General features: G+C 53.4%; 50 protein-coding genes, 1 pseudogene and 1 riboswitch (2 of these 52 running past the window's edge). Of the genes and pseudogenes, 25 read left to right on the top strand and 26 right to left on the bottom strand.

What is annotated here, in order from left to right; translation table 11 throughout:
* From citF to caiF, 7 genes are all read left to right on the top strand, one after another.
* A protein-coding gene (citF, locus tag J1G48_RS18715; RefSeq protein ID WP_000665573.1) for a citrate lyase subunit alpha crosses the window boundary here: on the top strand, positions 1-433 show its end. The gene continues 1,088 nt to the left of window position 1, outside the view; 433 of the gene's 1,521 nt are visible here — the last part of the coding sequence; its start codon lies off the left edge, out of view; the stop codon is at positions 431-433.
* Positions 433-984 carry a citrate lyase holo-[acyl-carrier protein] synthase gene (citX, locus tag J1G48_RS18710; RefSeq protein ID WP_000679050.1) on the top strand — a complete coding sequence of 184 codons (552 nt, stop codon included), beginning with the start codon at positions 433-435 and terminating at the stop codon, positions 982-984. The genes citF and citX overlap by 1 nt, the downstream gene beginning before the upstream one ends.
* Complete coding sequence (gene citG / locus J1G48_RS18705) at positions 962-1,870, top strand: triphosphoribosyl-dephospho-CoA synthase CitG (RefSeq protein ID WP_001103238.1); 909 nt, start codon at positions 962-964, stop codon at positions 1,868-1,870. Before citX ends, citG begins: the two co-directional genes overlap by 23 nt.
* Before the next feature lie 179 nt (positions 1,871-2,049).
* Positions 2,050-2,871 (top strand): 4-hydroxy-tetrahydrodipicolinate reductase, encoded by an 822-nt coding sequence (gene dapB, locus J1G48_RS18700; RefSeq protein WP_000544036.1) that lies wholly within the window; start codon positions 2,050-2,052, stop codon positions 2,869-2,871.
* An 861-nt stretch (positions 2,872-3,732) separates the two neighbouring features.
* Positions 3,733-4,881, top strand: coding sequence for a glutamine-hydrolyzing carbamoyl-phosphate synthase small subunit (gene carA, locus J1G48_RS18690; RefSeq protein WP_000597280.1), 1,149 nt, complete (start codon positions 3,733-3,735; stop codon positions 4,879-4,881).
* An 18-nt stretch (positions 4,882-4,899) separates the two neighbouring features.
* Positions 4,900-8,127 carry a carbamoyl-phosphate synthase large subunit gene (gene carB / locus J1G48_RS18685; protein ID WP_001126310.1) on the top strand — a complete coding sequence of 1,076 codons (3,228 nt, stop codon included), beginning with the start codon at positions 4,900-4,902 and terminating at the stop codon, positions 8,125-8,127.
* 273 nt (positions 8,128-8,400) lie between these two features.
* A complete protein-coding gene (caiF, locus tag J1G48_RS18680; protein ID WP_000333324.1) occupies positions 8,401-8,796 on the top strand; it encodes a carnitine metabolism transcriptional regulator CaiF in 396 nt (131 codons plus the stop codon).
* 77 nt (positions 8,797-8,873) lie between these two features.
* Here caiF and caiE read toward each other — a convergent pair whose 3' ends face one another.
* The 6 genes from caiE to caiT all read right to left on the bottom strand — a co-directional run bounded on the left by caiE (position 8,874) and on the right by caiT (position 16,058).
* On the bottom strand, positions 8,874-9,470 hold the full coding sequence (caiE, locus tag J1G48_RS18675; RefSeq protein WP_000122863.1) for a carnitine operon protein CaiE: 597 nt from the start codon (positions 9,468-9,470) through the stop codon (positions 8,874-8,876).
* Positions 9,471-9,579: 109 nt separating this feature from the next.
* Entirely contained in the window at positions 9,580-10,365 is a 786-nt protein-coding gene (gene caiD, locus J1G48_RS18670) for a crotonobetainyl-CoA hydratase (RefSeq protein ID WP_000004387.1), read from the bottom strand.
* Between the two features lie 53 nt (positions 10,366-10,418).
* Positions 10,419-11,972 carry a crotonobetaine/carnitine-CoA ligase gene (gene caiC / locus J1G48_RS18665; RefSeq protein WP_000355818.1) on the bottom strand — a complete coding sequence of 518 codons (1,554 nt, stop codon included), beginning with the start codon at positions 11,970-11,972 and terminating at the stop codon, positions 10,419-10,421.
* A 62-nt stretch (positions 11,973-12,034) separates the two neighbouring features.
* Positions 12,035-13,252, bottom strand: a complete 1,218-nt coding sequence (gene caiB, locus J1G48_RS18660; protein WP_001016213.1) for an L-carnitine CoA-transferase — start codon at positions 13,250-13,252, stop codon at positions 12,035-12,037.
* A gap of 111 nt (positions 13,253-13,363) precedes the next feature.
* Entirely contained in the window at positions 13,364-14,506 is a 1,143-nt protein-coding gene (caiA, locus tag J1G48_RS18655; RefSeq protein WP_000347134.1) for a crotonobetainyl-CoA dehydrogenase, read from the bottom strand.
* A gap of 34 nt (positions 14,507-14,540) precedes the next feature.
* On the bottom strand, positions 14,541-16,058 hold the full coding sequence (caiT, locus tag J1G48_RS18650) for an L-carnitine/gamma-butyrobetaine antiporter (protein WP_000787073.1): 1,518 nt from the start codon (positions 16,056-16,058) through the stop codon (positions 14,541-14,543).
* Positions 16,059-16,538: 480 nt separating this feature from the next.
* Between caiT and J1G48_RS18645 the strand changes: the two genes are divergently transcribed.
* From J1G48_RS18645 to J1G48_RS18615, 8 genes and pseudogenes are all read left to right on the top strand, one after another.
* Positions 16,539-17,309: an electron transfer flavoprotein FixA gene (locus J1G48_RS18645; protein ID WP_000692192.1), complete on the top strand. Its 771-nt coding sequence runs from the start codon at positions 16,539-16,541 to the stop codon at positions 17,307-17,309.
* 15 nt (positions 17,310-17,324) lie between these two features.
* Positions 17,325-18,266 carry an electron transfer flavoprotein subunit alpha/FixB family protein gene (locus J1G48_RS18640; protein WP_001032200.1) on the top strand — a complete coding sequence of 314 codons (942 nt, stop codon included), beginning with the start codon at positions 17,325-17,327 and terminating at the stop codon, positions 18,264-18,266.
* A 49-nt stretch (positions 18,267-18,315) separates the two neighbouring features.
* The gene (locus J1G48_RS18635) at positions 18,316-19,602 is read left to right on the top strand and encodes an FAD-dependent oxidoreductase (RefSeq protein ID WP_001287768.1); all 1,287 of its coding nucleotides are present in this window, start codon (positions 18,316-18,318) and stop codon (positions 19,600-19,602) included.
* Positions 19,599-19,886 (top strand): ferredoxin-like protein FixX, encoded by a 288-nt coding sequence (gene fixX, locus J1G48_RS18630; protein WP_000203736.1) that lies wholly within the window; start codon positions 19,599-19,601, stop codon positions 19,884-19,886. Before J1G48_RS18635 ends, fixX begins: the two co-directional genes overlap by 4 nt.
* 146 nt (positions 19,887-20,032) lie before the next feature.
* On the top strand, positions 20,033-21,373 hold the full coding sequence (locus J1G48_RS18625) for an MFS transporter (protein WP_001674927.1): 1,341 nt from the start codon (positions 20,033-20,035) through the stop codon (positions 21,371-21,373).
* A gap of 88 nt (positions 21,374-21,461) precedes the next feature.
* On the top strand, positions 21,462-21,692 hold the full coding sequence (locus J1G48_RS18620; RefSeq protein ID WP_001172089.1) for a YgdI/YgdR family lipoprotein: 231 nt from the start codon (positions 21,462-21,464) through the stop codon (positions 21,690-21,692).
* Positions 21,693-21,718: 26 nt separating this feature from the next.
* Positions 21,719-21,834 (top strand): annotated as a pseudogene (locus J1G48_RS23600) (hypothetical protein); the annotation flags it as partial.
* A gap of 149 nt (positions 21,835-21,983) precedes the next feature.
* A complete protein-coding gene (locus tag J1G48_RS18615) occupies positions 21,984-22,400 on the top strand; it encodes a hypothetical protein (RefSeq protein WP_161600087.1) in 417 nt (138 codons plus the stop codon).
* 223 nt (positions 22,401-22,623) lie between these two features.
* Here the strand turns inward: J1G48_RS18615 and srfN are convergent, their stop codons facing one another.
* Positions 22,624-22,914: a DUF1471 family virulence protein SrfN gene (gene srfN / locus J1G48_RS18610; RefSeq protein ID WP_000745961.1), complete on the bottom strand. Its 291-nt coding sequence runs from the start codon at positions 22,912-22,914 to the stop codon at positions 22,624-22,626.
* A gap of 897 nt (positions 22,915-23,811) precedes the next feature.
* On the opposite strand from srfN, the gene J1G48_RS18605 reads away from it, so the two are divergent.
* The 4 genes from J1G48_RS18605 to folA all read left to right on the top strand — a co-directional run bounded on the left by J1G48_RS18605 (position 23,812) and on the right by folA (position 29,171).
* Positions 23,812-25,701 (top strand): sulfatase-like hydrolase/transferase, encoded by a 1,890-nt coding sequence (locus tag J1G48_RS18605; protein WP_000066320.1) that lies wholly within the window; start codon positions 23,812-23,814, stop codon positions 25,699-25,701.
* Positions 25,702-26,107: 406 nt separating this feature from the next.
* The gene (kefF, locus tag J1G48_RS18600; protein WP_000600698.1) at positions 26,108-26,638 is read left to right on the top strand and encodes a glutathione-regulated potassium-efflux system oxidoreductase KefF; all 531 of its coding nucleotides are present in this window, start codon (positions 26,108-26,110) and stop codon (positions 26,636-26,638) included.
* Positions 26,631-28,493 (top strand): glutathione-regulated potassium-efflux system protein KefC, encoded by a 1,863-nt coding sequence (gene kefC / locus J1G48_RS18595; protein WP_000377163.1) that lies wholly within the window; start codon positions 26,631-26,633, stop codon positions 28,491-28,493. The genes kefF and kefC overlap by 8 nt, the downstream gene beginning before the upstream one ends.
* Before the next feature lie 198 nt (positions 28,494-28,691).
* Positions 28,692-29,171 carry a type 3 dihydrofolate reductase gene (folA, locus tag J1G48_RS18590; RefSeq protein WP_000624379.1) on the top strand — a complete coding sequence of 160 codons (480 nt, stop codon included), beginning with the start codon at positions 28,692-28,694 and terminating at the stop codon, positions 29,169-29,171.
* Positions 29,172-29,276: 105 nt separating this feature from the next.
* Here the strand turns inward: folA and apaH are convergent, their stop codons facing one another.
* Genes apaH through lptD form a run of 6 tightly spaced genes read right to left on the bottom strand, consistent with a single transcriptional unit; the run spans position 29,277 to position 36,023 of the window.
* Positions 29,277-30,125: a bis(5'-nucleosyl)-tetraphosphatase (symmetrical) ApaH gene (gene apaH / locus J1G48_RS18585; RefSeq protein WP_000257211.1), complete on the bottom strand. Its 849-nt coding sequence runs from the start codon at positions 30,123-30,125 to the stop codon at positions 29,277-29,279.
* A 10-nt stretch (positions 30,126-30,135) separates the two neighbouring features.
* Positions 30,136-30,513 carry a Co2+/Mg2+ efflux protein ApaG gene (gene apaG, locus J1G48_RS18580; protein ID WP_000610894.1) on the bottom strand — a complete coding sequence of 126 codons (378 nt, stop codon included), beginning with the start codon at positions 30,511-30,513 and terminating at the stop codon, positions 30,136-30,138.
* A 2-nt stretch (positions 30,514-30,515) separates the two neighbouring features.
* Entirely contained in the window at positions 30,516-31,337 is an 822-nt protein-coding gene (gene rsmA / locus J1G48_RS18575) for a 16S rRNA (adenine(1518)-N(6)/adenine(1519)-N(6))-dimethyltransferase RsmA (protein WP_001065397.1), read from the bottom strand.
* Positions 31,334-32,323, bottom strand: coding sequence for a 4-hydroxythreonine-4-phosphate dehydrogenase PdxA (gene pdxA, locus J1G48_RS18570; protein WP_000093001.1), 990 nt, complete (start codon positions 32,321-32,323; stop codon positions 31,334-31,336). Before pdxA ends, rsmA begins: the two co-directional genes overlap by 4 nt.
* Positions 32,323-33,609 carry a peptidylprolyl isomerase SurA gene (gene surA, locus J1G48_RS18565; protein WP_000800482.1) on the bottom strand — a complete coding sequence of 429 codons (1,287 nt, stop codon included), beginning with the start codon at positions 33,607-33,609 and terminating at the stop codon, positions 32,323-32,325. The genes pdxA and surA overlap by 1 nt, the downstream gene beginning before the upstream one ends.
* A 53-nt stretch (positions 33,610-33,662) precedes the next feature.
* The gene (gene lptD / locus J1G48_RS18560; protein ID WP_000746116.1) at positions 33,663-36,023 is read right to left on the bottom strand and encodes an LPS assembly protein LptD; all 2,361 of its coding nucleotides are present in this window, start codon (positions 36,021-36,023) and stop codon (positions 33,663-33,665) included.
* 253 nt (positions 36,024-36,276) lie between these two features.
* On the opposite strand from lptD, the gene djlA reads away from it, so the two are divergent.
* On the top strand, positions 36,277-37,089 hold the full coding sequence (gene djlA / locus J1G48_RS18555; protein WP_001200595.1) for a co-chaperone DjlA: 813 nt from the start codon (positions 36,277-36,279) through the stop codon (positions 37,087-37,089).
* Between the two features lie 94 nt (positions 37,090-37,183).
* Here the strand turns inward: djlA and rluA are convergent, their stop codons facing one another.
* From rluA to J1G48_RS18535, 4 genes are all read right to left on the bottom strand, one after another.
* Positions 37,184-37,843, bottom strand: coding sequence for a bifunctional tRNA pseudouridine(32) synthase/23S rRNA pseudouridine(746) synthase RluA (gene rluA, locus J1G48_RS18550; RefSeq protein WP_000525197.1), 660 nt, complete (start codon positions 37,841-37,843; stop codon positions 37,184-37,186).
* An 11-nt stretch (positions 37,844-37,854) separates the two neighbouring features.
* Positions 37,855-40,761, bottom strand: coding sequence for an RNA polymerase-associated protein RapA (rapA, locus tag J1G48_RS18545; protein ID WP_001116966.1), 2,907 nt, complete (start codon positions 40,759-40,761; stop codon positions 37,855-37,857).
* A 173-nt stretch (positions 40,762-40,934) separates the two neighbouring features.
* Positions 40,935-43,286, bottom strand: coding sequence for a DNA polymerase II (gene polB, locus J1G48_RS18540; RefSeq protein WP_000035719.1), 2,352 nt, complete (start codon positions 43,284-43,286; stop codon positions 40,935-40,937).
* A gap of 43 nt (positions 43,287-43,329) precedes the next feature.
* Positions 43,330-43,950: a YdcF family protein gene (locus J1G48_RS18535; RefSeq protein ID WP_000877512.1), complete on the bottom strand. Its 621-nt coding sequence runs from the start codon at positions 43,948-43,950 to the stop codon at positions 43,330-43,332.
* 517 nt (positions 43,951-44,467) lie between these two features.
* Here J1G48_RS18535 and J1G48_RS18525 point away from each other — a divergent pair.
* On the top strand, positions 44,468-44,887 hold the full coding sequence (locus J1G48_RS18525; RefSeq protein WP_001103154.1) for a DUF4751 family protein: 420 nt from the start codon (positions 44,468-44,470) through the stop codon (positions 44,885-44,887).
* 5 nt (positions 44,888-44,892) lie between these two features.
* On the opposite strand, the gene araD is transcribed toward J1G48_RS18525, so the two are convergent.
* The 3 genes from araD to araB all read right to left on the bottom strand — a co-directional run bounded on the left by araD (position 44,893) and on the right by araB (position 48,951).
* Positions 44,893-45,588: an L-ribulose-5-phosphate 4-epimerase gene (gene araD, locus J1G48_RS18520; RefSeq protein WP_000888705.1), complete on the bottom strand. Its 696-nt coding sequence runs from the start codon at positions 45,586-45,588 to the stop codon at positions 44,893-44,895.
* 140 nt (positions 45,589-45,728) lie between these two features.
* Positions 45,729-47,231 (bottom strand): L-arabinose isomerase, encoded by a 1,503-nt coding sequence (gene araA, locus J1G48_RS18515; RefSeq protein ID WP_000151703.1) that lies wholly within the window; start codon positions 47,229-47,231, stop codon positions 45,729-45,731.
* 10 nt (positions 47,232-47,241) lie between these two features.
* Positions 47,242-48,951, bottom strand: coding sequence for a ribulokinase (araB, locus tag J1G48_RS18510; RefSeq protein WP_000951810.1), 1,710 nt, complete (start codon positions 48,949-48,951; stop codon positions 47,242-47,244).
* Between the two features lie 339 nt (positions 48,952-49,290).
* Between araB and araC the strand changes: the two genes are divergently transcribed.
* Positions 49,291-50,136 (top strand): arabinose operon transcriptional regulator AraC, encoded by an 846-nt coding sequence (araC, locus tag J1G48_RS18505; protein ID WP_000852387.1) that lies wholly within the window; start codon positions 49,291-49,293, stop codon positions 50,134-50,136.
* 118 nt (positions 50,137-50,254) lie between these two features.
* Entirely contained in the window at positions 50,255-51,022 is a 768-nt protein-coding gene (locus tag J1G48_RS18500; RefSeq protein ID WP_001148372.1) for a DedA family protein, read from the top strand.
* A 38-nt stretch (positions 51,023-51,060) separates the two neighbouring features.
* Here the strand turns inward: J1G48_RS18500 and thiQ are convergent, their stop codons facing one another.
* The 4 genes from thiQ to sgrR all read right to left on the bottom strand — a co-directional run bounded on the left by thiQ (position 51,061) and on the right by sgrR (position 56,157).
* Positions 51,061-51,768 carry a thiamine ABC transporter ATP-binding protein ThiQ gene (gene thiQ / locus J1G48_RS18495; RefSeq protein ID WP_000915966.1) on the bottom strand — a complete coding sequence of 236 codons (708 nt, stop codon included), beginning with the start codon at positions 51,766-51,768 and terminating at the stop codon, positions 51,061-51,063.
* Positions 51,752-53,362: a thiamine/thiamine pyrophosphate ABC transporter permease ThiP gene (thiP, locus tag J1G48_RS18490; RefSeq protein WP_000235640.1), complete on the bottom strand. Its 1,611-nt coding sequence runs from the start codon at positions 53,360-53,362 to the stop codon at positions 51,752-51,754. The genes thiQ and thiP overlap by 17 nt, the downstream gene beginning before the upstream one ends.
* Positions 53,338-54,321 carry a thiamine ABC transporter substrate binding subunit gene (gene thiB, locus J1G48_RS18485; protein WP_000915326.1) on the bottom strand — a complete coding sequence of 328 codons (984 nt, stop codon included), beginning with the start codon at positions 54,319-54,321 and terminating at the stop codon, positions 53,338-53,340. Before thiB ends, thiP begins: the two co-directional genes overlap by 25 nt.
* A 31-nt stretch (positions 54,322-54,352) precedes the next feature.
* Positions 54,353-54,452, bottom strand: a riboswitch (TPP riboswitch).
* A 46-nt stretch (positions 54,453-54,498) separates the two neighbouring features.
* The gene (sgrR, locus tag J1G48_RS18480) at positions 54,499-56,157 is read right to left on the bottom strand and encodes an HTH-type transcriptional regulator SgrR (RefSeq protein WP_001139043.1); all 1,659 of its coding nucleotides are present in this window, start codon (positions 56,155-56,157) and stop codon (positions 54,499-54,501) included.
* A 92-nt stretch (positions 56,158-56,249) separates the two neighbouring features.
* On the opposite strand from sgrR, the gene sgrT reads away from it, so the two are divergent.
* Positions 56,250-56,372, top strand: a complete 123-nt coding sequence (gene sgrT, locus J1G48_RS18475; RefSeq protein WP_001248755.1) for a glucose uptake inhibitor SgrT — start codon at positions 56,250-56,252, stop codon at positions 56,370-56,372.
* Between the two features lie 319 nt (positions 56,373-56,691).
* Positions 56,692-56,973: a DUF5339 family protein gene (locus tag J1G48_RS18470; RefSeq protein ID WP_000755258.1), complete on the top strand. Its 282-nt coding sequence runs from the start codon at positions 56,692-56,694 to the stop codon at positions 56,971-56,973.
* A 53-nt stretch (positions 56,974-57,026) separates the two neighbouring features.
* Here J1G48_RS18470 and leuD read toward each other — a convergent pair whose 3' ends face one another.
* Positions 57,027-57,632, bottom strand: coding sequence for a 3-isopropylmalate dehydratase small subunit (gene leuD, locus J1G48_RS18465; RefSeq protein ID WP_000818272.1), 606 nt, complete (start codon positions 57,630-57,632; stop codon positions 57,027-57,029).
* A gap of 10 nt (positions 57,633-57,642) precedes the next feature.
* On the bottom strand, positions 57,643-57,671 hold the 3' portion of the coding sequence (gene leuC, locus J1G48_RS18460) for a 3-isopropylmalate dehydratase large subunit (protein ID WP_001140632.1). 1,372 nt of this gene lie beyond the right edge of the window; the window shows 29 of its 1,401 coding nt (coding positions 1,373-1,401); its start codon lies beyond the right edge, outside the window; its stop codon occupies positions 57,643-57,645.

Below are 57,671 nucleotides of genomic sequence, written 5' to 3'. Positions count from 1 at the left end.
GATGCTGAGCGCGCTGGAAATTGACGTGAATTTCAACGTTAACGTGATGACCGGTTCAAACGGCGTACTGCGTGGCGCATCGGGCGGCCATAGCGATACGGCAGCAGGGGCCGATCTCACCATTATTACCGCACCGCTGGTCCGTGGCCGAATCCCATGTGTGGTGGAAAAAGTGCTGACTACCGTCACGCCTGGGGCAAGTGTTGATGTGCTGGTTACCGACCATGGTATTGCAGTGAACCCTGCGCGTCAGGATCTGCTTGATAACCTGCGTGCTGCGGGCGTGGCGCTGATGACCATCGAACAACTGCAACAGCGCGCTGAGCAACTGACCGGTAAACCGCAGCCGATTGAGTTTACCGATCGGGTGGTGGCTGTGGTGCGTTATCGCGACGGTTCAGTGATTGACGTGATTCGCCAGGTTAAAGGCTGATGAAGGGCACAGACCTGCTGTACCAGGGCCAGGCAGTTACGCTGGAGGAGATGCTACAAGCGCGCGATAAACGTGCCGCCAGGCAGCGTCAGGCGTTGAACTGCTATCGGCTACCGTTGATTTCCCTCACGCTGGTTGCACCGGGCGCCGTTAAAAACTCAGCGGTCTGGCGGCGTGTCGCCGATTACGCAATTGCCGAAATACTGGCGCTTTGCGAACAGAAGGAGTGGGTCAACGTCTGGGAAATGCAGGTAAATGAACGCAGCGGCCCGGAATGGATGGCAGCGGTCTGTGCGCCGGCAATGGCGTTGAAACAGCACATGTCGACACTAGAGATGAGCCATCCGTTAGGGCGGCTTTGGGACATCGACATTATTGATAGCGACGGTAAGTCGCTATCACGCCGTGAACTCGGGCATCCTGCCCGGCCATGTTTGATATGCCAGCAGGATGCTCATCTCTGTGCCCGGGGCAAGCATCACACCCTTGACCTTTTGTTGGATGAAATTGCACGAAGGATTGAATGCTATGAACGTGAGCGTTGTGACTGAACGGCGTACGCCAGCGTACTCATCGCTGGCGGCTGGCGAACTTAATGGGTTGGTTGCAAGAGCGCTGCTGACGGAAGCCAGGCTGACACCAAAACCCGGTCTGGTCGATATTCGTAATTCGGGAGCGCATAGGGATATGGATCTGGCGGCATTTGAACGTAGCACTACCGCCATTGCTCCGTGGATGGAAAAGTTTTTTATCATGGGCAACAACACGGCGGCGCTGGCGGCAGAAAATGTCCTGGTGATGCTGCGTCCGCTGGGGATGGCCTGTGAGAACGATATGCTACAGGCGACCAATGGTGTGAATACCCATCGCGGGGCGATTTTCGCTTTTGGCCTGCTGAGCGCAGCGATTGGCCGACTTCTCGCGCGGGGAGAACCGTTGGAGCAAAATCGTATCTGCGACCAGGTTGCTCGCCTGAGTCGGAATATTGTTGCCCACGAGCTCTCAGCAAAAAAAGCGGGAAAACTGACAAAGAGTGAAACCCATTTCCAGTGCTATGGCCTGTCGGGCGCGCGGGGAGAAGCGGAAAGCGGTTTTCGAACCGTCAGAACGCAGGCTTTGCCGGTGTTTAACCGGGTCGTGCAGGAGCATGACGATACCCATCTTGCCCTACTGCAAACATTGTTGCATCTGATGGCGTGGAATGATGATACCAATCTGGTGTCGCGGGGAGGCCTGGAAGGGCTTTACTACGTGCAGCAGCAGGCACAAAAATTGTTGTGGCAAGGGGGCGTATTGGTTGAGGGGGGCATTGAAGCGATGCAGTCCCTCGATGATGAACTCATCCTGCGTAACTTAAGCCCTGGCGGTAGCGCGGATTTACTGGCAGTGACCTGGTTTTTAAGTCATTTTCCTGCCGGTTCCCTCTATCCTGAGTAAGTTTCTCTTCTTTCATTCTCTCCAGCAATGATTCATCCTGCGGGATGAATCATGTCTTTTACTGATATCGCTCCCTGTTTATCATTAATTTCTAATTATCGGCGATTTTAGATGGCGGCCTCCGGGCGCGCTGGTTACTCTGAAAACGGTTTACGCAATTTTTACAAAAGAGAATAGCTATGCATGAAGCACAAATCCGCGTCGCCATTGCCGGCGCCGGTGGCCGCATGGGACGGCAGTTAATCCAGGCCGCCATGGCGATGGAAGGTGTTCAGCTGGGTGCCGCGCTGGAGCGCGAAGGCTCTTCCTTGCTGGGCAGCGATGCTGGCGAACTGGCAGGGGGGGGAAAGTCCGGCGTGATCGTTCAAAGCAGCCTTGAGGCGGTAAAAGATGATTTTGACGTTTTCATCGATTTTACCCGTCCGGAAGGCACGTTGACGCATCTGGCGTTTTGCCGCCAGCATGGTAAAGGGATGGTGATTGGTACTACCGGCTTTGACGACGCCGGTAAACAAGCCATTCGCGAGGCGTCACAAGAGATTGCGATCGTTTTCGCCGCAAACTTTAGCGTCGGCGTTAACGTCATGCTCAAGCTGCTGGAGAAAGCCGCGAAGGTAATGGGCGACTATAGCGATATTGAAATTATTGAAGCGCACCACCGCCATAAAGTGGATGCACCGTCGGGTACGGCGCTGGCAATGGGCGAGGCAATCGCCGGGGCGCTGGATAAAAATCTGAAGGACTGCGCGGTCTACTCGCGTGAAGGTTATACCGGCGAGCGCGTACCGGGCACGATTGGCTTTGCGACCGTTCGGGCGGGCGACATCGTCGGCGAACATACCGCGATGTTTGCCGATATTGGCGAGCGCGTAGAGATTACGCATAAAGCTTCCAGCCGCATGACGTTTGCAAATGGCGCGTTGCGATCGGCGTTATGGCTAAAAACGAAGAAAAATGGGCTATTTGACATGCGGGATGTGCTGGGGCTGGATGTATTATAGCGACTAAATACCTTCGTGATGTGGTTGTGGTAATCAAGATTAATTGATTACAAAGGGCAATATATTATTGCCCTTTTGTTTTTGCCCCCCGGTTATTCGGTCAGATAAATAACGCCTTTCACCATTCATGTTTCGACAGTTTCTTCTCCCACGACATGTTCTGCCGCAGTGGCTTACCGTATGCAAAAGGCACCTCGACCAGACTGATAAGACTGATATCCATTGGGGGGTTAGTGCTGTTCCACGGGATCGTTTTATCTATTTTGCTTCAATAAGTTAGCTTTTTTATGCTGTAGTGAGGCTGTTTGTGGTCCAATCGTATGCGCCTGTCTTAAAGAAAAAGAAGTTAGATATTAATATCTAAATTGGAGTTATCATTATATTGTCTTAACTTGCTGTTTTTTGTGATTTTATGATACGTTTGATTTGATTTTTTCTTTTTATAACAAGTTGATTTTTAAGTTATTTTTGTTGTTAATTTGCTTAATTTTGAATTATTATTAATTTAATAACATTAATGGCTATTAAATGGATTTTTATCGTTGTTTTTTGTTGTTTTAATGTGAAATTTGACCATTTGGTCCACTTTTTATCATGACAGCCAGTTTTTTGCGAACTCAAGGAAGCGCAAGCGTTTTCTATCGTCACTTAGTTGATCTTTTTGCCTCTTAAACAGAATAACTTACTTATAATGTGCAAAATAACATAAAAAATACCCGCTTTAAGTTGACTTTTATCCGGCTTAACTTCAGAATGCCGCCGTTTGCCAGAAATCCACGGGTAAGCAAATTTGCATTGCTTCATACTGACTGAATGAATTAATATGCAAATAAAGTGAGTGAATATTCTCTGGAGGGTGTTTTGATTAAGTCAGCGCTATTGGTTCTGGAAGACGGAACCCAGTTTCACGGTCGGGCCATAGGGGCAACAGGTTCGGCGGTTGGGGAAGTCGTTTTCAATACTTCAATGACCGGTTATCAAGAAATCCTCACTGATCCTTCCTATTCCCGCCAAATCGTCACTCTTACTTATCCCCATATTGGTAATGTCGGCACCAATGAAGCCGATGAAGAATCTTCTCAGGTTCATGCGCAAGGTTTAGTGATTCGCGATCTGCCGTTGATTGCCAGCAACTTTCGTAACACAGAAGACCTCTCTTCTTACCTCAAACGCCATAACATCGTGGCGATTGCTGATATCGATACCCGCAAGCTGACCCGACTGCTGCGTGAGAAAGGCGCACAGAACGGCTGCATCATTGCAGGCGATAGCCCGGATGCGAAGCTGGCGCTGGAAAAAGCGAAAGCATTTCCTGGACTTAACGGTATGGATCTGGCGAAAGAAGTGACCACGGCGGAAACTTACCGCTGGACGCAGGGTAGCTGGACGCTGAAAGACGGTTTACCGGAAGCGAAATCTGAGGATGACCTGCCGTTCCATGTGGTGGCCTATGATTTCGGCGCGAAGCGCAACATCCTGCGTATGCTGGTGGATCGCGGCTGCCGCCTGACGGTGGTGCCAGCGCAAACCTCTGCTGAAGAGGTGCTGAAAATGAATCCGGACGGCATCTTCCTGTCAAACGGCCCTGGCGACCCGGCTCCGTGCGACTACGCGATTACTGCTATTCAGAAATTCCTCGAAACCGACATTCCGCTATTTGGCATCTGCCTCGGTCATCAGCTACTGGCGCTGGCGAGCGGTGCGAAGACCGTTAAGATGAAGTTCGGCCATCACGGCGGCAACCATCCGGTAAAAGATATGGACAGAAACGTGGTAATGATCACCGCGCAGAACCACGGCTTTGCGGTGGATGAAGACTCGCTGCCCGCCAACCTGCGCGTGACCCACAAGTCGCTGTTCGACGGCACCCTGCAGGGTATTCATCGTACCGACAAACCGGCGTTCAGCTTCCAGGGCCACCCGGAGGCGAGCCCCGGCCCGCACGATGCGGCGCCGCTGTTCGACCACTTTATCGAGCTTATTGAGCAATACCGTCAGTCCGCGAAATAATCAGGAGTAATAAGAGCCATGCCAAAACGTACAGATATAAAAAGTATCCTGATTCTGGGCGCGGGCCCGATTGTTATCGGTCAGGCGTGTGAGTTTGACTACTCCGGCGCTCAGGCGTGTAAAGCCCTGCGCGAAGAAGGCTATCGCGTCATTCTGGTGAACTCCAACCCGGCCACCATCATGACCGACCCGGAAATGGCCGATGCCACCTACATCGAGCCGATTCACTGGGAAGTGGTGCGCAAAATCATTGAAAAAGAGCGTCCGGATGCGGTGCTGCCAACCATGGGCGGCCAGACGGCGCTGAACTGCGCGCTGGAGCTGGAGCGTCAGGGCGTACTTGAAGAGTTCGGCGTCACCATGATTGGCGCCACCGCCGACGCCATTGATAAAGCCGAAGACCGTCGTCGCTTCGATATCGCGATGAAGAAAATTGGTCTCGACACCGCGCGTTCCGGTATCGCGCACACCATGGAAGAAGCGCTGGCGGTTGCCGCTGACGTGGGCTTCCCGTGCATCATCCGTCCGTCCTTTACCATGGGCGGCACCGGCGGCGGTATCGCTTACAACCGTGAAGAGTTCGAAGAAATCTGCGAACGCGGTCTGGACCTCTCGCCAACCAACGAGCTGCTGATTGATGAATCGCTGATCGGCTGGAAAGAGTACGAGATGGAAGTGGTGCGTGATAAAAACGACAACTGCATCATCGTCTGCTCTATCGAAAACTTCGATGCGATGGGCATCCATACCGGCGACTCCATCACCGTGGCCCCGGCACAGACGCTGACCGACAAAGAATACCAAATCATGCGTAACGCCTCGATGGCGGTACTGCGTGAAATCGGCGTCGAAACTGGTGGTTCTAACGTCCAGTTCGCCGTGAACCCGAAAAACGGCCGTCTGATCGTTATCGAAATGAACCCGCGCGTCTCCCGCTCCTCGGCGCTGGCGTCGAAAGCCACCGGTTTCCCGATTGCCAAAGTGGCGGCCAAACTGGCGGTGGGTTATACCCTCGACGAGCTGATGAACGACATCACCGGTGGCCGTACGCCGGCGTCGTTTGAGCCGTCTATTGACTACGTTGTCACCAAAATTCCGCGCTTTAACTTCGAGAAATTCGCCGGTGCCAATGACCGTCTGACCACTCAGATGAAATCGGTCGGGGAAGTGATGGCGATTGGTCGCACGCAGCAGGAATCCCTGCAGAAAGCGCTGCGCGGCCTGGAAGTGGGCGCCACCGGTTTCGACCCGAAAGTGAGCCTCGACGACCCGGAAGCGCTGACCAAAATCCGCCGCGAGCTGAAAGACGCGGGCGCAGATCGTATCTGGTACATCGCCGATGCTTTCCGTGCGGGCTTGTCTGTGGATGGCGTCTTTAACCTGACCAACATTGACCGCTGGTTCTTGGTACAGATTGAAGAACTGGTGCGTCTGGAAGAGAAAGTGGCTGAAGTCGGGATTACTGGCCTCAACGCCGACTTCCTGCGCCAGCTGAAACGCAAAGGCTTTGCCGATGCGCGTCTGGCGAAACTGGCGGGCGTGCGTGAAGCGGAAATCCGCAAACTGCGTGACCAGTATGACCTGCATCCGGTCTACAAGCGTGTGGATACCTGCGCGGCGGAATTCGCCACCGATACCGCCTACATGTACTCCACCTATGAAGACGAGTGCGAAGCGAACCCGTCCGTTGACCGCGATAAAATCATGGTCCTCGGCGGCGGCCCGAACCGTATCGGCCAGGGTATCGAATTTGACTACTGCTGCGTACACGCCTCGCTGGCGCTGCGCGAAGACGGTTACGAGACCATCATGGTCAACTGTAACCCGGAAACCGTCTCCACCGACTACGATACTTCCGACCGTCTGTACTTCGAGCCGGTGACGCTGGAAGACGTGCTGGAAATCGTGCGCATCGAGAAGCCGAAAGGCGTTATCGTGCAGTACGGCGGCCAGACTCCACTGAAGCTGGCGCGCGCGCTGGAAGCGGCAGGCGTGCCGGTTATCGGCACCAGCCCGGACGCCATCGACCGTGCGGAAGACCGTGAACGCTTCCAGCATGCGGTTGACCGTTTGAAGCTGAAGCAACCGGCCAACGCCACCGTCACCGCCATTGAACAAGCGGTTGAGAAGGCGAAAGAAATCGGCTACCCGCTGGTGGTGCGTCCTTCTTACGTGCTGGGCGGCCGGGCGATGGAAATTGTCTACGACGAAGCCGACCTGCGTCGCTACTTCCAGACCGCGGTCAGCGTCTCTAACGATGCGCCGGTACTGCTGGACCGCTTCCTTGATGACGCGGTTGAAGTGGACGTGGACGCTATCTGCGACGGCGAAATGGTGCTGATTGGCGGTATCATGGAGCACATCGAGCAGGCGGGCGTACACTCCGGCGACTCCGCCTGTTCCCTGCCGGCCTACACGCTGAGCCAGGAAATTCAGGACGTGATGCGCCAGCAGGTGCAGAAGCTGGCCTTCGAGTTGCAGGTGCGCGGCCTGATGAACGTGCAGTTTGCGGTGAAAGACAACGAAGTCTATCTGATTGAAGTTAACCCGCGTGCGGCGCGTACCGTACCGTTCGTCTCCAAAGCCACCGGCGTGCCGCTGGCGAAAGTGGCGGCGCGCGTAATGGCCGGCAAATCGCTGACCGAGCAGGGCGTGACCCAAGAAATTATCCCGCCGTACTACTCGGTGAAAGAAGTGGTGCTGCCGTTCAACAAATTCCCGGGCGTTGACCCGCTGTTAGGGCCAGAAATGCGCTCCACCGGGGAAGTGATGGGCGTGGGCCGTACCTTCGCGGAAGCGTTCGCTAAGGCGCAGCTGGGCAGTAACTCCACCATGAAGAAACAGGGCCGTGCGCTGCTCTCCGTTCGCGAAGGCGACAAAGAGCGCGTGGTGGACCTGGCCGCTAAGCTGCTGAAACAGGGCTTCGAGCTGGATGCTACCCACGGTACGGCGATTGTGCTGGGCGAAGCCGGTATCAACCCGCGTCTGGTGAACAAGGTGCACGAAGGTCGTCCGCACATTCAGGACCGCATCAAGAATGGCGAATATACCTATATCATCAACACCACCGCAGGTCGCCGGGCGATTGAAGACTCCAGGGTGATTCGCCGCAGCGCGCTGCAGTACAAAGTGCATTATGACACCACGCTGAACGGCGGTTTTGCCACGACGATGGCGTTGAATGCCGATGCCACCGAGAAGGTAACTTCGGTGCAGGAAATGCACGCGCAGATCAAAAAGTCGTAAACCAAGGGTCCGGCGGATATTGCTCTAACCGGACCTGTAATATAATGTTGAAAGGGTTTCTGTAAAGAAACCCTTTTTTTATCTTGCGTAAGGTCATTCCTGGAGAAGTCCGTTTCCGTAACCACATTTTCAATGTAATAAGCACGATATTGCTCACACTAATCAATATTTAAGTCGCATACTATCTTGCATATCCACAATTTTAATATGGCTTAGTTTTTATTAGTTTGGACAGGCCGTAGCCAGATTTTTAATTTGTGAAATGGTGTGCTTATGTGTGAAAAATATGTTGAAAGACCGCTTTATTTGTTAATTGCTGACTGGATGATGGCAGAGAACCGATGGATCACTGCCAGGGAGATTTCCCGTCAATTTGATATTGAACATTGCAAAGCAATTAATACGCTCTCCTATATTCTGTCAGAAGTGGGGGAAATTGTTTGTGAAGTGAAGATGATCCCTAACCAAATTGCAGGACGAGGCTGCCAGTGCCAGCGTCTGGTGAAAGTCGTGAGTATCGACTCTCAACTCTATCGCCGATTGAATCATAATTTGCAGGAAAGAAAAGTGAGCGTGGCGAAAGCGCCGCGACTGTCTGCCGTTCCCCCCACAGAGCTAAACCGTGAGCAGAAATGGCAGATGATGCTGTCAAAAAGTATGCGTCGCTAATTGTCTGTTTAACCTGATGGCGGGGTAAACGGTAATTGACGCGTAGGCCGGATAAGCGTGAGCGCATCCGGCATCAATTACTGTGCTGATTTTGGCTTCACGTCCGTCGTGCCTTTCAGGCGCGGCCGGTTTTCTTCGACCTGCGTTAACGGCTTCGTTTCAGATAACCCCGTTCGACAACGGATCGCAAGATCCTGATATTCTTTGGTATTGAGGCGTTTCCAGTGCAGCTCCTGGTCCGTAACCTGGCGTAGTACGCGCGCAGGTGACCCCACCAGCAGTTGCCTTGCCTCACCCTGAAATCCGGCTTTGACAAAACTCATGGCGGCGACAATGCTCTCTTCGCCAATCACTGCGCCGTCCATAATGACGCTATTCATGCCGACCAGGGCGTCCCGTCCCACCACGCAGCCATGTAGAATAGCGCCGTGGCCGATATGGCCGTTTTCATGCACGATGGTATCGGTATCGCAGTAGCCATGCATAATGCAGCCATCCTGCAGATTAGAGCCTGCCTCCAGGATCAGGCGACCATAATCCCCACGCAATGACGCGAGTGGGCCAATATAAACACCGGCGCCCACGATGACATCGCCAATCAGCACGGCGCTGGGATGGACAAACGCGTCCGGATGCACCACCGGGATCAGTCCTTCAAAGGCGTAATAGCTCATAGTTGTACCTCGGTTTTTTTGCCGGATGGCGGTGTAAACACCTTATCCGGCCTACGGTTGCGCATGTGCTGTAGGCCGGATAAGCGAAGCGCCATCCGGCATAGTCACATTAACGACCTTTCCACACCGGATCGCGTTTTTCGGCAAATGCCTGCGGTCCTTCGAGCGCATCTTCTGAATGCAGTACCGACGGATAATGCTTCAGCACGCCGCTGCGGATGTAGCGGTAGCCTTCTTCTACCGGCATTTCGCTGGTCGCGCGATAAATCTCTTTCAGCGCCGCGATAGCCAGCGGGGCGCTATTGACCAGTTGTTGCGCCAGTTCGCGCGCGCTATCCATCAGTTCGCTCTGGCTGACAACGCGGTTCACGACTCCCCAACGCAGCGCTTCTTCGGCGCTCATTCGTCTGCCGGTCATTACCATTTCGTTGACGATAGCCGGTGGCAGCAGCTTAGGCAGACGCAATACGCCGCCGCTGTCAGGCACGATGCCTAGCTTTGCTTCCGGCAGCGCGAAGCTGGCGTTTTCGGCGCAGACAATAAAGTCCGCCGCCAGCGCCAGCTCAAAACCGCCGCCAAACGCGTAGCCGTTCACCGCGGCGATAACCGGCTTATCGAGGTCAAATATTTCGGTTAAACCAGCAAAGCCGCCGGAACCAAAATCAGCATCCGGCGCTTCACCTTCCGCTGCCGCTTTTAAGTCCCAGCCAGCAGAAAAGAATTTCTCCCCGCCGCCGGTAATGATTGCTACGCGTAATTCCGGATCGTCACGGAAATTAAGAAAAGCTTCACCCATTGCAAAGCTGGTTTTGGCGTCAATGGCATTCGCTTTAGGTCGGTCGAGGGTAATTTCCAGGATCGGGCCGTTACGGGTCAGATGTAATGACTCACTCATAGTTCATCTCCAGATAAATAGTTTCCCGGCGGGATGGATTCCTGCCGGAAGGTTTATTTCAGATTTTTTTTGATTATTTTTCCTGAACAGTTGCGCGGCAGGTCGGTTCTGATCTCCATAAAAGAGGGAACCTTGAATTTCGCCATATTGTTTTCGCAAAAGCTGAAAAACTCGGCTTCGCTTAATGTTTCACCTTCATTAAGGACGATAAACGCTTTAATGGCCTCATCACGGATCGCGTCTTTAATACCAACCACCACAATGTCCTGAATTTTCGGATGTGCAGAAATAATATTTTCCAGCTCGACGCAGGAGACATTTTCCCCGCCGCGTTTAATCATGTTGCAGCGTCTGTCGACAAAATAGAAATAGCCATCCTCATCCTGGTAACCCGAATCACCGGTATGTAACCAGCCCTCTGGTTCCAGCGCCCTGGCGGTTGCCTCCGGCTGCATGTAATACTCTTTGAAGATAGTCTTGCCGGGGATGCCTTTAATACAGATTTCGCCAATTTCTCCGGCGGGCAGCGGGCGATTTTGATCGTCACGGATTTCGGCTTCATAGCTAAATCCCACGCGGCCAATGGAGGGCCAGCGTCGTTTGTCTCCGGGACGGTCGCCGATAATACCGACGATGGTTTCAGTCATACCGTAGGAGGTCAGCAGCCTGACGCCAAAGCGTTCGGTAAAATCGTCTTTTTCCTGCTCGGATAAATTGAGATAGAACATCACTTCGCGCAGGTGATGCTGCCTGTCCGTTGGTGCGGCGGGCTGGACCATCAGCGTGCGGATCATCATCGGAATGCACTCGGTCACCGTCGCCTGATATTTACGTACCTGATCCCAGAATGCCCGGGCGCTGTACTTTTCCAGGAGCACAAAGGTGCTGCCGGCGGAAAAGGCTGGCATTGCGGCGGTACACTGGCAGTCGATATGAAAAGCGGGCATCACCGTCATGTACACGTCATCATCGCGCAGGGCGATTTGCCAGGCAGAGTAGTAGCCTGCAAAACGCAGGTTATAGTGGGTAATCACCACCCCTTTTGGACGCGAGGTGGTACCGGAGGTAAACAGAATTTCCGCCGTATCGTCAGTGGATAACGCGGGCGTATAGCACAGCGTGGCCGATTGACGTGCTTGCAGTTGGGAAAAGTGGCTCACGCCATCGTCAGCCGGAAGCTGCTCGCCAATCAGACAGATATGATTAAGCGGAGTGCTATTGTCCTGGCGTATTTCACGGTACATAGGATAAAACTGGACGCTGGTAACCAGCAGACTCACCTGGCTGTTTTGCAGGATCCAGGCGCTTTCTTCGCCCAGTAAGCGGGCATTAATCGGTACCATAATAGCGCCGATTTTTGCCAGTCCAAACCAGCAAAAGATGAATTCCGGACAGTTATCCAGATGCAGCGCGACCCTATCACCCTTGCGGATCCCTAAGGAGTAAAAAAGGTTCGCCGTGCGGTTAATCTCTTCATTGAGCGAAGCATAGCTAAACTGCCGAACGATTCCCTCACAGGATTCGAAAATTAACGCCGTTTTATCTCCGTACACCCCGGCCAGGTCGTCCCACATCTGACGTAAGTTTTGTCCGCCAACGATATCCATATTGCTTTATCCACTGAAATCAGGCGTGAGCGCTAACCGGAAAACCGATTAGCGCATCGCGTTTAATCCTCAACTTTGGCCAGGCCTTTGCCGACCAGTTCCTTAATATCTGCTTCGCTATAACCAATGTTTTTCAGAATGGCGGCGGTATCCATGCCGTGTGACGGCATGCCACGCCAGATTTTCCCCGGGTTGTTTTTAAATTTCGGCATGATGTTCGGCCCTTTACAGGTGCGACCGTCCATTGTTTGCCACTGAGTAATCGATTCGCGGGCAACGTACTGCGGGTTACCTTCCAGTTCCGGAATGGTGAGCACCTTCGCACAGGCGATATTCAGCTCAGCAAAGCGCGCCTGAACTTCGGCGATAGTGTGTGTTGCCAGCCAGGCGTCCAGTTTCTCTTCGACGAGCGGGCCGTAAGGGCATTCCACGCGATGGATGAGCTGCGTGCCTTCCGGAACTTCCGGCGTACCAAGAATATGGGCCAGGCCAATATCTTTAAAACACTCGTTGATTTGCGTGATGCCGACCAACTCCATGACGATGTAACCATCGGCGCATTTATACAGGCCGCAACCAGCGTAGTAGGGGTCTTTCCCTTTCGTCATACGTGGACAGATTTCGCCGCCGTTGAAGTAGTCCATCATGAAGTACTGACCCATGCGCAGCATCACTTCGTACATGGCGATATCGATGCTTTCACCTTTACCCGTTTCGCGTACTTTGTGCAGGGCCGCCAGCGCGGCTGTCGTCGCGGTCATCCCGGAGAAGTAATCGGCGGTATACGGGAAGGCTGGCATCGGCTGATCAACGTCGCCGTTTTGGATCAGATAACCACTGAATGCCTGCGCGATGGTGTTATACGCCGGAAGATTGGTGTACTCCTCGGTACCATACTGGCCGAAGCCGGAAAGGTGGGCAATGACCAGTTTCGGGTTATGTTCCCACAGCACTTCATCAGTAATACCACGGCGGGCAAAGGCCGGGCCTTTACTGGCTTCAATGAAAATATCGGTAGTTTCCATCAGTTTCAGAAACGCTTCCCGACCTTCATCTTTGAAAATATTCAGCGACAGGGCGTGCAGGTTGCGGCGTGAGAGCTGCGGGTAGTTAGGCTGTACGCGGATGGTATCGGCCCATGCGACGTTTTCAATCCAGATAACCTCGGCGCCCCATTCGGCGAACATCTGTCCGGCGAATGGACCGGCGATTTCGATTCCTGAAAAAACAACGCGTACCCCAGCAAGCGGGCCAAAGGTTGGCATTGGTAAATGATTCATCATTTTTCTCCTGGCATTTTTTGCGGTATGTAGGCCGGATAAGCACAGCGCCATCCGGCATGATTGCCTGATGGCGACGCCCCGCGTCTTATCAGGCCTACAAGGGATCAATTAGCGGTATTGCTTAAGTACCGCACGACCCAACGTCAGGATCTGCATTTCATCAGAACCACCAGAAACACGGTCAACGCGCAGGTCACGCCAGAAACGCGTGATGCGGTGGTTGCCCGCGATACCAACACCTCCCAGTACCTGCATGGCGGTGTCTACCACTTCAAACGCGGCGTTGGCGCAGAAGTATTTGCACATTGCCGCGTCGCCGGAGGTAATCGTGCCGTTATCCGCTTTCCACGCGGCTTCCAGCAGCATATTTTTCATGGAGTTCAGTTTGATCGCCATATGCGCAAACTTCTCCTGAATCAGCTGGAAACGGCCAATAGCTTCACCAAACTGCACGCGCTGATTCGCGTAACGCGCAGCGTCTTCAAAAGCGCACATTGCGGTACCGTAGTTGGTCAGCGCGACGAGGAAGCGTTCATGGTCAAACTCTTCTTTCACGCGGTTGAAGCCGTTACCTTCCCGACCGAACATGTCTTTCTCGTCCAGTTCAACGTCGTCAAAGGTGATTTCACAGCAGCTATCCATGCGCAGACCGAGTTTCTCCAGTTTGTTGACCTTGATACCCGCTTTGCTCATGTCCACAAACCACTCGGTGTAAACCGGTTTATCCGGCGATGCACCGTCTCTCGCCATGACCACGATGTACGGGGTATAGGCGCTACTGGTGATAAAGCACTTACTGCCATTAAGATAAACCTTACCATTTTTGCGTGTATAAGTGGTTTTCAGACTACCAACATCCGATCCCGCTCCCGGTTCGGTGATAGCAGAGTTCCACATCTGCTTACCGGTGCCCCGGAACGCCATGATTTTATCAATTTGCTCCTGAGTCCCTTCACGCAGGAAAGTGTTAAAACCTCCTGGCAATTGGTACAACACGTAAGTTGGCGCGCCAAGACGTCCCAGCTCCATCCAGACGGCGGCGACGGTAACAAAACCCGCTTCCAGACCGCCGTGTTCTTCCGGGATCAGCAGGCTATCAATACCCATATCCGCCAGCGCTTTTACAAAACGCTCAGGGTAGACGCTGTCACGATCGCACTCGGCAAAATAAGCTTCCCAGTTCTCACTGGCCATCAGTTCGCGAATACCGGCGACAAACAGCTCCTGTTCGTCATTTAAGTTGAAATCCATCTTTCAGCCTCTTGATCAATTGGGTTAATAAGAATTACTTGTCTTTCCAGTGCACCTTGGCGTCTTTAATAAAGGACAGCGTCACCATAATGTTGACGAAGAACAGCGGACATCCTCCGGCGATAATCGCGGTCTGAATCGGCTTCAACCCACCCAGCGCCAGCAGAACGATACCGATGATGCCGACCAGCACTGACCAGCCGATACGCACTAACAGAGGCGGCTCTTCACCATCGCGAACTTCACGACAGGTCGACATCGCCAGGGTGTAAGAGCAGGCGTTAATCAGCGTGACGGTGGCAATAAAGCAGAGGATGAAGAAGCCCCACATGGTGGCGGTGCTGAGCGGCAAGGCGGCCCAGGTTTCGATAATGGCGCGCGCCACGCCGTGTTGCTCAATCAGTTGCGGAATGTTGAGGATGTTTTTATCCATCAGCAGCAGCGTGTTGCTGCCCAGCACTGTCCACAGGATCCAGGTAGACGCGGTCAGACCCATCACCATCCCGAAGCACAGTTCACGTACGGTACGACCACGGGAAATACGGGCCAGGAAGATACTCATCTGGATGGCGTATATAACCCACCACGCCCAGTAGAAAACGGTCCAGCCCTGTGGGAAGCCGCCTTTACCGATGGCGTCGGTATAGAACAGCATCCGTGGCAGATGCATTAACAGCATCCCGACGGAGTCGGTGAAGTAGTTCATGATGAAGCTGGCGCCGCTGACGATAAACACCCAGCCGAGCATCAGGAAGCTCAGGTAGCTACGCACATCGCTGGCGATTCTGACCCCTTTTTGCAGGCCGCAGGCCACGCAAATCGCGTTCAGAATGATCCAGCAGGTAATGATGATGGCATCCAATTGCAGCGTATGCGGAATACCGAACAGCCATTGCATACACTCGGTGACCAGCGGGGTAGCCAGACCGAGGCTGGTGCCCATCGCGAAGATCAGCGCCACCAGGTAGAAGTTATCGACGATGGTACCGAACAACCCTTTCGCATGCTTTTCACCGACGAGCGGTACCAGCGTGGAGCTGGGGCGGATGACATCCATCTTGCGTACAAAGAAGAAGTAGGCGAAGGCCACAGAAAGGAAGCTATAGGTTGCCCACGGCAGCGGCCCCCAGTGGAACAGGCTGTACGCCAGGCCTATCTCTTTCGCGCCCGTGGAATTTGGTTCCAGGCCGAACGGCGGGGTGGAGATATAGTAGTAGATCTCAATAGAGCCCCAGAACAGAACCGCAGCGGATGTACAGGAGGCGAACATCATGAAAATCCAGCTGGCGGTGCTAAACTCCGGTTTTTCGTCACCTAATCTCTTTTTGGCATAGGGGCCAAAAACCAGCCAGAACCAGCCGAAGAGCATGACGACCATATACCATTCAAATGCCCAACCCCAGACGTTGGTGACATAACTGAATACCGCATTAATAACGACGTTAGCGGCATCAAGATCTCTGACTGTTAGCCAGCAAAGTATCCCGACAATTATTAATGGCGGAAAAAAAACCTTCGGTTCAATTCCCGATTTTTTCTTTTCATTTTTCATAAGTGAATTCCAGTGTGAAAACGAAATTTATTTAGCGTGCCAGTCCATGAACGTTTGTTTATTTATTATTAATGATTTGTTGATAAGTTTTTAACCTCTGGGACGCCTCAATGAGTAACTCATGATGGGTATTCACTTCGGGTGATTCTGTTATCTTCGTCACACTTTTTTGCGTTGATTATTTTGTGTCTAAATTTTGATTTTTGCTTTATTTATCAATTGATTGGTTGTGGTTTTTTAACTTTTTTAAGTATCTGGCGTTCAATATTGTTGAGCCAGCAAACAATATTGAAAATTTTCATATTTGGCATATTTCTTTCAATATTGGTGAGGTGCGTAACACTATTGAAAGTTACGAATATCAATGTGTGACATTTTCAATATTGGTGATTAAGGTTTTATTTCCGAATTAAAGAGCGTGATATCTGTATTTAACACCGCCGATATAAATACGTTTCCTTCATGATTTCTGGAGATGCAATGAAGATAATTACTTGCTACAAATGCGTACCTGATGAGCAGGATATTGCGATTAATAATGCTGACGGAACACTCGATTTCAGCAAAGCGGATAGCAAAATCAGCCAATATGATCTGAATGCAATTGAAGCTGCTTGCCAGTTAAAACAGCAGTTGGGAGACGCTCAGGTTGTCGCCATGAGCGTTGGCGGCAAAGCGCTGACCAATGCAAAAGGGCGCAAAGATGTCCTCTCTCGTGGCCCTGATGAACTGATTGTGGTCATTGACGATCAATTTGAGCAGGCGCTGCCGCAACACACCGCTACCGCGCTGGCCGCCGCGGCGCAAAAATCAGGTTTCGATCTACTTATCTGCGGCGACGGTTCTTCCGATCTTTATGCTCAGCAGGTTGGTTTGCTGGTGGGCGAAGCGCTGAACATTCCGGCGATTAACGGCGTGAGTAAAATCCTCTCTCTTACCGACAGCACATTGACAGTAGAACGCGAACTGGAAGATGAAGTTGAAACGCTGAGCATCCCGCTCCCGGCGGTGATCGCGGTTTCCACCGACATTAACACCCCACAAATCCCTTCGATGAAAGCCATTCTTGGCGCGGCGAAAAAACCGGTTCAGGTCTGGTCGCCTGCGGATATCGGGCTGAACAGCGTATCCGCGTATTCCACACAACAGGTTGCCGCACCGAAGCAGCGCAAGCGTCAGCGTGTGGTGATTGAAGGTGACGGTGAAGAACAAATCGCCGCGTTTGTCGAGAATCTGCGCAAAATCATTTAATTATCAGGGGATGTTATGAACAAATTTTCCAGTGTCTGGGTATTCAGCGATACCCCTTCTCGTCTGCCCGAACTGATGAGTGGCGCGCAGGCTGTAGGTGAAAAAGTTAACGCGTTCGTACTGAACGAAGCGGATAGCGCGACAGCATGTCATTTGGGCGCCGATCATGTCTGGCTGCTCAGCGGCAAACCAGAAGACCGCATGATCGAAGACTACGCTGCTGCGATGGCTGAGACTATTCGTCAGCATAGTGAGGGCGGCGCGGTGCTGCTGCCGAATACGCGTCGGGGCAAGCTGTTGGCGGCAAAGCTGGGCTATCGCTTGTCGGCTGCGGTTTCCAACGACGCCAGCGAAGTCTCCCTGCAGGATGGAAAAGCGGCGGTCAAACATATGGTCTACGGCGGTCTGGCGATAGGGGCAGAAACCATCGCTTCGCCGTTTGCCGTGATCACGCTCAGCAGCGGAACGTTTGACGCACAAGACCCGGACACTTCTCGCAGCGGCGAGATGCATACCGTGCAGTGGCAGGCTCCGGCCACTGCCGTGACCCGCACCGCAACCCAGGCGCGTCAGAGCAACAGCGTTGACCTCGACAAAGCGCGTCTGGTGGTCAGCGTGGGACGCGGCATCGGCAGCAAAGAGAATATCTCGCTGGCCGAAGCGCTGTGCCAGACCATCGGCGCCGAGCTGGCCTGTTCCCGCCCGGTAGCGGAAAACGAGAAGTGGATGGAGCACGAGCGCTACGTCGGTATCTCCAACCTGATGCTCAAACCTGAACTGTATCTGGCAGTGGGGATCTCCGGGCAGATCCAACACATGGTCGGCGCCAACGGCGCGCAGACGATTTTCGCCATCAACAAAGATAAAAACGCGCCAATCTTCCAGTATGCGGATTTTGGCATCGTTGGCGATGCGCTGAAGATCCTGCCTGCGCTGACGGCTGCCTTAGCGCGATAAACCATTTCGGGCAGGATGCGAAGGTATCTTGCCGCTGACAGGAGTACGTATGTCCGAAGATATCTTTGATGCCATCATCGTGGGTGCAGGTCTGGCCGGTTCGGTTGCGGCGCTGGTGCTTGCTCGCGAAGGTGCACAGGTGCTGGTTATCGAGCGTGGCAATTCTGCTGGCGCGAAGAATGTCACCGGTGGGCGCTTGTATGCACATAGCCTGGAACGCATCATTCCCGGCTTTGCGGATCAGGCCCCCATTGAACGCATGATCACCCACGAAAAACTCGCCTTTATGACCGACAAAGGGGCGATGACGATGGATTATTGCAACGGCGAGGACGCCGCATCGTCGCAGGTTTCTTATTCCGTTTTGCGCAGTAAATTTGACGCCTGGCTGATGGAGCAGGCCGAAGAGGCGGGGGCGCAACTGATCACCGGTATTCGCGTGGATAACGTTGTTCAGCGTGATGGCAGAGTCGTGGGCGTGGAAGCCGATGGCGATATTCTGGAAGCCAAAGTCGTAATCCTCGCTGACGGGGTGAATTCTCTGCTGGCTGAAAAGCTGGGCATGGCAAAGCGTGTTGAGGCATCGCATGTTGCTGTCGGCGTGAAGGAACTGATCGAATTGCCGAAGTCGGTCATTGAAGATCGTTTCCAGTTACAGGGCAACGAAGGTGCCGCCTGTCTGTTTGCCGGGGCGCCAACCGATGGTCTGATGGGCGGTGGCTTCCTGTATACGAATGAAACAACCCTTTCCCTGGGGCTGGTCTGCGGTCTTCATCATCTGAAAGACGCGAAAAAATCGGTCCCGCAAATGCTGGAAGATTTCAAACAGCATCCGGCAGTTGCGCCGCTGATCGCCGGTGGCAAGCTGGTGGAATATGCCGCGCACGTTGTACCCGAGGCGGGAATGAATATGCAGCCTGAACTGGTGGGCGATGGCGTGCTGATTGCCGGAGACGCTGCCGGCATGTGTATGAACCTCGGCTTTACCATTCGGGGTATGGATCTCGCCATATCCGCAGGCGAAGCGGCGGCGAAGACGGTGCTTTCGGCGATGAAGAGCGACGATTTTAGCAAGCAGTCGCTGGATGAATACCGTCAGCATCTGGACGAAGGTCCGATGCGCGATATGCGTATGTATCAGAAACTGCCAGCTTTTCTTGATAATCCCCGCATGTTTACCGCTTATCCCGAAATGGCGGTCAGTATCGCGCACGACCTGTTCACCGTGGATGGCTCCGCTCCGGTGCCGATGCGTAAAAAAATCCTGCGCCATGCGAAGAAAGTGGGCTTCATCAACCTGATGAAAGATGGCCTGAAAGGAGTGACCGTATTATGACATCTCCCGTTAATGTGGACGTCAAACTGGGCGTCAATAAGTTCAATGTGGATGAAGACAGCCCGCACATCATTCTCAAAACCGATCCTGATAAACAGGCGCTGGAGGTGCTGATTAAGGCCTGCCCGGCGGGACTGTATAAAAAGCAGGACGACGGCAGCGTTCGTTTTGATTACGCCGGGTGCCTGGAGTGCGGAACGTGCCGGATCCTCGGCCTTGATACGGCGCTGGAAAAATGGGAATACCCGCGCGGGACGTTTGGCGTGGAGTTCCGCTACGGCTAATAAGTACGAAGTTGTGCCCCCGTTGGCCGGATAAGATGCGGTAGCGTCGCCATCCGGCAATCATGTGGCGCCAATGCCGGATGGCGGCGGAAACGCCTTATCCGGCCTACAGATGCGCTTTGCCCGTGTTGAAACAGGACATCACCATGCAGCAGCCCAGGAACTTTGATGACCTTAAATTCTCCTCCATTCATCGCAGAATTATGCTGTGGGGAAGCGGCGGCCCGTTCCTTGATGGCTACGTGCTGGTGATCATTGGCGTGGCGCTGGAACAACTGACGCCGCTATTGCACCTTGATGCTGAATGGATTGGCGCGCTCGGCGCGGCTACGCTTGCCGGACTGTTTATCGGCACCTCGTTGTTTGGCTATATTTGCGATAAAGTCGGGCGGCGTAAAATGTTCCTGCTTGATATTATCGCTATCGGCGTTATCTCCGTGGCGACCATGTTTGTTTCCACGCCGCTTGAATTACTGGTGATGCGCGTTTTAATTGGCATTGTTATCGGCGCGGATTACCCTATCGCTACTTCCATGATTACGGAGTTTTCCAACACCCGCCAGCGCGCGTTCTCCATCGGTTTTATCGCCGCGATGTGGTACGTCGGCGCGACCTGCGCCAACCTGGTGGGCTACTGGCTGTATGACATGGAAGGCGGCTGGCGTTGGATGCTTGGCAGCGCCTTTATCCCGTGCTTAATCATTTTGATTGGCCGCTTTGACCTGCCGGAATCGCCACGCTGGCTATTGCGAAAAGGACGGGTAAAAGAGTGCGAACAAATGATGATCAAACTGTTCGGCGAACCGGTCTGCTTTGACGATGAGCCGCCGCAGGAGACCCGCTTCCTGCAGTTGTTTAACCGCCGTCATTTTCCGTTTGTACTGTTCGTTGCGGCTATCTGGACCTGTCAGGTAATCCCGATGTTCGCTATCTATACCTTTGGGCCGCAGATCGTCGGGTTACTCGGCTGGGAGCAGGGGCGCAACGCGGCGCTCGGCAATGTGGTGATTAGCCTCTTTTTTATGCTGGGCTGTATACCGGCGATGTTCTGGCTAAACAGTATTGGCCGTCGCCCTCTGCTTATTGGCAGCTTCGCCATGATGACTATCGCGCTGGCGCTGCTGGGGCTGGTGTCAAATCTGGGCATCATACTGGTCGTGGTGGCGTTTGCGGTATACGCCTTCTTTTCCGGCGGACCGGGCATACTGCAATGGCTTTATCCTAATGAACTCTTCCCGACGGATATTCGCGCTTCGGCCGTGGGGGTTATCATGTCGTTAAGCCGCATCGGAACCATTGTCTCCACCTGGGCATTACCGATTTTTATTACTCGTTACGGTATTAATAACGTCATGCTGATTGGCGCGTTGATTTCGTTAGTCGGGCTTGGCGTATCGGTGATGTTTGCCCCGGAAACTCGCGGCTTGACGCTAACACAGACCGGAAACATGACTTTGCGCGGAACGCCATCGGATAACCCTCATTAAGAGTGTTCTGCATTTCTCCCTGCTTTTCGCCAATAACGCTACAGTTAACAGTCACATGCTAAAACAACTGAAAAGCAGGGAGAACACCATGCAAAAACGTCTTATGACCGCACTGTTTACCGCAGCAACACTATTCACCGTCGCAGGATGCTCTTCTAACCAGGCGGTTGAAACCACGGATGGCAAAACTATTGTCACCGACGGGAAACCCGAGGTCGATAACGATACCGGTATGGTGTCTTACAAAAACGCCGCCACCGGGAAAACCGAACAGATTAACCGCGATCAGCTGAAAAATATGAGCGAGCTGGATAATTAATTAAATTTTTTCTGGTTAGCTGCTCAATAATATTCTCTCTTTATGCGCATCCATTTATTCCCATGCGAATAAACGGATGTCTGAACAGGCAGGGACGCCGGAAAACGTCGAAATACGTTCGCCCGTGTTCCCGCTTTCCCCACCGCGCTGTCCGCTTACATGAGGTTACACTCATCGACATTTCTCTGAACAGCGGCTCAACATTTCCCGGAAAAAAACATATCGCAGGGCATTTATCCTTATGATTAGGTATAAATGATGAGGTATAAGGAACAGGAGTCTGTAATGAAACTGAAACCAATACCTTTTTATTTGCTCGCGCTATTTTCTGCCGCCTCCGGGGCTACGGAGATAAACGCCTGCAAAGACCTGATCGGAACATGGAAAACCACGGCAGATAACCCGCCTTATACCATGACAATATTGCCGCCAGTAGAAAGCTGCGGGGAAAAATGTGTGAAACTGAACGTGCAGTATGAACTTGACGTGACTCACCGCAATGCGCTTTATTGCCATGAAGGACACGAGGGGGTAAAAGGGCAGGGACCCATGGTGATAGCATTTGAAGGGGCGTATGGTGGACACGCTATTGGAACCTATAACCGACAGCTGCAATTACTTTGGGCTGGCGTAATACCGAAAAATAAAAAGGGGAAATGGATAACGAAAATGGAAAATTACTGGTTCAGGCAGGTAAAAGCGCACTAAACATCATCTTAAAACAGCCCGCAAAACCGTCTTATTTACGAAGGGCTTACTGCCTGCGCGCGCCCATTCCAACGGCTTGCCTGCCCCGGATGAACTGTTGATAAAAAAGAGGGCCAGCATCTGTTTCCAGACGGCCCTGAGTGGATTGTGACGTAACATGGCACCTTGCTGGCGCTCTCTTATTATTTCATGCCTGTGCCCTCGTTATGGCGCAATCAGAGCTTTATTTCGTCGCATCGTTATAAACTTCGGCAACGGCTTCAAAATTCGGACCATGCTCACGTGCAGCGATAATATGATAATATTTTCCGCCTTTCGCATCGGCTAATTCTGACAGTTTTTCGCGTAGATCAGAGGGTGAGGAAATCTGCCCGCCACTCTGGGACACATTTATGGTGCCGACCTTAACCAGTTTGAAGTGGCTGATTTCTTGTTTAGAGACCTGCTCTGCCGCAAGTGTGCTGAATGAAGCAACCGTTGCCAGTAATGCGGCGGCAATAATGCGTTTTTTCATAGTTCTGTTCCTGTTGCATTGATGATAAGGTTTGCGCAATATCAGTAATCCGTAACGAAATTATTTATCCCCTTCATACTTCAGGTTGCTTATGGGTTGGCTACGGATTACTCGGCCCACCCATGGGCCTCGCCCTGACGGGCCGTCGCACGCGACGTTCAAATCTGCTCCCGGCAAATTTGTCGCTCACCTCAGTCACATAATTATCTATGCTCCTGGGGACTCACTCCCTTGCCGCCTTTAAGCAACTCGAATTATTTTGGGTAATAACCTCGGTTGATTATCTGAAAATAGCCTTATTTGGTGTGACCGTCTTATATCTTGTTATAGTCACCTCTTTATGTTGTTGTCAATGTAAAATAATGCACTGCCAGCTAAAAAGAAACTTAACCCCCTGTAAATAATAGTTTTTATATTATTTCTTTTAATGGCGTAATTTTTATTGAATCACGCGGCAATACGCTAGTTTTATTCATAAGCAACATAACAGAATTGAGTTATGTTTTAATTTCCCAGAGTGATATTACCGGTTGTATGTCTATGGTTGCGCGGCCTGTTACTGATAGTGTTTCTTTCGGGGCGATTTTATTGTAGCGGCATAGGGTAATCACCGTAGTTGAAGGGAAAAGGCACGAACACAGAGCTATAGAGTATGTTTAATAATGTATTTTTTTATGAAGTAATGTCTGCAGTTGTATCTCTAAAATAAAAACAATGAACTTTTCATCTAAATAATTTTTCAATGAATTATGCTCATTTATTAATATATTTCTAATTTGAAATACAAATCAATTTATAACACATATTCTTACCCGGAAGGCATTGATACATATCCACGCTTCCTCGTACAGTAATAAATGAATATGTGATAAAGTTACTGACTACAGGTATAATAATATGAGTAATAAAAAAAATCTGTCCGCAGAAGAGACGGATCTTACGCGTAGGAAACTGTTAACCAGCGCCGGTATTCTTGCCGCCGGCGGTATGCTATCCGGCGCGGTAAAAGCTGATGAAAAATGTGCCGTCAAGGCGAAACCGGCGTGGGATAAACCGTTTACCGGCGAAATCCCGGAAAAATTGCCAGAAGGATATAATATTCTGTTAGTCGTGACCGACCAGGAGCGTTTTTTTCCTACGTTTCCTTTCCCGGTACCCGGCAGAGAGCGGCTCATGAAAACGGGGGTGACATTCTGTAATCATCAGAATACCAGTAATGTCTGTACGCCTTCCCGCTCCGTATTGTATACCGGCTTACATATGCCCCAGACAAAAATGTTTGATAATCTGGGCTTACCCTGGATGCCTTATGACCTTGACCCCGCTCTTGGAACCACAGGCCATATGATGCGGGAACTGGGATACTATACGGCCTATAAAGGTAAGTGGCATCTTACAGAAAAACTGGAGAAGCCTTTGCCTGACGAAAAAGATGAGGATATTGATGTCGGGGATATTCCTGAACCAGAATTACATAAAATTATGGAAAAATATGGTTTTGCTGACTATCACGGCATCGGCGATATTATAGGCCATAGTAAAGGCGGCTATTTTTATGATTCAACCACCACGTCTCAGACTATAAATTGGTTAAGATGCAAGGGGCAGCCCTTGAATGACCAACACAAGCCCTGGTTCCTGGCCGTTAACCTCGTTAATCCTCATGACGTCATGTTTATTGATACCGATAAAGAGGGAGAAAAGGTACAGTGGCGTGGCGAGTTGGATCAGGATGATAATACCCTGGCGCCCACGCAGCCGCCGGAAAACGAGCTTTATCAGGCAAGCTGGCCGAACTATCCGCTGCCGGCAAACAGGCATCAATCATTCAATGAGCAGGGAAGACCGCCGGCGCATCTTGAATACCAGACGGCGCGCGCTGCGCTGGAAGGGCAGTTTCCTGATGAAGATCGTCGTTGGCGTAAACTGCTTGACTACTATTTCAACTGTATCCGCGATTGTGATACTCACCTTGACCGGATATTAAATGAACTGGATGCCCTCAAGTTAACTGATAAAACGATTGTTGTATTTACTGCCGATCATGGCGAATTAGGCGGAAGCCATCAGATGCACGGTAAAGGCGCTTCCGTTTATAAAGAACAGATCCATGTACCGATGATTATTTCTCACCCGGCGTACCCCGGTAATAAGAAATGTCAGGCGTTGACCTGTCATCTTGATATTGCGCCGACATTAGTTGGGCTGACCGGTTTGCCGGAAGAAAAACAGCACCAGGCGTTAGGCAACCGCAAAGGCGTTAATTTTAGCGGATTGCTAAAAAACCCGGAGAGCGTTGCGGTTAATGCGGTGAGAAATGCCAGCTTATATTGCTATGGCATGATCTTGTATACCGATGCCCATTATCTCCACCGTGTTATCGCGCTACAAAGAGATAAACAAAAAACGGTGGCGCAAATCAAGCAGGAAATATCCCATTTGCATCCTGATTTTAGCCATCGTTCAGGGACGCGGATGATTAACGATGGTCGTTATAAGTTTGCGCGTTATTTCTCGCTAAGGGAGCATAATACGCCGGAAACCTGGGAGGATCTTATTAAGTACAACGATCTTGAACTTTACGATCTTAAAAATGATCCCGATGAGAACCATAACCTTGCTGCTGATAAACAGAAATATCAGGATCTCATTCTTACGATGAATGAAAAACTGAATAAAATTATCAAAGACGAAATTGGCGTGGATGACGGCAGTTTTATGCCGGATGCGGCCCATGAGCCGTGGGATCTTACTATTGAGCAATTTAACCGCATGGCGAAAGATTAAGAGCCTGGCCCATTAGGCTATTTTATTCGTCGGCGATCTGGCATCCAGCGTGTCTGGAGGTTCAGATGCTGTTGGCGCTGCGCTTATTGGGTCTGTATCATCATGTAATGGATTGATATTACAGTCATTACAGGCAAATTTAGCGCAGCGCCGCCCGGTAAGAAGGCCTTAAACCGATTGGTCAGCGATTTAAGGCTACTATCATCACCGACCTTTCCACACCGGATCGCGCTTTTCCGCAAACGCCTGCGGCCCTTCGAGGGCATCTTCGGGGAGCAGGATGGCGTCAACTCCTTGCGGGCGTTAATTCAATTTTTTCTGGTTAGCCGCTCAATAATATTCACTATTAGCCTGGCGAATTTGTCACTACACTTTGTGATAAAAAACAGATCATCACAGGCTAATCATGATCCTCATTATTTATGCGCATCCGTATCCGCATCATTCTCATGCGAATAAGCAGATGCTTGAACAGGCAGGGACGCTGGAAAACGTCGAAATACGTTCGCTTTATCACCTCTATCCCGATTTCAATATTGACGTTGCCGCCGAACAGGAGGCGCTGTCGCGCGCGAGTCTTATCGTCTGGCAGCATCCGATGCAGTGGTATAGCGTCCCTCCTTTACTCAAATTATGGATGGATAAAGTCCTCACCCACGGCTGGGCTTACGGTCATGGCGGTACGGCATTGCACGGTAAACATCTGCTGTGGGCGGTAACGACCGGCGGTGGTGAAAACCATTTTACTATCGGTTCACATCCGGGATTTGACGTCCTTTCTCAGCCGCTACAGGCGACGGCGCTCTATTGCGGCCTCAAATGGCTGCCGCCGTTTTCCATGCACTGCACGTTCATTTGCGATGACGACACCTTACAGGCGCAGGCGCGTCAGTATAAACAGCGTTTACTGGCATGGCAGGAGGTGAATCATGGATAGCCATACTCTACTGCAGGCGCTGATCTATCTTGGTTCGGCGGCGTTGATTGTGCCGATTGCGGTACGTTTGGGCTTAGGATCGGTGCTGGGGTATCTGATTGCGGGTTGCATTATCGGCCCCTGGGGGCTACGGCTGGTAACGGACGCCGAATCTATTCTGCATTTTGCGGAAATCGGCGTCGTGCTGATGTTGTTTGTTATTGGGCTTGAACTGGACCCGCAACGGTTATGGAAGCTGCGCGCCTCGGTATTTGGCGGCGGCGCGTTACAGATGGTGGTCTGCGGCGGACTGATTGGTCTGTTCTGTATGTTTCTTGGCCTGCGTTGGCAGGTGGCGGAACTGATTGGCATGACGCTGGCGCTTTCGTCCACGGCTATCGCCATGCAGGCAATGAATGAGCGTAACCTGACCGTTTCACAAGTAGGGCGTAGCGCATTTGCAGTGCTCTTGTTCCAGGATATCGCGGCGATCCCGCTGGTGGCGATGATTCCGCTGCTGGCCGCCAGCGGCGCATCCACCACGCTTGGCGCGTTTGCGCTATCGGCGTTGAAAGTCGCAGGCGCGTTGGCGCTGGTGGTGTTGCTGGGACGCTACGTTACGCGCCCGGCGCTGCGCTTTGTCGCGCGTTCTGGTTTGCGGGAAGTGTTCAGCGCCGTGGCGCTATTTCTGGTGTTTGGTTTCGGCCTGTTGCTGGAAGAGGTTGGGCTGTCAATGGCGATGGGCGCGTTCCTGGCGGGCGTTCTGCTGGCGAGTTCGGAATATCGTCATGCGCTGGAAAGCGATATTGAACCCTTTAAGGGGCTGCTGCTGGGGCTGTTCTTTATTGGCGTCGGCATGTCGATTGATTTCGGCACGCTGGTGGAGAATCCGCTGCGCATTCTGCTGTTGTTGGCCGGTTTTCTGGCAATCAAAATCGTCATGCTGTGGCTGGTCGCGAGGCCGCTGGGCGTACCGGCAAAACAGCGTCGCTGGTTTGCCGTCTTATTAGGCCAGGGAAGTGAGTTTGCGTTTGTGGTTTTTGGCGCGGCGCAAATGGCGGATGTACTTGAGCCGGAATGGGCAAAAGCGCTGACGCTGGCGGTCGCGCTGTCGATGGCGGCAACGCCGATTTTTCTGGTGCTGCTGACGCGCATGGAGAAGACCGCGACGGGGGAAGCGCGCGAGGCGGATGAAATCGACGAAGAGCAACCGCGGGTTATTGTGGCCGGGTTTGGACGATTTGGGCAGATAGCCGGGCGTTTGCTGCTGTCGAGCGGGGTGAAGATGGTGGTGCTCGATCACGACCCCGATCATATCGAAACGCTGCGTAAATTCGGCATGAAGGTTTTTTATGGCGATGCGACGCGTATGGATTTACTGGAATCTGCCGGAGCGGCGAAGGCGGAGGTATTGATTAACGCCATTGACGATCCGCAAACCAATTTGCAACTGAGTGAACTGGTGAAGTCGCATTTCCCGCATCTGCAGATTATCGCCCGCGCCCGTGATGTCGATCATTACATTCGCCTGCGCCAGGCTGGTGTGGCGATGCCAGAACGTGAAACCTTCGAAGGCGCGCTCAAAAGCGGGCGACAGGCGCTGGAAGCGCTGGGGCTGGGGCGTTATGAAGCCCGCGAGCGCGCGGATCTGTTCCGTCATTTTAATACCCGGATGGTGGAAGAGATGGCGAAAGGGGAAAACGATCCGTTATCTCGCGCCGCCGCCTATAAACGTACCAGCGCGATGTTGAGCGAAATTATTACCGAGGACCGGGAGCATCTGTCGTTGATTCAGCGCCACGGCTGGCAGGGAACGGCTGAGGGCAAACATTCCGGGGAGGCCGCTGATGAACCCGAGGTCAAACCGTCAATCTAAAGTAAAAAATGTGATGTTCTGCAAACTTTACTGCTAATTGGCTGTTTTTGAACTACTGTAATGCTGGCGCTCCACATCAAATGAGTGGCGTCGCCAGCAGAACGAAAAATTTTCGTGCTCATCCTCTTTTCGTCAGTCGACGAAAGATTGCGCTTTACGTATAGTGGCGGCAATTTTTTTTGTATCAGGAAATAATTAATGATCAGTCTGATTGCGGCGTTAGCGGTGGATCGCGTCATCGGTATGGAAAACGCCATGCCGTGGAACCTGCCTGCCGATCTCGCCTGGTTTAAACGTAACACGTTAAATAAACCTGTCGTCATGGGACGTCACACCTGGGAGTCCATCGGACGCCCCTTACCGGGACGTAAAAATATTGTTATCAGCAGCCAGCCAGGCACCGACGATCGCGTGCAGTGGGTGAAGTCTGTCGATGAGGCGATTGCCGCTTGCGGCGATGCGCCGGAAATTATGGTCATTGGCGGCGGGCGCGTGTACGAGCAGTTCCTGCCAAAGGCGCAGAAGCTTTATCTGACGCATATTGATGCGGAAGTCGAAGGCGATACCCATTTTCCGGATTATGAACCGGATGACTGGGAATCGGTATTCAGTGAGTTTCACGATGCCGACGCGCAGAATTCTCACAGCTATTGTTTCGAGATTCTGGAACGTCGTTAACGCTGTAGTGCCGGATGGCGGCGAAACGCCTTATCCGGCCTACTCTTGAGCCAGATGTAGCCGGATGTAGGCCTGATAAGCGTAGCGCCATCAGGCATAAATCTATCAGGCGTTGACCGCTTCGCCTTCGCCCATATCCATCTGGCGGTTTGACGGCTGCACAAAATACTGTTTATCTTCCCAGCGTAAACAGGTCAACTCCCCGCCCCAGCAGCAGCCGGTATCCAGCGCGTAAATACCTTCCGGCGTCCCTTTCCCTTCCAGCGACGCCCAGTGCCCGAACGCAATACTGTAAGCCTCGCTCACCGGCCCCGGAATGGCGAACCACGGCTTCAGCGGCGCAGGGGCATTTTCCGGCGACGCTTTGCTGTACATATCCAGTTGACCGTTAGGAAAGCAGTAACGCATACGGGTAAAGGCATTAGTAATAAAGCGTAGCCGCGCCAGACCGCTTAACTCCGGCGACCAGTTATTCGGCATATCGCCATACATCGCGTCGAGGAAAAACGGATACGAGTCGCTCGACAGCACCGCTTCAACATCGCGGGCGCACTCTTTTGCCGTCTGCAAATCCCACTGCGGGGTAATACCCGCATGCGCCATGACCAGCTTTTTCTCTTCATCTACCTGCAACAGCGGCTGACGGCGTAACCAATTCAACAGCTCATCGGCGTCCGGCGCTTCAAGAAGCGGGGTCAGCCGGTCTTTAGGTTTGTTGCGGCTAATCCCGGCGAATACGGCCAACAGGTGTAAATCGTGATTCCCCAGCACCAAACGCACGCTATTGCCAAGTGATTTGACGTAGCGTAACACGTCCAGCGAACCGGGACCGCGGGCGACCAAATCGCCAGTCAGCCATAGAGTGTCTGTATCTGGCGTAAATTCCACTTGCTGTAATAAGGCGATCAGTTCGTCGTAGCAACCGTGAACGTCGCCGATGAGATAAGTTGCCATTGTTATAATTTTAGTGAATGAGTGTAGGGACGGCGAGTCGAAACACGGGAATGTCGATGGTAAAGGCGTCGCCATTTTCATCGATCATTTCGTAATGACCCTGCATGGTGCCCAGCGGCGTTTCAATTACCGCGCCGCTGGTGTACTGATACTCTTCGCCAGGCGCAATGCGCGGCTGGACGCCAACCACACCTTCGCCCTGGACTTCGGTTTCACGGCCATGACCATTGGTAATCAGCCAGTAGCGGCCCAATAGCTGCACTGGCGCCCGGCCCAGATTGCGGATGGTTACGGTATAGGCAAAAACGTAACGTTCATCGTCAGGTGAGGATTGCGCCTCAATGTAGACGCTTTGCACCTGAATACACACTCTGGGCGAATTGATCATGTTTAACTCTCCTTCAAAGGCGCGTTTTCCGACAGATAGTTGGCCATCTGGCAGTACTGCGCGACAGAGATATTTTCCGCGCGCATTGCCGGGTCAATACCCATTTCCGTCAACGTCTCAACGCTAAAAAGATTGCCGAGACTATTACGGATCGTTTTACGGCGCTGGTTAAAGGCCTCGGTGGTAATACGGCTCAACACGCGAATATCTTTAACCGGGTAAGGCATCGTTGCGTGTGGAACCAGACGCACCACGGCGGAGTCCACTTTGGGCGGCGGCGTGAAGGCGGATGGCGGCACTTCAAGCACCGGGATCACCTGACAGTAATATTGCGCCATCACGCTTAAACGACCATACGCTTTGCTGTTCGGCCCTGCAACCAGACGATTTACCACTTCTTTTTGCAACATAAAGTGCATGTCGGCAATGGCATCAGTATAGCTAAAGAGATGGAACATCAGCGGGGTGGAGATATTATAGGGCAGATTGCCGAACACACGCAGCGGTTGGCCCAACTGCGCAGACAGTTCGCCAAAGTTCATGGTCATGGCGTCCTGCTGATAAATAGTCAGCTTCGGCCCTAAAAACGGATGGGTTTGCAAACGCGCCGCCAGATCGCGGTCAAGTTCAATGACCGTGAGCTTATCCAGTCGTTCGCCGACCGGCTCCGTCAGCGCCGCCAGACCGGGGCCGATTTCAACCATCGCTTGGCCTTTTTGCGGATTAATAGCAGAAACAATACTGTCGATCACAAACCGATCGTTGAGAAAGTTTTGCCCGAAGCGTTTACGGGCTAAATGGCCCTGATGGACTCGATTATTCATTGGGTATTAACAATCATTTTGATGGCGAGATTAAGCGCCGTAATAAAACTGCCGACATCCGCTTTTCCACGGCCCGCCAGTTCAAGCGCGGTGCCGTGGTCAACGGAGGTTCGAATAAAAGGTAGGCCGAGCGTAATATTCACTCCCCGACCGAATCCCTGGTATTTTAGCACGGGCAGGCCCTGATCGTGGTACATTGCCAGCACCGCGTCGGCATTATCGAGATATTTGGGCTGAAACAGCGTATCAGCAGGTAGCGGCCCGTTGAGTTTCATCCCCTGCGCCCGCAGCTCGTCGAGCACCGGAATGATGGTGTCTATCTCTTCCGTGCCCATATGACCGCCTTCGCCCGCGTGCGGATTCAGGCCACAGACAAGAATGCGCGGTTCGGCAATACCAAATTTGGTCCGCAAATCGTGATGCAAAATAGCAATCACTTCGTGCAAAAGCGCAGGGGTGATGGCGTCTGCAATCGCCCGTAGCGGCAGATGCGTGGTCGCCAGCGCCACGCGAAGTTCTTCGGTTGCCAGCATCATCACGACTTTTTTCGCCTGCGAACGCTCTTCGAAAAACTCGGTATGACCGGTAAACGGAATGCCTGCGTCGTTAATAACGCCTTTGTGCACGGGGCCTGTGATCAGCGCGGCAAATTCACCGTTCAGACAGCCATCACACGCTCGCGCCAGCGTCTCTACCACGTAGGGGCCATTTTCTACCGTCAACTGACCGGGGATGGCAGGCGCGCGCAGCGAGACCGGCAATAGGGTCAGCGTTCCCGCGGGCTGCGGCGCAGCGGGGACATCAGGCGAGTAAGGGAGAAGCGAGAGGGGCAGGCCGAGCATGGCGGCCCGCTCCGTCAGGAGCGCGCCGTCCGCACAGACGACCAGTTCAATCGGCCACGCGCGTTGCGCCAGTTGGACGACAAGATCGGGGCCAATCCCGGCGGGTTCGCCGGGAGTGATAACAACGCGTTGCGCACTGCTCATTAGTTACTCAAAATCTTAACGTAAGCGCTGGCGCGCTGTTCTTGCATCCAGGTCGCCGCTTCTTCTGAGAACTTACGGTTCATCAGCATACGATAAGCGCGATCTTTCTGCGCCGCATCGGTTTTGTCTACCTTACGCGTATCCAGCAATTCGATCAGATGCCAGCCGAAAGAGGAGTGTACCGGCGCGCTTATTTGGCCTTTATGCAGCTTCGTCAGCGCGTCGCGGAACGCCGGATCGAAAATATCTGGCGTAGCCCAACCCAAATCACCGCCCTGGTTAGCGGAGCCCGGGTCCTGAGAGTACTCTTTCGCCGCAGCGGCAAATGTGGTTTTACCACTCTTAATGTCAGCCGCGATTTCTTCCAGCTTCAGGCGCGCCTGCTGATCGTTCATGATCGGCGACGGCTTAAGCAGAATATGACGAGCGTGAACTTCGGTCACGGAGATACTCTGGCTCTGACCGCGCAGGTCGTTTACTTTCAGAATGTGGAAACCGACGCCGGAGCGAATCGGGCCGACAATGTCGCCTTTCTTCGCGGTGCTCAGCGCCTGGGCGAAAATCCCCGGCAGCTCCTGGATACGGCCCCAGCCCATCTGACCGCCTTTTAACGCCTGCTGGTCGGCAGAGTAGGTAATCGCCAGTTTGCCGAAATCTGCGCCGTTACGCGCTTCTTCAACAATGCTTTCCGCCTGGCGCTGTGCGTCGTTAACCTGCTCGGAGGTTGGGTTTTCCGGCAGAGCAATCAGGATATGGCTCAGGTTCAGCTCGGTGCTGGCGTCGTTTTGGGTGCCAATCTGTTTTGCCAGCGCGTCAACTTCTTGCGGCAAAACGGTGATACGGCGACGAACCTCGTTGTTGCGCACTTCAGAGATAATCATCTCTTTACGAATCTGGTTACGGTAGGTTGAATAGTTCAGCCCATCGTAAGCCAGACGGCTGCGCATCTGATCCATCGTCATATTGTTTTGTTTGGCGATGTTGGCGATGGCCTGATCCAACTGCTCATCCGTGATCTTCACCCCCATCTTCTGACCCATCTGCAGGATAATTTGATCCATAATCAAACGTTCCAGGATCTGGTGACGCAGCGTGGCGTCGTCCGGAAGCTGCTGACCTGCCTGACCCGCGTTGAGTTTGACTGATTGCATTAAGCCATCAACGTCGCTTTCCAGCACGACGCCATTATTGACGACGGCTGCGACTTTATCGACTACCTGGGGGGCAGCGAAACTGGTATTCGCGATCATGGCGATACCGAGAAGCAGCGTTTTCCAGTTCTTCATACTTTTTCCATTTCAATTAACCGCAATGCGGATTACGTTGTAAATCAATCAGATTACATAGAGCTTTGGTACGGCAGAATGTTCGAACGCAACATTTCTTGCGTGCCGAGGCCGTAGTTAGAGCTCAAACCGCGCAGCTCAATGTTGAAGCCAATCGCGTTATCATAAATCGCGTGTTGTTTATCGTTATCCCAACCGTTCAGCTTACGTTCGTATCCGACGCGGATCGCATAGCAGCAAGAGTTGTACTGCAAGCCGAGCATCTGGTCTGCAGGTTTGCTCGAATTGGTATCGAAGTAGTACGCGCCGACAATCGACCAGCGATCGGCAATCGGCCAACTTGCCACCGCGCCCACCTGGTTGATGCCGTTTTTATACTGCTCTGCCGTGGAATAATACGAAGGCAACGTAGCCTGAATATATTCCGGGCTGGCATAGCGGTAGTTCAACTGTACCAGACGATCCTGATCCCGACGGTATTCGAGGCTGCTGCTGCTGGTAGCGACGCTATCCAGACGGGTATCGTACTGCACTCCGCTACGCAGCCCCCAGCGTTCTGAAATACGCCAGTAAGTGTCGCCTGCCCAAACCAGCGAACCGGTTTTGTCGTCATTCTCCCATTTAATGTTGTCATCGCCGGTGCGAGACTCCGTGAAATAGTAGATTTGACCAACAGAAACGTTAAAACGTTCAACGGCGGCATCATCATAAATGCGTGTTGTGACGCCGGTCGTGACCTGGTTGGCGGAAGCAATACGGTCGAGACCGCCATAAGTGCGGTCGCGGAACAGGCCGTTATAGTCGGATTGCAGCAAAGAAGAATCGTAGTTATAGATGCCGCTCTGGTCGCGGTACGGCACATACAGGTACTGCACGCGTGGTTCCAGCGTCTGGGTATACCCCGGCGCCAGCATCGCCATATCGCGTTCGAAGATGAGCTTACCGTCGACTTTAAACTGCGGCATGACGCGGTTAACCGAATCTTCCAGCTTATTTTTATTGTTTGGATCGCTGTTATAGCTGTCCAGATTCGTTTGCTGATAGTGCGTCGCCATCAGCTTCGCTTCGGTGTTCAGGCTGCCCCAGCGGTTGGAGAGCGGCAAATTGATGGTTGGCTCCAGGTGGACGCGGGTTGCTTCCGGCATATTGTCTTTGGTGTTAACAAAGTGCACCGCCTGGCCGTAAATCCGGGTATCAAACGGGCCGAGATCGTTATGGTAGTAGTTAACGTCTAACTGCGGCTCCGCTGAATAGCTGCTGGTGTTTTGATCGTTAAAGACCTGGAATTGTTTGGTCGACACCGTAGCGTCAAAGTTTTGTACGGCGTAGCCGACGCTGAATTTCTGCGTTGCGTAACCGTCGGTACTGGAACCGTACTTACTGTCGAAATCGTTAAAGTAGCTGGAGTCGCTGACTTTGGTGTAATCGACGTTAAAACGCCACACCTGATCCATCACGCCTGAGTGCTGCCAGTAGAATAACCAGCGGTGCTTATCGCCCTCTTTGGGATGATCGTCCTCGTAGACTTTATCAGAAGGCAGATAATCTAATTCCATCAACCCGGCGCCTGCCTGCGTGAGATAACGGAATTCGTTCTCCCACATAATATTGCCGCGGCGGTGCATATAGTGCGGGGTGATGGTGGCGTCCATATTGGGCGCGATGTTCCAGTAATACGGTAAGTAGAACTCGAAATAGTTCTTGGTCGTGTATTTCGCGTTCGGGATCAGGAAACCTGAGCGACGTTTGTCACCGACGGGTAGCTGTAAATAGGGGCTATAAAAGATCGGAACCGGACCTACTTTAAACCGGGCGTTCCAGATCTCCGCAACCTGTTCTTCACGGTCATGGATGACTTCACTCCCCACCACGCTCCAGGTATCGGAGCCAGGCAGACAGGAGGTAAAGCTGCCGTTTTCCAGAATGGTATAACGGTTTTCGCCGCGCTGCTTCATGAGATCGGCTTTACCGCGCCCCTGACGGCCCACCATCTGGTAATCGCCTTCCCAGACGTTCGTGTCTTTGGTGTTCAGGTTCGCCCAGCCCTTCGGCCCTTTAAGGATGACCTGATTATCATCATAATGCACATTACCCAGCGCATCGACGGTGCGTACAGGTTCCGGCTGACCTTCCGCCTGCTTCTGATGAAGCTGCACTTCATCCGCTTGCAGGCGGCTATTCCCCTGCATAATGTCCACGTTGCCGGTAAAAACGGCATCGTCCGGGTAGTTACCTTTAGCGTTATCGGCATTGATAGTAACCGGCAGATCGTTGGTATCGCCTTTTACCAGAGGACGATCGTAGCTCGGCACGCCCAACATACACTGTGAGGCGAGATCGGCTGCCAGCCCCTGATGACTATAAAGGGCGCTGGCGATCATGGTGGCCAGAAGAGTGGGAATACGTTTTTTCATACGTTGTATTTATTGTTCCATCATCGGTAGCGTTGCGCGTGACAAACGGTCACAGCCTAACTTACTCATCTTCGCTGCGCCAGTGTTAATCCTGCCGTTTAGCGTCTGTGGTGTTAGGCACGGCATTGAATGACAGGTATGATAATGCAAATTATAGGCGATGTCCCACAATTGACCGTAGCCTTCATTCGCAGAAAAGCACCTTATTTTGTGGGAGATAGCCTCACCGATAGCGTAACGTTTTGGGGAGTCTATGCAGTACTGGGGAAAGATAATTGGCGTCGCCGTAGCCCTGATGATGGGCGGCGGCTTTTGGGGCGTGGTCCTGGGTCTGCTGGTGGGCCATATGTTCGACAAAGCCCGCAGCCGAAAAATGGCGTGGTTTGCCAACCAGCGGGAACGGCAGGCGCTGTTTTTTGCCACCACCTTTGAGGTGATGGGCCACTTAACCAAATCAAAAGGACGGGTGACGGAAGCGGATATTCATATCGCCAGTCAGTTGATGGATCGTATGAATTTACACGGCGATTCACGTACTGCCGCGCAGAACGCCTTTCGGGTCGGAAAAGCGGATAATTACCCATTACGTGAAAAGATGCGGCAGTTTCGTAGCGTCTGCTTCGGGCGTTTTGATCTGATCCGGATGTTTCTGGAAATTCAGATCCAGGCGGCGTTTGCCGATGGCTCGCTACACCCTAATGAGCGGGAAGTGCTGTATGTGATTGCGGAAGAGCTAGGTATTTCCCGCGTACAGTTCGATCAGTTTCTGCGCATGATGCAGGGCGGCGCGCAGTTTGGCGGCGGTTATCATCAACAGTCCGGCGGCGGCTGGCAGCAGGCGCAGCGCGGCCCGACGCTGGAAGATGCCTGTAATGTGCTGGGGGTTAAAACCACCGACGATGCAACCACCATTAAACGCGCTTATCGCAAACTGATGAGCGAGCATCATCCGGACAAACTGGTCGCGAAAGGTTTACCGCCGGAAATGATGGAAATGGCGAAGCAAAAAGCGCAGGAAATTCAGAAAGCGTATGAGCTAATCAAAGAACAGAAAGGCTTCAAGTGATTGAATTGCCGGATGCGGCTAGCGCCTTATCCGGCCTACGTTAATGAATGTAGGCCGGGCAAGCGAAGCGCCCCGGCATAAATTGGCTCTGAGTTTAAAAATCTGCCGGGACTTTAAACGTCATGTTGGTGCCGTAAGCGGGATGGGTAATGGTCAGCATTTCGGCGTGTAACTGCAAACGCGGCGCCAGTGACAACGCTTCCGGCGAGGCGTAAAACCGATCGCCTAAAATCGGGTGGCCTAACGCCAGCATATGCACACGAAGCTGATGCGAACGTCCGGTGATCGGCTTGAGCACCACGCGGGCGGTATTATCCGCCGCAAACTCCACCACGTTATATTCCGTTTGCGCCGGTTTGCCGGTTTCATAACACACTTTCTGCTTTGGCCGGTTCGGCCAGTCGCAGATGAGCGGTAAGTCAACCAGTCCTTCCGCCGGGGAGGGATGCCCCCATACGCGCGCCACATACTGCTTTTTCGGCTCCCGTTCGCGGAACTGGCGTTTTAGCTCCCGTTCCGCGGCTTTGGTCAGCGCCACTACAATCACGCCGCTGGTGGCCATATCCAGACGATGCACCGACTCTGCCTGCGGGTAGTCGCGCTGGATACGCGTCATAATGCTGTCTTTGTGCGCTTCCAGACGCCCCGGCACGGACAACAGGCCGCTGGGCTTATTGACCACCATAATGTGCTCATCCTGATACAGGATAACCAGCCAGGGTTCCTGCGGCGGATTGTAGTTTTCCATCCCCATGTACGGCTCCGTTATTGGTGCGTGACGACGATAAGACGCAGCGCGTCCAGACGCCAGCCTGCCTGATTCAGGCTTTCCAGTACCTGCTGACGGTTGCTGTCGATAGCGGCAAGTTCGTCGTCGCGAATGTTCGGGTTGACGGCGCGCAGCGCTTCCAGACGCGACAGTTCCCCGGACAGTTTTTCATCCGCCTCGCGACGCGCGTTATCAATCAGCGCTCTGGCGGACTTTTCAATCTGCGTCTCGCCCAGTTGCAAAATGGCGTGGACGTCCTGTTGCACGGCGTTCACCAGTTTGCTGCCGGTGTGGCGATTCACGGCGCTGAGCTGGCGGTTGAAGGTTTCAAACTCGACCTGGGCGGCCAGATTGTTGCCGTTTTTATCTAACAGCATACGTACCGGCGTCGGCGGCAGGAAGCGGTTCAGTTGTAGCTGTTTCGGCGCCTGCGCTTCCACGACGTAAACCAGTTCGACCAGCAGCGTGCCGACTGGCAGCGCTTTATTTTTCAACAGCGAAATGGTGCTGCTGCCGGTATCGCCGGAGAGGATCAGATCCAGTCCGTTACGGATGAGCGGATGTTCCCAGGTAATAAACTGCGCATCTTCGCGAGACAGGGCTACGTCACGTTCAAACGTGATAGTACAGCCGTCTTCCGGCAGGCCGGGGAAATCCGGCACCAACATGTGGTCGGACGGCGTCAGCACGATCAGGTTGTCGCCGCGATCGTCCTGGTTAATGCCGACGATATCGAACAGGTTCATGGCGAACGCGATCAGGTTGGTGTCGTCGTCCTGTTCTTCAATGCTTTGTGCAAGCTGTTGGGCTTTTTCACCACCGTTGGAGTGGATCTCCAGCAGGCGGTCGCGGCCCTGTTCTAACTGGGCTTTTAGCGCTTCATGTTGCTCGCGGCAGGATTTGATCAGATCGTCAAACCCGTCGGTTTCTTCAGGCGCGGCCAGATAGTTAATCAGACTGGCGTAGGCTGAATCATAAATCGCGCGGCCGGTTGGACAGGTGTGCTCAAAGGCGTCCAGCCCTTCGTGATACCAGCGAACCAGCACCGACTGGGCGGTTTTTTCCAGGTACGGGACGTGGATCTGGATATCATGCGCCTGGCCGATGCGATCCAGACGACCAATACGCTGTTCCAGCAGATCCGGGTTAAACGGCAAGTCGAACATCACCAGATTGCTGGCAAACTGGAAGTTACGTCCTTCGGAGCCGATTTCGGAACATAACAGCACCTGCGCGCCGGTATCTTCTTCGGCGAACCAGGCGGCGGCGCGGTCGCGTTCGATAATCGACATGCCCTCATGGAACACGGCGGCGCGGATGCCTTCGCGTTCGCGCAGCACCTGCTCCAGCTGTAACGCGGTGGTCGCTTTGGCGCAGATCACCAGCACTTTTTGCGAACGATGGCTGGTCAGATAGCCCATTAGCCACTCAACGCGTGGGTCGAAGTTCCACCAGGTGCCAGTATCGCCTTCGAACTCCTGATAAATTTGTTCCGGATAGAGCATATCGCGGGCGCGATCTTCCGCGCTTTTACGCGCGCCCATAATGCCGGAGACCTTAATGGCGGTCTGATACTGGGTCGGCAGCGGCAGTTTTACCGTATGCAGTTCACGTTTCGGGAACCCCTTGACGCCGTTACGGGTGTTGCGGAACAGAACGCGGCTGGTGCCGTGGCGATCCATCAGCATCGACACCAGCTCATCACGGGCGGCCTGCGCGTCGTCGCGATCGCTATTAGCGGCCTGCAACAGCGGTTCAATATCCTGTTCGCCGATCAGATCGCCCAGCCTGTTCAGTTCGTCGTTGCTGAGTTTATTGCCCGCCAGCAGCATGGCCACCGCATCGGCGACAGGACGGTAGTTTTTCTGTTCTTCGACAAACTGTTCGAAATCGTGGAAACGGTTCGGATCGAGCAGGCGCAGACGGGCGAAATGGCTTTCCATCCCCAGCTGTTCTGGCGTGGCGGTCAGCAGCAGCACGCCCGGCACGCGTTCAGCTAACTGTTCGATGGCCATATATTCACGACTCGGCGCATCGGTACTCCACACCAGATGATGCGCTTCGTCGACCACCAGCAGATCCCACTCGGCGTCGCACAAATGTTCCAGACGCTGCTTATTACGGCGGGCGAAATCCAGCGAGCAGATCACCAGTTGTTCGGTTTCAAACGGGTTATACGCGTCGTGCTGCGCTTCGGTATAGCGTTCGTCATCGAACAGCGCGAAGCGCAGGTTGAAACGGCGCAGCATTTCTACCAGCCACTGGTGTTGCAGGGTTTCCGGAACAATGATCAATACGCGTTCCGCCGCGCCGGATAATAACTGTTGATGCAGAATCATCCCGGCTTCAATGGTTTTACCTAAGCCCACTTCATCCGCCAGCAGTACGCGTGGCGCGTGGCGACGACCCACATCATGAGCGATATTAAGCTGATGCGGGATCAGGTTGGTCCGCTGACCGCGCAGGCCGCTGTACGGCATCCGGTACTGCTCGCTCTGAAATTTACGGGCGCGATAGCGCAGCGCGAACCGATCCATTCGATCAATTTGACCGGCGAACAGACGATCCTGGGGCTTACTGAAAACCAACTTGCTGTCGAGCAGAACCTCGCGCAACGTCACATTGGTCTCTTCGGTATCCAGGCGGGTGCCGACATAAACAAGCAGGCCATTTTCTTCTTTTACTTCATCGATATGTAGCTGCCAGCCTTCATGGCTTGTAATCGTATCGCCAGGGTTGAACATGACGCGGGTCACGGGAGAATCACTGCGCGCATACAGGCGGTTTTCCCCCGTGGACGGGAAAAGTAAGGTGACGGTTCGCGCATCCATCGCAACAACGGTTCCAAGTCCCAGCTCGCTTTCTGTATCGCTGATCCAGCGTTGACCAAGTGTAAAAGGCATATGTGTTCGGCTCTATATCTTTAATTGCAGGCATTACTCGCCATTCCCAGGCGACAGCACTGGATAATTGCGAGTATACGACCCCGCTACCAGGCTAATGTGGTAGTGGCGTTAATTAGGTCCAGGAATGGAAAGGGCGCTATGGTACTGGAAGGCGGCGCTTTCGTCACGCGTCAAAATAGCCCCAGTTGCCCGGTCAGTAGTGTAGCAAAATTATCTTCAACGAAGGGAAGAATTCCTTCCGCCACGGGTTGTAGCTGGCGGGTAAGATAGTGTTCGTAATCCAGCGGCGACTGCTGGTAATCCACGGGCTCGGGGCCGTTAACAGTCCAGACATATTTTATGGCGCCGCGATTCTGATACTGCGTCGGACGACCCTGCTTCAGGTTTTGTTCATCCGCCAGCCGGGCGGCGCGAACGTGCGGCGGAACGTTACGTTGGTACTCATGTAAAGGGCGACGCAGACGCTTACGATAAACCAGCTGCGCGTCCAGTTCGCCCGCCATCAGTTTATCGATAGTCTCGCGCACATAGTCTTGATAAGGTTCATTGCGAAAAACGCGCAGATACAGCTCCTGTTGAAAGCGCTGCGCCAGCGGCGTCCAGTCGGTCCGCACCGTTTCCAGACCTTTAAATACCATGCGCTGGCTGTCGCCTTCCTGAATCAGGCCCGCGTAGCGTTTTTTACTGCCAGTATCCGCGCCGCGGATGGTCGGCATCAGAAAACGGCAAAAGTGGGTTTCAAACTCCAGCTCCAGCGCGCTGGTCAAATTTTGCTGTTGTAACGTCTGCGCCCACCATTCGTTCACGTGACGCACCAGCCTGTGCCCGATTTCCGCCGCATCGGCTTCTGAATGCGCGCGCCGGAGCCAGACGAAAGTGGAATCGGTATCGCCATAAATCACGTCATAACCCTGCGCCTCAATCAGCGCTTTGGTCTGGCGCATAATCGCATGACCGCGCATGGTGATTGACGACGCCAGACGGGGATCGAAAAAGCGACAGGCCGTGGTGCCGAGTACGCCATAAAAGGCGTTCATAATGATTTTAAGCGCCTGCGAGAGCGGTTTATTGCCCTGACGTTTGGCTTCATCGCGCCAGTGCCAGATTTGGCTAACAATTTCCGGCAGGCAGTGCTTTTCTCGTGAAAACCAGGCGTCAAGGAAACCTTCGGTACTGTGTTCCGGATCCGGCTGCGCCATGCCTTCGACCAGCCCGACGGGATCAATCAAAAACGTGCGGATAATCGACGGGTACAGGCTTTTATAATCCAGCACCAGTACTGAATCGTATAATCCGGGTTGTGAATCCATTACGTAGCCGCCGGGACTTGCCAGCGGCGGCACTTCGCCGAGATTGGGCGCGACATAGCCGGCGCGGTGCATTCGCGGAAAGTAAAGATGCCCGAATGCGGCGACCGAACCGCCGTGGCGATCGACCGGCAGGCCGTTGATCGTCGCGCGTTCCAGCAAAAACGGCATGATCTCGGTTTTATGGAAAATGCGCGTGACCAGCTCGCAGTCTTTCAGGTTGTAGGTGGCGAGGGCGGGTTTATCCTGGGCAAAGCGGCGATCGATCTCATCCATACGATCCCAGGGATTATCAATGGATTTTCCTTCGCCGAGCAGTTCCTGCGAGACGGCTTCCAGCGAAAAAGACGAAAAATTCCAGAACGCGGATTTAAGCGCGTCGATACCATCGATAATGACTCGCCCTCTGGCCTGGGCGAAAAAAACGCCGTTTTTGAAGCCATGTTCGCGCCACTCCAGTTCGCTATTGTCTCGCCCCAGCCGTAAAGGGATACGGTAGCGTTCGGCATGTTTTTGCAGCATACGCAGGTCGAACTGCACCACGTTCCAGCCGATGATGACGTCAGGATCATGTTCGGCAAACCAGGCGTTGAGTTTTTCCAGCAGCTGCGGGCGGCTGGCGACATACACAAGCTCGAAGTCCAGTTGGCGGTCATCGCCATTCGCCGGGCCCAGCATATAAACGGTACGCTGGCCGCAGCCTTCCAGACCAATGCAATACAGTTCGCCGTGTCGCGTGGTTTCGATATCCAGCGAGACCCATTTTAGCGGCGGTCGATAGTCGGGGTGGGGTTTAAGACGCGCATTGCGGATAACGCCGTTGCGCATCTCGCCGTCTACCCAAACGGGCGACGTAATAAAACGTTCCATCAGGTAACGTTCCGGCGGGCGGACATCCGCTTCATAAACGGTGACGCCGTTTTCGCGCAGCAGTTTCTCCATCCGCATAAGCTGGCGGTGAGTACGGCAATACAGACCGGAGACCGGCTGACGATGAAAGTCTCGCAGCTGGAGCGGCGTCAGGCGATAGTCTTTTTCCGCCTGTAGCAGCGAGGCGGCGCGGGAGGTCTGGCTGGTCGGAATAAACGCCACGGACTCTTGCGGGGCCAGCGTCGCCTGCACAGGGCCGTTGTCTGTCGCCAGCCAGAAAGAGACCTCCGTTCCTTGCGGCGTATCCCGCCAGTGCCGGGTTAAAATGAAACCTGCCTGCGCCACGATGATTACCTGTCTAAAAAATTCACGCTAATTATAACCTGTTTTAGGGGGTAATACTGTTATTTTGTACAGGCATATAACGTAAAAGCCGATATCCGCTGTAATAAAAAGTTTCTCGCAGTAAGAAGCGGGTTTGCGCCCACCAGGATTTATAGCGGGTGGATCGCGTGGGTGATGAGCGGCTATCGATACCATTATCCTGAGCGATAGTTTTCAGACGCAGCATATGCAGCGGATCGCTGACCAGTAACGCTGTGCGCCATTGTTGTTGTCGCAGTATCTGTTTTGCGTAACGAATATTTTCGCGCGTCACGGTAGAGCGCTCTTCAATAAAAATCGCCTTAGCCGGAATGCCTTTTTCCAGAACGTATTGACGGGCTATCGCCGCGTCGGAAACCGTTGCGCCAGCGCCGTAGCCGCCGGTTAATACCAACGCGCGGACAATGTGTTGTTGGTAAAGCCAGATGGCATGATCCAGTCTGGCCTGAAAAACGGGAGAAGGCGTTTTTCCGCTAACGCCTGCTCCTGCGACAATCGCGCAGTCAGCTACGCGCGTCTGGTTTTGCTGACTGAACTGATAAATAGCGATGGCATTATGGATAAACACCGTAGCCATAATGAGAATTATGCCTGCCGCGATTCTGATGATGTAGCGATATTTCATGAATGAGTTCGTTCCCCGTGACGGGTGTAATGGATATTTTAACGATAAAATGGCTTTTAGCGTCAGATATTTTTGCTGACGTATATTTATCAATATAATGATGCCGGTATATACAGCAGATATAATTATCCTATAACTGCTAATTTTGAATCATGTTTATTTACAGTTTTTACCCATGTATTAGCCGTTTTGTGTCAAGTCTGTTTTCATACATTAAGTATTTTTCAGAAAGGCGCTTGTTCGAATCTGTTACTTATTTCTCGGATTAACAAAAAAGCGATATTTTTTGTTTGTTTTACTTAATGAAAAGTGTAACAATTTCATTTGGAACATCCGCACCGTCAGGTAGAAATATAATATTCCAATTGGCCGCTATGGTTAAATAAAAATGGATTACAGTGCGAATTCGTCGGGAACTCTCTGCATAATTTAATTTTTATTTTAGAATATAATTTTATTTTGACTTTCGGGTGCGGGTGTTTTTATCAAAATTTGTGGTATTCGGGAATGATCTTTTATGAATGTGAGTATGCAGGCGCGTCTGGTAGGGAGCGACCGTTATCTTTTCGTCAATACTCAACGCGCTAACCCTTCCATAAAAACCGTGAGTCGATTTTTTGAGTATAAAACATGGACAGAACAGATTTGGCGCACCGAGATTATTGAAAACGGCAATGCTTTTTTTCACTGGCAAGGACACGACAGAAAAAACGGACATCGGGATACCATTATTAACTATCTGTTAAATGGACAACGCTGGCAGTCAACAATCGAAGATTATATTTTCTTCCATGCGCTGGAAGGAAAAGCGTGGCAGGGACATTATGATAATATTATTGAATATGTGAGTTCTGATCATTACGTCTATCAAAGCGCATTTGCTGAATATATCACCGACCAGATTCATCAACGCGCCCCCCATGGGACGCGTTTTTAGAGGCATTACTGCCCGTAATAGGCTTTTGCGCCGTGTTTGCGTAGATAGTGTTTATCCAGCAGGGATTGCTGCATGTCGGGCAACTGCGGCGCAAGCTGGCGGCAGAAGATCCCCATATAGGCCACTTCTTCCAGCACGATGGCGTTATGCACGGCATCCTCGGCATTTTTACCCCAGGCAAACGGGCCGTGCGAATGGACAAGCACGCCGGGCATTTGAGCGGCGTCAATACCTTGTTTTTCAAAGGTTTCAACAATGACATTGCCCGTTTCCCATTCATACTCGCCATTAATTTCCGCCTCGGTCATTTTGCGAGTGCAGGGAATCGTACCGTAGAAATAGTCGGCATGGGTGGTTCCCGTCGCCGGAATCGGCCGACCCGCCTGCGCCCAGATAGTCGCGTGGCGCGAATGGGTGTGTACGATGCCGCCGATAGTCGGAAATGCCTGGTACAACAGACGGTGGGTTGGCGTATCGGACGACGGTTTCTTATGACCTTCAACGACTTCACCGGTCTCCAGGCTGACCACCACCATATCGTCAGCGGTCATGACGCTATAATCGACTCCGGACGGCTTAATCACCAGTACGCCGCGTTCGCGATTGACGGCGCTGACGTTACCCCAGGTAAGGGTGACCAGGTTGTGTTTTGGCAGCGCCAGATTGGCTTCCAGTACCTGGCGTTTGAGATCTTCTAACATTGTTTTCTCCCTGCCGGATGGCGCTTCGCTTATCCGGCCTACGAGCGACGGTGTGCCGGATGGCGACATAAATGCCTTATTCGGCCTACAGGACCGTAGGCCCGGTAAATGAAATGCCACCGGGCAATTCGTTTCACCAATTAACGTTTGAACCCGTAATACACCTCGTTCCAGCGCAGCGCGTCCTTAAAGGCTGGCAGACGGGTATCGTTATCAATCACCGCGATTTCGATATCGTGTATTTCTGCAAACTGGCGCATATCGTTCAGATCCAGCGCGTGGCTGAAGACGGTATGGTGCGCGCCGCCAGCCAGAATCCATGCTTCGGAGGCGGTCGGCAGATCCGGCTGCGCCTTCCACAGCGCGTTAGCCACCGGCAGTTTCGGCAGGGAGTGCGGCGTTTTTACGGTGTCAATGCAGTTGACCAGCAGGCGGTAACGATCGCCGAGGTCGATCAGGCTGGCGACGATCGCCGGGCCGGTTTGGGTATTGAAAATCAAACGCGCCGGATCTTCCTTGCCGCCAATGCCGAGGTGCTGGACGTCGAGGATCGGTTTCTCTTCCACCGCGATGGAGGGACACACTTCCAGCATGTGCGAGCCGAGCACCAGATCGTTGCCTTTCTCGAAGTGGTAGGTGTAATCCTCCATAAATGAGGTGCCGCCCTGCAGACCGGTTGACATTACTTTCATAATGCGAAGCAGAGCGGCGGTTTTCCAGTCGCCTTCGCCCGCAAAGCCGTAGCCCTGTTGCATCAGACGCTGTACGGCCAGACCCGGAAGTTGTTTCAGGCCGTGCAAATCTTCAAATGTCGTCGTAAAGGCGTGGAATCCGCCCTGTTCCAGGAAACGCTTCATACCGAGTTCAATGCGCGCCGCTTCCCGCACGTTCTGGCGTTTATCGCCGTGGATCCGGGTGGCGGGCGTCAGGGTATAGCTGCTTTCATACTCGTCAATCAGAGCGTTGATATCGCCGTCACTAATTGCGTTCACCACCTGCACCAGATCGCCGACCGCCCAGGTATTGACCGAAAAGCCAAATTTGATTTGCGCGGCCACTTTATCACCGTCAGTCACTGCGACTTCACGCATATTGTCGCCGAAGCGGCAGACTTTTAGCTGGCGGGTATCCTGTTTAGAGACCGCCTGGCGCATCCAGGCGCCGATACGCGTATGGGCCTCTTTATCCTGCCAGTGGCCAGTGACGACCGAGTGCTGCTGGCGCATCCGCGCGCCGATAAACCCGAACTCGCGGCCGCCGTGCGCAGTCTGGTTCAGGTTCATAAAGTCCATATCGATGCTGTCCCACGGCAGGGCGGCGTTAAATTGGGTATGGAATTGCAGTAGTGGTTTGTTAAGGATACTCAGCCCGTTGATCCACATTTTGGCCGGGGAGAAGGTGTGCAGCCAGACCACCAGCCCCGCGCAGCGATCGTCATAATTGGCGTCACGACAAATGGCGGTAATCTCATCCGGCGAGGTGCCCAGCGGTTTTAATACCAGTTTACATGGCAGTTTAGCTTCGGTATTCAGCGCGTTGACCACATGCTCGGCATGTTGGGTGACCTGGCGCAGGGTTTCTGCGCCATACAAATGCTGGCTGCCAATCACAAACCATACTTCATAATTATCAAAAATCGTCATTGTCGTGTCCTTAATGAGTCAGGATTGCCTGATTGGCCGGGGTCGTTGGCGCCGGCGCGGCAGTCGGAAGATAATGTTGTTCTGCGCTTAGCGCCCACTGCTGGTAGCGGCGGTAAAGCCGTTCGAAGCGTTGCGCCTGTTCAGGGCGGGGACGCAGAGTGCGTTCTACCGCGCTCGCCATGCTTTGCTGGGCGGCAGGAATATCGGCATGGACTTTCGCGGCAACGGCGGCAAAGATAGCGGCGCCTAATGCGCAACACTGGTCGGAAGCGACGATCTGCAACGGACGATTCAGTACGTCGCAGCAGACCTGCATAATGACCTGATTTTTACGGGCGATGCCGCCAAGCGCCATCACGTTATTGACCGCGATACCCTGCTCGGTAAAACACTCCTGAATGGCGCGCGCGCCGAAGGCGGTCGAGGCGACCAGACCGCCAAACAGCGCTGGCGCGTCGGTGGCGAGATTGAGATCGGTAATGACGCCTTTCAGACGCTGATTAGCGTTTGGCGTGCGGCGACCGTTAAACCAGTCGAGCACCACCGGCAGGTGATCCAGGGACGGATTTTTCGCCCAGGCGTCGGTGAGCGCTGGCAGTAGCTGCTTCTGGCTGGCGTTAATCTGGGTTTTCAGTTCCGGGTGCTGCGCGGCAAGTTGTTCCAGCGGCCAGCTCAACACGCGGCTAAACCAGGCGTAGATGTCGCCGAAAGCAGATTGCCCCGCTTCCAGACCGATAAAGTTCGGCACCACGCTGCCGTCAACCTGACCGCAAATGCCTTTCACGGCGCGATCCCCGACGCTCTGTTTATCCGCAATCAGAATGTCGCAGGTAGACGTGCCGATGACTTTTACCAGCGTATTGGACTGTGCGCCCGCGCCGACCGCGCCCATGTGGCAGTCGAACGCGCCGCCGGAAATCACTACGCTTTCCGGCAAGTCGAGGCGCTGCGCCCATTCGGCGCACAGGGTGCCCACGGGCAGATCGGCGGTGAAGGTTTCGCTAAATAACGGGTAGTGCAGATGACGGTTAATGCACGGATCGAGTTCATCAAAGAAGCTCGCGGGCGGCAGACCGCCCCAGCTTGCATGCCACAGTGTTTTGTGCCCGGCGCTGCAGCGGCCACGGCGGATATCTTGCGGGCGAGTGGTGCCGGAAAGCAGCGCCGGCACCCAGTCACACAGTTCAATCCACGAGACGGCGGCCTGCGCGACGGCGCTATCCTGGCGGGTGACGTGCAGAATCTTCGCCCAGAACCATTCGCTGGAGTAAATGCCGCCAATATAGCGGGAGTAGTCGACCTTACCTGGCTTATGGCACAGACGAGTGATTTCGTCGGCCTCTTCCACCGCGGTGTGATCTTTCCACAGCACAAACATCGCATTCGGGTTCTCGGCGAACTCCGGACGCAGCGCCAGGACGTTACCGTCGGCGTCAATCGGCGCTGGCGTAGAACCGGTGCTGTCAACGCCAATGCCAACGACATTTGCGCGTTGCGCGGCGCTTAATTGTGCCAGAACGGCTTTCAGCGCGGCCTCCATTGACTCCATGTAGTCGCGCGGATGATGACGGAACTGGTTGTTCGGGCCGTCGCAATAACGGCCTTCTTGCCAGCGTGGATACCACTCTACGCTGGTGGCGATCTCGTCGCCGGTGGCGCAGTCCACTGCCAGAGCGCGCACTGAATCACTGCCAAAATCGAGGCCAATTGCAATTGCCATCGTCTTACTCCATCCAGAAAAACAGGTATGGAGAAACAGTAGAGAGTCGCGGCAAAAACCGTCAGGCAGGATCCGCTAATCTTATGGACAAAAATGCTAATGCTTTGCAAAGTGTGACGCTGTGCAAATATTCAATGTGGACATTCCAGCCATAGTTATAGACACTTCTGTTACTTAATTTTATCGCCTGAACTGTACGCTTTTGTTACAAAACGCTTTTCACAAGCGGGGTTGATACGTGCTTTCATCAAGCGCAAGGTCTTGCGGAGACGGAAGCTCTGTCGTCCTGGTCAATATGGACAATTTGTTTCTTCTCTGAACATCGGGGGTAGAGAAATCATGGCTGAAACGCAAAATGATCCGCTATTGCCGGGATATTCATTTAATGCCCATCTGGTCGCCGGGCTGACGCCAATTGAAGCGAATGGATATCTGGATTTTTTTATCGATCGTCCGTTGGGCATGAAGGGATATATTCTTAACCTGACCATCCGCGGAGAGGGCGTCATTAATAATAATGGCGAGCAGTTTGTCTGTCGGCCTGGAGATATATTATTGTTTCCGCCGGGCGAGATTCATCACTATGGACGGCATCCGGACGCCAGCGAGTGGTATCACCAGTGGGTTTATTTCCGGCCTCGCGCCTACTGGCAGGAGTGGCTGACCTGGCCGACAATCTTTGCCCAGACAGGATTTTTCCGCCCGGACGAGGCGCGCCAGCCGCATTTCAGCGAACTGTTCGGGCAGATCATCAGCGCCGGGCAAGGGGAAGGCCGCTATTCTGAGCTACTGGCGATCAATCTGCTGGAGCAGTTGTTGCTCAGACGTATGGCGGTAATTAATGAGTCGTTGCATCCGCCGATGGATAGCCGTGTGCGCGATGCCTGCCAGTATATCAGCGACCATCTGGCGGACAGCCATTTTGATATCGCCAGCGTCGCCCAGCATGTCTGCCTGTCGCCCTCCCGGTTATCGCATCTGTTCCGCCAGCAGTTAGGCATTAGCGTATTGAGTTGGCGCGAAGATCAGCGTATCAGCCAGGCGAAACTCCTGCTTAGCACCACGCGAATGCCGATAGCGACCGTTGGGCGCAATGTTGGATTTGACGATCAGCTCTATTTTTCGCGGGTATTTAAAAAATGCACCGGGGCAAGTCCTAGCGAGTTCAGGGCCGGATGTGAATAAAAAGTGAATGATGTGTCCACAAAGATGTCATAAGCCGTAACTATTCGGATAATTGACGGCTTGACGAAGGGGGACGGGGTAAGCAGAATCCCTGCTTCATCACGCTGACGGACACACTATGCAAGCACTGCTGGAACATTTTATCACCCAATCCACTCTGTATTCGCTTATCGCCGTGTTGCTGGTCGCCTTCCTGGAATCGCTGGCGCTGGTGGGGTTGATTTTACCCGGCACGGTACTGATGGCGGGGCTGGGCGCGCTTATCGGCAGCGGCGAGCTCAATTTTTGGCATGCCTGGCTGGTGGGTATTATCGGCTGTCTGATGGGCGACTGGATTTCGTTCTGGCTGGGGTGGCGCTTTAAAAAGCCGCTACACCGCTGGTCTTTTATGAAAAAAAACAAGTCGCTGCTGGATAAAACCGAACACGCGCTGCATCAGCACAGTATGTTCACGATCCTGGTCGGACGTTTTGTCGGTCCGACGAGGCCGCTGGTGCCGATGGTGGCAGGGATGCTGGATCTTCCCGTGGCGAAATTTATTGGGCCAAACTTGATTGGCTGTTTGCTGTGGCCACCGTTTTATTTCCTGCCGGGCATTCTGGCGGGAGCGGCAATCGATATTCCTTCTGATATGCAGAGCGGAGATTTCAAATGGCTGCTGCTGGCTACGGCGTTGCTGCTGTGGGTCGGAGGCTGGCTATGCTGGCGGCTGTGGCGCAGCGGCAAAGCGGCAGTCGATCGTTTAACCGCGTATCTCCCCCGCAGCCGTTTGCTGTATCTGGCGCCGTTGACGCTCGGGAGCGGCGTGGTCGCGCTGGTGGTGCTGATTCGCCACCCGCTGATGCCGGTATATATCGATATTCTGCGCAAAGTTGTGGGTTACTAACGATTCCTTTGCCGGATGGCGGCTTCGCCTTATCCGGCCTACAAAAGATGGGATTTGATGCCCAATAGCGCTGAGGCGCTGGCCTGACCGCTTAGTAGCTCGTCTGTTTTGCCTTGCCACGCAATGCGTCCGTCGGCCACGACGATTGACCGGGGCGCAATTCGCGCCGCATCTTCCACGCTGTGCGAGACCATCAACAGCGTGAGCTGTCGCTCGCGGCAGATATCGCTGACCAACGTCAGCATCTCCTGGCGCAGCGCGGGATCGAGCGCGGAGAACGGTTCATCCAGCAGCAGTACCGGCTGTTCACGTACCAGGCAGCGCGCCAGCGCTACCCGCTGACGCTGGCCGCCGGACAGTTCGCCCGGTAAACGCGTCATCAGACTCTCAATGCCCATCTGATGTGCGATAGCGTCCCGTTTTTCCCGCTGGCTGGCGTTGAGCGTTAACCCAGGGTTTAGCCCCAGACCGATATTTTGCTGCACATTCAGGTGGCTGAATAAATTATTCTCCTGAAACAGCATTGAGACCGGACGGCGTGAGGGCGGCGTAAGCGTATGATCGTCGCCGGCAATCAGTAGCGTACCGCTGGCAGGCGCAAGAAAACCGGCAATTAAATTCAACAACGTGCTTTTCCCCGCGCCGCTGGGGCCAAGAATCGCCACCTGCTCGCCGCGTTCTACCGCCAGCGTAAAACGCATCGGCAAATGATGGTAAAGCCAGGTGATATCAATCAGTTTTAGCATGTCGGCCCGGTAGTTTCTCTATGAGGGTAAATAACGTAAAGCAGAGCAGCAGCAGTATCAGCGCGGTCACCGCGCCGTCCTGGCTGCGGTAGGAGCCGATCTGCTGATACAGATAAAACGGCAGCGTGCGGAAATTGTCATTGCCGAAAAGCGCGACGACGCCAAAATCACCGATAGAAAGTACGCAGGCAAACGCCAGCGCCTGCGCCAGCGGACGTTTCAGCGCCCGCAGTTCCACGACCTTTAACCGCGACCAGCCTTCAATTCCTAATGACTGGCACAGCATTCCATAACGGGCGGTAATATCGCGCATTGGGTTTTCCAGGACTTTTAGCGCGTAGGGGATTGCCATCAGCGCATTGGTGAAAATCACGATGCCGTCGGCGGATTCCGGTAAGCCAACGCTGCTATTGAGCAGTAAAAAGAAGCCTGTCGCCAGCACGATCCCCGGCATCGCGAGGATCAACATCCCGCTGAGTTCCAGCGTTTGTCCGGCGAAGACTTGCTGGCGTTGGCGTAGCTCGCGGCTACTCCACAGTAGCATCATGGTCAGCACCACACACAGAACGCCCGCCGCCAGCGCAATGCGTAGCGATGTCCAGACAGCCTGCCACAGAATGGGTTGCGCCAGCACCTCCGGCAGGCTGCGGTTGACGCCATCGACCACCACGGCGACCAGCGGCGGAAGCAGCAGCAGCAGCGCCAGCACGATTAATAAGGCGTCCGTCAGACGGCTGTGGAGACGATCGTCAGGATCGCGCCAACCCTGCGTCAGCGTCATCCCCGGCGCAATCGCTTTGCTCAGCCGTTGGCTTAGCAGTACCAGCGCCAGGCAGCAGACCATCTGGATTAATGCCAGCATCGCCGCGCGGGCGGGATCGTAGTCATAACTAAGCGCCTGAAAGATAGCCAGTTCGATAGTGGTGGCCTGCGGGCCGCCGCCGAGCGACAGAACCGTTGCGAAACTGGCGAAGCAGAGCATAAAAATCAGCGCCGCGACGGGCGGAATTTGGCGGCGCAGCCACGGCCATTCGACAAAACGGAAAAAATGCCAGCCGCGCATACCGAGCTGGGCGGCGAGCTGGCGCTGCTCGCCGGGAATGCTTTCCAAAGATTGCAGCAACAAACGGCTCGCCATTGGCAGGTTAAAAAAGACGTGCGCCAGTAAAATGCCCTGCAAGCCGTAGGGGGAGAATGTCCACTGAAGCCCCAGCATCTGCCACAGCGAGGCCAGCCAGCCCTGACGGCCATACACGCTAAGAATACCGAACACGGCAACCAGTACCGGCAGAATCAGCGTCATGGCGCACAGACGCAGCAGCGCCAGACGTCCAGGAAAACGGCGTCGATAAAGCGCGCGGGCGAGAAAAACCGCCGGGACCACAGACAGCACTGCGGACAGAAACGCCTGCCAGAATGAGAAGCGCACCACATGCCACAGGTAGCTATCCCGCCAGATTGTCGACCACGCGCCCGACGGCGCGTTCAGCCAAAGCGCCAGAAAGGCCGCCAGCGAGACGGTTATCATCAGCGCGGCGGCGCACAGCCCCGGAATCAGCCAGCCGGGAATTAACGGCTGACGGCGCGTTGCCATTCGCTAATCCATGCCTGGCGTTGTGCTGCCACTTGTTGCGGCGTGAATTCCAGCGTTGTGGCGGGTTTGGCCAATGATTCAAACCCTGCTGGTAAGGCGACGTCCGCTACCGGGTACATCCAGTTGCCGGTGGGTATGGCGTTCTGAAACGCCGGAGAAACCATAAATTTGAGGAATTTCTCCGCCAGTTCCGGCTGCTTACTGGCGACGGTACGCGCCGCGACTTCTACCTGTAAGTAATGGCCTTCGCTGAAGTTCGCGGCGGCGTAATTGTCCTTCTTCTCTTCAATAATGTGATACGCCGGAGAGGTGGTGTAACTGAGCACCAAATCGCTTTCACCTTTCAGAAATAAGCCGTAGGCCTCGCTCCAGCCTTTCGTCACCGTCACCGTTTTGGCCGCCAGTTTTTGCCAGGCCTGCGGCGCGTTATCGCCATAGACTTTGCGCATCCACAGTAACAGCCCCAGCCCTGGCGTACTGGTACGCGGGTCCTGATAAATTACCCGCCATTTTTGATCGCTCTCGACCAGTTCTTTCAGGCTTTTCGGCGGATTTTTCAGCTTGCTTTTATCGTAGACAAAGGCGAAATAGCCGTAATCGAACGGCACAAATGTGTCGTTTTTCCAGCCGCCGGGCACCTTGACCGCCTCATTCGCCACGCCGCTTTTGGCAAAGAGTTTAGTTTGCGTGGCCGCTTCCAGCAGATTATTGTCCAGCCCCAACACCACATCGGCTTTGCTGTTCTTCCCCTCCATCCGCAGGCGGTTGAGCAGCGAAACGCCATCCTCCAGCGCCACCAGTTTCAGCTCGCAGTTGCAATCGGCTTCAAACGCTTTTTTCACCGCCGGGCCTGGCCCCCAGTCGGCGGCGAACGAGTCGTAGGTATAGACGGTGAGAACGGGTTTGGCGAAAGCAGGCGCCGCGCACAGGAGTAAAAGCGGAAGATATTTTTTTAACACTTTGCACCTCAGTTAAAGAGTGGCAAAGGACTTGAGAGGTAGCCTCAAATCCCTTCGCCGGCATTATCCGGATCAGGTTCGACGGGTATTTTCTCAGCGCGCGCATGAGCGCGGCACCCCGTTGAGTTCGGCGTTAGTGTAGTGATTTTGTTGCCGGGCAGCAATCAAGAGCTGGCGTTAAGGATCTGGCGGCGCAAACCACGCCGATTTAAAATCAAACCAGCCGAGGGTATTCATGCGCAGCCCGCGCATACTGCGTTGTCCCTGGATAATCAGCCAGTGGTGGATCAACGGCACAATCGCTTTGTTGGCCAGCAGTTGCTGGCACCAGTTCGCCAGGTTCATCTCGCCAGCGCGCCACTGCGCGGCGTCGTCCTGCCAGTCGCGCGGAATGCAGTTCTGCAAGAGCGGTACTTCGCACAAGTGCGCGAACAGCGAGAAATCCAGCGGCAGCGTAAAGTTAGCGCTATTGAGCCAGATATCGCTTTCGATGTCGCCGGCGTGCCATTGATCGTAGTCGATCTCCTGAATATGCAGATGCACCTGATGTTCAGCCAGAAGCGCGCTCATGATACGGGCGATAACCCGGTGCTCAATGTGTTCGCGATAGAAGGTCAGCGTGAGGGTTTCCAGCCCGGCGGGTTTTTCGCCCGGGCCTGGACGGGCGTGATGCCAGCGCGGTAAAAGCCCATAGGCCGGGAACCAGAGCTGCTGTAGCGGTTCATCGGCATGATAGAGTAAATTGGTGGGGGAGAGGACGTGGCTTACCCATTCTCTGACCTGCAGATGCGCGCCGCGCGGCGTTCTGGCGTCGAATAGCAGGTAATAGCACCCCTCTTCCAGTCGGCTTTCTATCGCTTTTTCACCGCCTTGTATCGGCCCTTCCAGCATCAAGCCGCAGGCCGGTTCTTCACTGATATCCGGCAGTACCCAGACATTCACTTCGTCTATCAACGCCCGATAGCCGAAGTAATCATCAAAGGCGAGTATCTTGAGCTGGTTTGGCGTATTACGCCGCACGGCATAAGGCCCGGTGCCGATAGGGTGGCTGGCGAAATTAGCCAGCGTTTCCCACTCCCGCGGCAAAATCATCGCCGGGACCTGGCCCAGCAGCCACGGCAACCAGCGATCCGGCTGGGAAAGATGAATATCCAGCGTCCACGCGGTAGGGGAGTCTATCTTTGTGATGTGCGAGTAAAGCGGAAGCGTATTGATACGCGTCAGCGAGGTGATGACATCTTCCATCTCCAGCTCGCGGCCATGATGAAAATGAATGCCGGGGCGCAGGTAGAAGCGCCACAGTAAAGGGGAAATTTGCTGCCAGTGGTGCGCAATGTCCGCTTCCAGTTCCCCGTTTTCCTCATTTACCCGCGTGAGCGAACTGAAAATTTGCCGGGCAATATGAGTTTCCGAGCGACGTAATGCGGTTCCCGGCAGGAGATTGTGCATCGGACGATAGTAAAGAACCCGCAGAATATGCCGCCCCTGGCGGAAGCTGCGTCCCAGATGGGAAATCAGCATTTGCCTGACAGCGCTTTTATCGCCGACCAGTTGTACCAGTTGATCGATTCGATCTTGTTCCAGCAGGTCTTCCGCCCGCTGCTGTTGCAGCGCCAGTCCGGTATACAGGAACGTCAGACGCGAACGCTTTCCGCGTCCAACCTCAGCTTCCCATGTTAGCCAACCGCGCGCCTGCATCGTATTTAGCAGCGTACGCATATGGCGACGCGAACAGTTCAGCAGATCCGCCAGCTCATTAAGCGTGGTGTCTTGCGTTTTACCGTCACAACATTGCCAGAGACGGATAAATTGTTGTTGCAGGCGACCTGAGGGCATAAAAGGGGAACTCCGATGAAAAACTCAGCAATTTTATTATCCCTATATTAGGCCAATAATATCTTTCGATGAAGCAAGAGGAAGAGGTCACTATGCGCCAGTTCTGGTTGAGATATTTTGCCGCGACGGAAAAAACGTCCTGGCTGGCTTGCCTGAGCGCGCCGCAGCGCTTAAAAATGCTCGCGGAACTGATGCAGTGGGAGGCGACCGATTGAAGCCAATTGCAGACATCATGTGTGACTGAGTATTGGTGTAGGCGATAGCCTAAAATCACCCGCCAGCAGATAATATCTGCTGGCTTTTTTTATTTCGGCTGTTTCTGGATGACGACGATGGGACGGCGTCTCAACGGGATTTATACGGCGGTTTCTGTGGTCACGCAGGTGATGACCGGGCGAGTAAAAGACGTGTAATGTTGCGTGACAAGCGCCATTTTGCATGGTACTGAAACAGACTTTTTTTTATTTTTATCATCGCTAATCTTATACGCGTTATCGCATGGTGCTTTAACGTGTTTAGTACAAAGGAATGATAATGAAAAAGGTTTTTTTGCTTGCAGCGCTTTTTGCTATGTCCAATTCCTCTTTCGCGGCAATGGCTGAAAGTTGTCAGCAATATTTTAATGATATTGATGCCCTGGTTGAGCAGGCTGCAGCAACGAGTGAACAGGCAAAACAGCAATTTGACGCGATGAAGCCTCAACTCGAAGCGTCAAAAAAACAGTTGGAAACTGTAGCTGCATCTGACCAGGATGCTGCGTGTAAGCAGGCTCTGGCGTCAATGGTTCAGATTAAACAGGCTCTGGGATTAAAATAAGATAGATACCAGCAATAAGCGATGAGTATCGCTTATTGCTGGTCGTTTTGGTATCAACGCATAAACTCAGGCTGCTTGTCTTCGTACTCGGCAATCGCGTCTTCGTGCTGCAGCGTCAGCCCAATGCTGTCCAGACCGTTCAACATGCAGTGGCGGCGGAAGTCGTCGATTTTAAAGCTGTAGGTCTTATCGCCTGCTTTCACCACCTGTGCTTCCAGATCCACTTCAAATTTAATGCCCGGATTGGCTTTCACCAGAGCAAACAGCTCATCGACCTGTGCGTCGCTCAGGGTTACCGGCAGCAGTTGGTTGTTAAAGCTGTTGCCGTAGAAGATGTCGGCGAAGCTTGGCGCGATCACCACTTTAAAGCCGTAATCGGTCAACGCCCACGGCGCGTGTTCGCGTGACGAGCCGCAGCCAAAGTTTTCCCGCGCCAACAGAATCGACGCGCCTTGATATTCCGGAAAGTTCAACACGAATTCCGGATTTGGCTGTTGGCCCTTTTCGTCCAGGAAGCGCCAGTCGTTAAACAGATGGGCGCCAAAACCGGTGCGCGTAACCTTCTGCAAAAACTGTTTAGGGAGAATTGCATCGGTATCGACGTTGGCGGCATCCAGTGGGACAACCAGGCCGGTATGCTGGGTAAATTTCTCTGCCATGGTAGTTTCCTTATTTGATGCTGCGAATGTCGGCGAAGT

This window comes from Salmonella sp. SAL-020 (assembly GCF_017372215.1).
Lineage (GTDB): Bacteria > Pseudomonadota > Gammaproteobacteria > Enterobacterales > Enterobacteriaceae > Salmonella > Salmonella enterica.
The sequence above is the reverse complement of the archived record's forward strand: the minus strand, read 5'-3'. Positions and strand labels throughout refer to the sequence as shown.

Excerpts from the sequence above, each read along its gene's own strand:
- pdxA (WP_000093001.1), bottom strand. The coding sequence starts at position 32,323 with ATGAGCAGTGCGCAACGCGTTGTTATCACTCCCGGCGAACCCGCCGGG.
- caiC (WP_000355818.1), bottom strand. The coding sequence starts at position 11,972 with ATGGATATCGTTGGCGGACAAAACTTACGTCAGATGTGGGACGACCTG.
- J1G48_RS18635 (WP_001287768.1), top strand. The coding sequence starts at position 18,316 with ATGTCCGAAGATATCTTTGATGCCATCATCGTGGGTGCAGGTCTGGCC.
- caiF (WP_000333324.1), top strand. The coding sequence starts at position 8,401 with ATGTGTGAAAAATATGTTGAAAGACCGCTTTATTTGTTAATTGCTGAC.
- J1G48_RS18470 (WP_000755258.1), top strand. The coding sequence starts at position 56,692 with ATGAAAAAGGTTTTTTTGCTTGCAGCGCTTTTTGCTATGTCCAATTCC.
- djlA (WP_001200595.1), top strand. The coding sequence starts at position 36,277 with ATGCAGTACTGGGGAAAGATAATTGGCGTCGCCGTAGCCCTGATGATG.
- sgrR (WP_001139043.1), bottom strand. The coding sequence starts at position 56,157 with ATGCCCTCAGGTCGCCTGCAACAACAATTTATCCGTCTCTGGCAATGT.
- caiA (WP_000347134.1), bottom strand. The coding sequence starts at position 14,506 with ATGGATTTCAACTTAAATGACGAACAGGAGCTGTTTGTCGCCGGTATT.
- lptD (WP_000746116.1), bottom strand. The coding sequence starts at position 36,023 with ATGAAAAAACGTATTCCCACTCTTCTGGCCACCATGATCGCCAGCGCC.
- caiD (WP_000004387.1), bottom strand. The coding sequence starts at position 10,365 with ATGAGTGAGTCATTACATCTGACCCGTAACGGCCCGATCCTGGAAATT.
- araB (WP_000951810.1), bottom strand. The coding sequence starts at position 48,951 with ATGGCAATTGCAATTGGCCTCGATTTTGGCAGTGATTCAGTGCGCGCT.
- apaG (WP_000610894.1), bottom strand. The coding sequence starts at position 30,513 with ATGATCAATTCGCCCAGAGTGTGTATTCAGGTGCAAAGCGTCTACATT.
- thiQ (WP_000915966.1), bottom strand. The coding sequence starts at position 51,768 with ATGCTAAAACTGATTGATATCACCTGGCTTTACCATCATTTGCCGATG.
- dapB (WP_000544036.1), top strand. The coding sequence starts at position 2,050 with ATGCATGAAGCACAAATCCGCGTCGCCATTGCCGGCGCCGGTGGCCGC.
- J1G48_RS18620 (WP_001172089.1), top strand. The coding sequence starts at position 21,462 with ATGCAAAAACGTCTTATGACCGCACTGTTTACCGCAGCAACACTATTC.
- thiP (WP_000235640.1), bottom strand. The coding sequence starts at position 53,362 with ATGGCAACGCGCCGTCAGCCGTTAATTCCCGGCTGGCTGATTCCGGGG.
- J1G48_RS18625 (WP_001674927.1), top strand. The coding sequence starts at position 20,033 with ATGCAGCAGCCCAGGAACTTTGATGACCTTAAATTCTCCTCCATTCAT.
- J1G48_RS18535 (WP_000877512.1), bottom strand. The coding sequence starts at position 43,950 with ATGAAATATCGCTACATCATCAGAATCGCGGCAGGCATAATTCTCATT.
- rapA (WP_001116966.1), bottom strand. The coding sequence starts at position 40,761 with ATGCCTTTTACACTTGGTCAACGCTGGATCAGCGATACAGAAAGCGAG.
- srfN (WP_000745961.1), bottom strand. The coding sequence starts at position 22,914 with ATGAAAAAACGCATTATTGCCGCCGCATTACTGGCAACGGTTGCTTCA.
- rluA (WP_000525197.1), bottom strand. The coding sequence starts at position 37,843 with ATGGGGATGGAAAACTACAATCCGCCGCAGGAACCCTGGCTGGTTATC.
- citG (WP_001103238.1), top strand. The coding sequence starts at position 962 with ATGAACGTGAGCGTTGTGACTGAACGGCGTACGCCAGCGTACTCATCG.
- fixX (WP_000203736.1), top strand. The coding sequence starts at position 19,599 with ATGACATCTCCCGTTAATGTGGACGTCAAACTGGGCGTCAATAAGTTC.
- J1G48_RS18605 (WP_000066320.1), top strand. The coding sequence starts at position 23,812 with ATGAGTAATAAAAAAAATCTGTCCGCAGAAGAGACGGATCTTACGCGT.
- caiB (WP_001016213.1), bottom strand. The coding sequence starts at position 13,252 with ATGAATCATTTACCAATGCCAACCTTTGGCCCGCTTGCTGGGGTACGC.
- rsmA (WP_001065397.1), bottom strand. The coding sequence starts at position 31,337 with ATGAATAATCGAGTCCATCAGGGCCATTTAGCCCGTAAACGCTTCGGG.
- J1G48_RS18645 (WP_000692192.1), top strand. The coding sequence starts at position 16,539 with ATGAAGATAATTACTTGCTACAAATGCGTACCTGATGAGCAGGATATT.
- caiT (WP_000787073.1), bottom strand. The coding sequence starts at position 16,058 with ATGAAAAATGAAAAGAAAAAATCGGGAATTGAACCGAAGGTTTTTTTT.
- apaH (WP_000257211.1), bottom strand. The coding sequence starts at position 30,125 with ATGGCAACTTATCTCATCGGCGACGTTCACGGTTGCTACGACGAACTG.
- J1G48_RS18640 (WP_001032200.1), top strand. The coding sequence starts at position 17,325 with ATGAACAAATTTTCCAGTGTCTGGGTATTCAGCGATACCCCTTCTCGT.
- caiE (WP_000122863.1), bottom strand. The coding sequence starts at position 9,470 with ATGAGCTATTACGCCTTTGAAGGACTGATCCCGGTGGTGCATCCGGAC.
- J1G48_RS18525 (WP_001103154.1), top strand. The coding sequence starts at position 44,468 with ATGAATGTGAGTATGCAGGCGCGTCTGGTAGGGAGCGACCGTTATCTT.
- leuD (WP_000818272.1), bottom strand. The coding sequence starts at position 57,632 with ATGGCAGAGAAATTTACCCAGCATACCGGCCTGGTTGTCCCACTGGAT.
- surA (WP_000800482.1), bottom strand. The coding sequence starts at position 33,609 with ATGAAGAACTGGAAAACGCTGCTTCTCGGTATCGCCATGATCGCGAAT.
- araC (WP_000852387.1), top strand. The coding sequence starts at position 49,291 with ATGGCTGAAACGCAAAATGATCCGCTATTGCCGGGATATTCATTTAAT.
- citX (WP_000679050.1), top strand. The coding sequence starts at position 433 with ATGAAGGGCACAGACCTGCTGTACCAGGGCCAGGCAGTTACGCTGGAG.
- folA (WP_000624379.1), top strand. The coding sequence starts at position 28,692 with ATGATCAGTCTGATTGCGGCGTTAGCGGTGGATCGCGTCATCGGTATG.
- J1G48_RS18500 (WP_001148372.1), top strand. The coding sequence starts at position 50,255 with ATGCAAGCACTGCTGGAACATTTTATCACCCAATCCACTCTGTATTCG.
- kefF (WP_000600698.1), top strand. The coding sequence starts at position 26,108 with ATGATCCTCATTATTTATGCGCATCCGTATCCGCATCATTCTCATGCG.
- araA (WP_000151703.1), bottom strand. The coding sequence starts at position 47,231 with ATGACGATTTTTGATAATTATGAAGTATGGTTTGTGATTGGCAGCCAG.
- kefC (WP_000377163.1), top strand. The coding sequence starts at position 26,631 with ATGGATAGCCATACTCTACTGCAGGCGCTGATCTATCTTGGTTCGGCG.
- carB (WP_001126310.1), top strand. The coding sequence starts at position 4,900 with ATGCCAAAACGTACAGATATAAAAAGTATCCTGATTCTGGGCGCGGGC.
- sgrT (WP_001248755.1), top strand. The coding sequence starts at position 56,250 with ATGCGCCAGTTCTGGTTGAGATATTTTGCCGCGACGGAAAAAACGTCC.
- araD (WP_000888705.1), bottom strand. The coding sequence starts at position 45,588 with ATGTTAGAAGATCTCAAACGCCAGGTACTGGAAGCCAATCTGGCGCTG.